The organism is Streptomyces sp. NBC_00273, assembly GCF_036178145.1.
Classification (GTDB): Bacteria; Actinomycetota; Actinomycetes; order Streptomycetales; family Streptomycetaceae; genus Streptomyces.
Genome location: NZ_CP108067.1, coordinates 8219414 through 8276226 on the forward strand (window position 1 = coordinate 8219414; position 56813 = coordinate 8276226).

Below are 56813 nucleotides of genomic sequence, written 5' to 3' on the forward strand. Positions count from 1 at the left end.
GGACCAGAAGCCGGGGACCAGCAGGTGCGGGCGGTAGTGGGGCTCGAGGTTCACCATGTTGTGCGCCGCCACCTCGGCGCCGAAAACGGCGTTGTCCCAGTGTTCCATCGCGAGGAACTCGTACTCGTACAGCACGTGCGGTGCACGCGCCACGTCCCCGGCCACGTAGATGCTGTCGGTGACCACGCCGTTGATGTCGAAGGCACGGCCACCGGCGTCGCACCCGACGCCCCAGAAACCGGCCGCCAGCCCGGAGCCCTCCAGCCATTCCACGTTGCGGATCGACCCCAGCGAGGCCACCACCACGTCGGCGTCGACGACGGTTCCGTCCGAGAGCCGAGCACGTCGCACGTGTCCGGCGGAGTCGCCCTCCAGCGACGACACGCCCAGCGTGCAGCGCAGGTCCACGCCGTGATCGCGCTGCATCTGGGCGGCGATCTCCCCGATCACCCCGCCGAGCGCGCCGACCAGCGGCGCCGAACCCCGCTCGACGACGGTCACGGGGATGTCCAGCTCCCGGCAGACGGAGGCCACTTCCGAGCCGATGAACCCGGCGCCGATGACCAGGACCCGCGACGGCGGCTCGGCCAGCGCCGCCCGTAGCCGTGCGGCATCATCACGCGAGCGAATCGTGTGGACCCCCTGAAGGGCGGCCTCGGTCGGATTCGGCCACTGCCGCGCGCGGGTGCCCGTGGCGATCAACAACCGGTCGTACGGGACCTGCTCGCCGTCGGCCAGGCGCACCTGCTTGGCGGCCCGGTCCAGCCCGGTGGCGGCCACCCCGAGCCGCCAGTCCGCATCCACTTCTCGCATGCGGGGCAGCTTGGTGTGGTCGGCCGGCACCCAGCCTTTGAGTACTTGCTTGGACAGCGGGGGACGGTCGTAGGGCTCGTACGGCTCGTCCCCGATGATGGTCAGGGAACCGGTGAAGCCCTCCTCGCGCAGGGCTTCCGCGGCCCGCAACCCGGCCAGGGAGGCACCCACGATGACGATCCGGCCGTTGGCCCTGAAATCGCGCACCAACTCCGCCACCGTCGCCGGCAAGGTCATGACGCCCCGCCCCGCTCCGCGCCCTCCAGGCGGTCGATCACGATCGCGTGCACCGGGCACGCCACAGCGGCTCGCTCAACCTGCAGGCGCCGCTCGTCATCAGGGTTCGGCTCGTAGGTGAGTGCCTCCTGACCGCTCAACCTGAAGACCTCGTGAGCCAGATACACACACTGTGCGTATCCCTGGCATCGATTCAGGTCCACGACGATCCGCATGGGCAGGCTCCTTCCGCTCCGCCTCCCCCCACGACGACCAGCGACGCGGTCATGCAGCTCCGGGGCGGACCGCGAGCCCCTCGCCGAGCGACCCTCCTCGACGTCCCACCGGTCGCGCCGGTCGAGGCCGTCGACCGAGCAGACCTGCTCCTGTCGTGCGCCCTAGAAAAAATACTCGTCCCACCGTCCGGCGATCGCAAACCCGTCAGCGCGGAGAGCGAGCTCCCGAAGGGCCGATGCAGCAGGCACGGGCCGCCCGGCCGTGGTTCCGAAACGGAGGGGCCGGGGAGCGGCAGGCCTTCCTCAGACCACGGAGAGGAGGTCCACCACGAAGACGAGCGTGGAACCCGCCGGGATCAACGGCGAGGGGGACTGGTTGCCGTAGCCGAGGCGCGGGGGAACGATGATCTGGCGCCGACCGCCGACCTTCATCCCCCTGAGCCCCCGGTCCCAGCCCTTGATGACCCTGCCACCACCCACGGCGAACTTGAACGGCTGGCCCCGGTCCCAGGAGGCGTCGAACTCCCTTCCGGACTCGAAGGTGACCCCGACGTAGTGAACCCGGACGACCCTGCCCGGCTTCGCCTCGGGGCCGTCCCCGACGACGAGGTCCCGGATGGTCAGCTCCTCGGGAGCATCGCCCTCCGGAAGTTCGACCTCGGGCTTCGTCAGTTCACTCATCGCAACCTCGTTACTCTCCGCCAGCATCCCTCGTGCGTAGTAGGTGATCACGCTACCGAGAACGCTGATCGACTGGAGTACATCACACCCCACGGAGCACGGCGCGGCGCGACGAGCCGGTGTACGGCCGGCACGGCCCTCACGGCCCTCGGGACGGATGCACCGGACCGTACGCACGACGAGCAAGAGCAGCTGAGCAGCTGAGCAGGCCGCACGGGGACGGGGACGGCGACGGGACGGGCCTGATCAACGGCGTGGCGGGAGTGCGGGTTTGAGGACAACGGGGCCGCGCACAGACGCCCCGACCTGCCTTGTAGCGGAACTCACACCGGGCGGCCTCACCACATCCTGGCTTCCCTCTTAAGATCGTTCAGGGCGCGGCGCCGGTCGGTACGACGGGCTTCGGCGGGCGGCCACTCGACTGTCGACCTGCGCTTCCACGGCTCCGCCCGACGACCAACGACCGGCACGCACTCTCGACCAAGAGGCGTGACCACACCCCGCGCACGCTTGCCCGATCCTCCGACCTCGGGCCCTCCTGCACGGGACTTCCGCGCAGCGCATCCATCCCGACCCGCGATCCGTCGGATCCGTCCGCGCTGCCCCGACGAAAGGCAATGAGATGACCGACAGCCGTTCCCTGAGCGTGGCGGTACTCGGCCCCGGGGGCGTCGGCGGTCTGCTCGCCGCACTGATGGCGCGAGCCGGGCACCGGGTGACGTGTCTGGCGGGTGAGGAGACCGTGCAGGCCCTGCGCAGCGACGGCATCCAGGTGAGCAGCGGCCAGTTCGGCACCTTCACCTCGAGGGTCGATGCGGACACCGAACTGCGGCAGCCGGTCGACCTGTGCCTGGTGACGGTGAAGCAAACGGCGCTGGCGGCGGCGCTCGACCGAGTGCCGTCGGGCGTTCTGGGCGACGGCCTCGTAGTGCCGCTCCTGAACGGGATCGAGCACCCCGCCACGCTCCGCAGGCGCTACCCGTCGGAGCTCGTGGTGCCGGGAGTGATCCGCGTCGAATCGAGCCGGCAGGCACCGGGCCGGATCGTGCACGGCAGCCCGTTCACGGAGATCGATCTGGCGAGCGCCACGACGGATCGCGGACGCCTCCACGAGCTGGCCGATGTGCTCGCGGACGCCGGAGTCACCACCCGGGTGCGCGACGACGAGTCCGGCGCACTGTGGGGGAAGCTGGCGTTCCTGGCTCCCTTCGCACTGCTCACGACGCGCCACCAGCTTCCGATCGGCCAGATCCGCACCGAGCACCGTGACGAGCTGCTGGCGCTGGTGGAGGAGGTGGCCGCGGTGAGCCGTGCCTGCGGTGCGCCGAGCGACACCGCCGGCACGGTGCGGCTGTACGACGCTTTCCCCGCCGCGGCGAAGTCGTCCATGCAGCGCGACGCCGAGGCCGGCCGACCGCTGGAGACGGACGCGATCGGAGGGGCGGTGCTGAGGGCTGCCGGGCTCCACGCGGTGCCGGTGCCGCGCGTGGCGAGCCTGCTCGACGAGATCGGAGTGCGCGGCCACTGACGGTCGCGTCACAGGGACGCCGTACGGGCGGGAGCCACCGAGGAGTTGCCCGGTGGCGCCCGCCCGCAGGACGGTGGGTCGGTCACCCGTTCCGAGGGACGAACGCCTCCCCGGAACGCGCTTCGGTCCAGATGTCTTCGGCGCCCACTTCCGCGACCCGGTACTTGCCCAGGGAGCTGATCAGCAGGCGCATCTCCAACGCCAGGCACTCGACGAAGTTGGTCAGGCCCGTCTCCGCGTCCTCGTCCGACGCGACCAGGGCAGCCCGTCCGAGACCCACCGCGGTGGCCCCGAGCGCCAGGCACTTGACCGCCCGGGCACCCTCCCAGATACGGCCGCTGACCAGCAGGGAGTTGTCCTGCGCATCGAGGCGTTGCAGGCACTCCGCCAGCGGGAGCCCCACGTGGTCGAGGAAGGCGCGGGGGGCCCAGCCGGTGCCGCCCTCCGCCCCGTCCACGGTGACCGAGTCCGCCCCGGCCGCCCAGGCAACGGCCGCGGCCAGGTGAACGTCGCGCGAGGGCGGCAGCTTCACCCACACCCGACAGCGCGGATAGTTGTTGCGCATCAGCCGGATCTGCTGGCGCAGGATCTCCTCGGTGAAGGTTCCCGGGCTGCTGCAGCGCAGCACCGAGTCCTCGGCGGGTTCGTAGATGTCCAGGACGTCGTACTGCGACGACAGTTCGGTCGCGCGCTTGCGGGGGACCAACGTCATGCCGCCCACACCGGGCTTCGCACCCTGACCCACCTTCAACTCGAAGGCCAGCCGACCGCTCTCCAGCAGGGGGGCGGCCGAGGGGTCGCTGTACACCAGGTTCCACACCTCGGCGTCAGCGTCTTCGGTGCTCTGCTGGACGACCACGCCACCGAACCCGTCCGGCGCCGCCGAGGCGTACTCGGTGATGCGGCGCAGCAGCGAGCTCTCCTTCTCCTCGGCCATCCGACCGTAGCCGGACACGGGGACGATGTTCTCACCGATCACCATGGGGATGCCCAGGCCTCCGGCCTGCCGGGCGACCGCTTCGCCGAGGTCGCCGCTGGCCACCCTGGTGGAGCCGAACGCCGCGACGAAGAACGGGAAGGCGGAGCGGAAGCCGCCGATCGTCGTGGTCAGGTCCACGTCCCCACAGACCGGTTCACGACCGAGGTCGATCATCTTCTCCATGCGGTGCGGTACGAAGACGGGCGGCACGAGACGGGCCCGGTCGATCGCGTCCTCCGGCCGGGCGCTCGCCTCGCCGTGCTCGCCGTAGAGCGTGGTCCCGTAGTCCTCGCTTTCCGGAAAGGCCGCGGCCGCGCCGTGCCGGGCGCGGGCCCGTACCTGCCGCTCCGGGAACCCGGGAGCCGTCAGGCCGCTCACGGACGAAGCTCCCCCGGCAGCTTGGGGTAGGCCGTCGCCTGCCACACCGCGTCGAGTCCACCCAGGAAGCGGGTGAACCGCTCGACGCCCAGGCCGAAGCCCGCGCTGGAGGGGATCCCCTCGCGCGCCAGGGTGAGGTACCACTCGTACTTCGCCGGGTTCTCGCCGGTCTCGCGGATCCGCATCATCAGGTTGCGGTAGTCCGACTCGCGCTCGCTGCCGCTCATCATCTCGCCGAAGCCACCCGGGAAGATGAGGTCGAAGTTGCGCAGGACACCGGGCTCTTCGGCGCTTTCCTTGTCGTAGAAGCCGCGCGAGCCCTTGGGGTAGTCGGTGATGAAGAACGGGTGCTCGGCCGCCTTGGAGATGATCTCCTCGCCTTCCCACTCGATCTCCGTGTTCTCGTCCTGGCCGTATCCGCCCCCGGCGAGTTGGGCCACCGCCTGCGCGTGCTTCATGCGGCCGTACGGGGCGTCGAGGACGCGCTTGAGCCCGTCCACGTCGCGCCCGAGGATCTCCAGCTCCCGCTGAGCGGTGCTCAGCACGTGCTCGACGCAGTGCCGGGTCAGCTCTTCCGCGACCCTCATCGCCTCCTCGCGCGAGCCACCGGCGATCTCCACGTCCAGCTGGTGGAACTCGGTCAGGTGGCGGTGGGTCACCGCCGTTTCCAGCGGCTCGAGCCGGACGTTCGGGGCGACGTGGAAGATCTTGGGGAAGCTGAGCAGGGAAGCCTGCTTGTAGAGGATGCCGCTCGTCATCAGCTTGTAGCGGTGGCCGTAGTAGTCGATGTCGACCTGCTTGGCACCGCGGGCGCCCGGGTCGGTCACCGGGCCGATGGTGGGTGGCAGCAGCTCGGTGAAGCCCTCACCGGTGAGGAAGTCCCGAGCTCCGGCCAGGAACCGGTTCTGCACGAGCAGTGCGGCGCGGGTGCGCTCCGAAGTCAGATGGGCGCGTGGCGTCGGGAGCGCGGCCCCCGTGTTCTCAGCGGACAATCTCTCGTTCCGTTCGAGTGCTGTGGCGAGACGGGTGATAGAAGGGTGTGACGCTCCGGGACTGGGCTCGAAGCCGAGCAATGCGCCACGACAATTCGGAACCTGTAATTCCATATCCACCTCCGAAGGAGTGTGGTCGAGATCACCAAGTGGGAGATTCTTAGGCGGATGCATCGCCGCGGCTCCCGAAGGTTAGAGCAGCCCGGGAAATGATCTTGACTCATATGGAGCATCCATGTCAAGATCTCCGCGACACGGAGCAATGGCCCCGGGATTGTTATGTCCGATACCCCGGCGCCTCGGCTGAACAAGCTGTGAATTTCCTTGGAAAATCCTGCGTCGAATCGACGAGAGCGTTGGCCGAAGGTGGTGGCGTCTCTGCGTGGGCCGGCCTTCCGTGTGCCGAGACAGCACAGGTGCATCACACGACCGGAGGTTGACCCGTGGGTCTGAGCAACGCTTCCCACCAGCATGAACCGGGCTCCGAGGAGCTGCGGTTCCACTGGTGCTCCCCCCTCGACAGCGGTCAGCAGAAGGCCACCGAGAAGTATCAGGTCGGTCATCTCGACTTCGGTGGAATCGTTGATTTCGCCAAGGAGGCTGACCGGCTCGGGGTGGATTCCCTTTTGATGGGAATCAGCTATCACATGCCCGATCCACTGCCGATGATCGGCGCTCTGGTCCGGGAAACCGAACGCGTGAAGTTCATTCTCGCCTATCGCCCGGGACTGGTTTCTCCGACACTTTTTGCGCAGATCGTCAACACGGTCTCCTGGATGTCCGATGGCCGTATATCGCTGAATTTGGTTGCCGGTATTTCTCCGGCGGAGCAGGCGTACTACGGGGACTTCGTAGCGCACGACGGACGCTATGCCCGCATGAACGAATTCCTCGAGATCCTGCACCGCACATGGCGCGGGGAAACGCCGCTTTCCTACAGCGGTGAGCACTACCGCATCGAGGAGGCCCAGCTCGGGCTCGGATATCTCGGCGGCGGGCGTCCGGAGGTCTACATCAGTGGAGCTTCCGGTCCGGCCCAGGAGACCGCGCTCCAGCACGGCGACTGCTGGCTCCGCTACGGAGACACGCCTGAGGGCATCGCCGAGGCCGCCGCGCCGGTGCTGGCCAAGGGCGGCCGGGTCGGGATCCGCATGCACGTCCTGGCCCGCGAGACCCGCGCCGAGGCGCTCGCCGACCTCGCGGAGATGATGCGCGACCCGGACGAGGACCACCGCGAGTGGGTCGCGAAGTTCGTCGCCGCCTCGGACTCCGAGGCCGTGCGGAATTCCTTCCGGCTGGCCGAGCAGGCCGACGGGGACTGGCTCTCTCCGGTTCTCTACTCCGGTGCCGTGGCTTATCGTGGCGGCCCCGCACTGTGCGTGGTCGGAAGTTACCGAGAGGTAGCCGCATACCTGCACTCGTACAAGGCGTCGGGCGTCAGCGAGTTCATCTTCTCCGGCTGGCCGACCCGTGACGAGATGCGGACGTTCTACACGCACGTGCTCCCGCTGATCCGCGAACTCGAAGAGAACGAGCGGACGGCATGACCGAAAATCGGCTTCACCGGAGTCTTTTCGCCTCCGGTGTCCTGCTCGGGCTCATCGCGGAACAGGTCGTGCTGTTCGCCGTCCCGCTGCTCATCTACCAGGACACCCACGAGGTGGCGAGCCTCGGATTGGCATTCGCGCTCGAATGGCTTCCCGGCCTGATCGCCTACCCCTTCGCAGGGATCCTGGCCGACCGCGACGGCGGAGCCCGGCTCTTCTCCCGGGTGACCGCGGCCCGGGCCGTCGTGCTGGTGTGCGTGGTCGTCATCTGCCTGACCCAGTCGTCGTGGACGACCGGGGCCCTGATGGCCGGCGGAGCCTTCCTCTCGGTCTTCATGGCGCCGACGCGGATGGCCGTGGAGAAGATGGTTCCGCAACTGGCCAAGGGCGACAAGGTGGCGAGCACCCAGTCCCTCGTCCAGAACATGGAGCTGTTGGCCATGGCCCTCGGACCCGCGCTCGCCGTCCTGGCCGCGTCCGTGCTGGGCAAGGTGTGGCTGCTGCTGGTAGCCGCCGGAGCCTTCGCCCTCGCTTCGGTGACCTGGCTGCCGCTGCCCCGTGGACTGCGTGCCCCGAGCACGGGCGAAGCCGGTAGTACGGGGCAGGTCTTCTCCGAACTCGGCCTCGGCTGGCGCTTGTTGATCGGGAACAAGCCCGTCCTGCTACTGGGAGTCCTCAACTTCGCCATCAACCTGGTCGTGGCGAGCGTACTGAGCGTCAACGCGGCGCTCGTGACGGACGTCTTCAAGGCTCCCGACTCGTCGTTCGGGTGGCTGAACACGTGCGTCGGTGTCATGGGCCTGCTCAACCTGATGGCGATCCCGCTCCTGCTGCGGCGGTTGAGCGTCGGGGCGCTCGGAGTCATCGGCTTCACCGTGATGTGCACCGCGCTGCTCACGGCGGGGTTCGCCCCGTCCTTCGCCGTCTACGCTCCGGCCTTCGTGGCCATGCTGATCGGATCCGCCTACTACAACGTCTTCAACCGGACCCAGCGGCTGAAGGTGATCCCCGAGGAGCACCTGGGGAAGATCATGGGCCCCTTCTACCTCCTCAACCTGATTTCGTTCCCCATCGCCGGCCTGCTCGTCGCCGGCGTCGGAACCGCGGCCGGCCCGCAGCAGCTCGTCACCGTGCTCTCGGTACTGCTGTGCCTCTTCGGCGCCGTCTTCCTGCCGTTGACGATCCGCAGTTTCCGCAAGGCGCTGGCCAGCCGCAACGACGAGGTCGCTTTAGGAGTCTCGGCATGAGTCCAACCTTCCGGTGCCTGCTGAGCACCGTCGAGTCGGATTCCCACATCTGGAATCTCGTGTACCTCCAGAAGCTCCTGGAGGAGAACGGAGCCCAGGTGCAGAACCTGGGCGCGTGCACGCCCATCGGTGACGTCGTACAGGCCGTCTCCGAGAACCGGCCCGACCTGTTGGTCGTGTCGAGCGTCAACGGCCACGGACTCCACGGGGCGCGCTTGCTGCTCTCCGCCCTGCGCGAGCGGCGGCTCGAGGTCCCGAGCGTGGCGGGCGGCAAGCTGACCACGGCCGAGTCGGACAACGACCGCACCCGCCGTGAACTGCTCGCCCACGGCTACACCGACGTGTTCACCGGTGAGGACGCCATCGACCGCTTCCTCACCTTCCTTCACTTCGGCAAGTCCGAAGGCTTCTCGGCCTGGCAGGCCGACGCCGCGGTCATCCCGCCATGGGACCTTGCCGGACTCAGCACCACGGAGGTGCACTGATGCATATCGTGATCGTCAACCGATGGCCCCGGTTCGAAGAAGACGGCGTACGGTGGGACAACGAGCTCACCCGCTACGAGGAGTTCATCGACCACGACGCCCACCAGGTCAGCTATGTCGTCGACGCGCTCGGTGCCGAAGGGGTGCTCGCCGATCCGGCGAAGATCGCCCACCTGGTGCGGATCGACGACGTCAACGACGTCGACGCGCTGCGCGCGGCCGTCGTCGAGGTGTCCGAAAAGGTCGGCCCCGTAGACCAGTTGATCGCCCTGTCCGAGTTCACCCTCGAGATCGCCGCCAAGGTCCGCGAGGACCTCGGCCTTCCCGGGCCGACCACGGCCGAGGTCGCGGTCTACCGGGACAAGGTGCGGATGAAGGAGATCCTGGCTGCCGCCGGCGTCCGGGTCCCCCGCTTCGCCGCGTGCACCGACGTCGAGAGCGGGCTCGCGTTCGCCCGCTCGTGCGGCTACCCGGTGATCCTCAAGCCGGTGGACGGCGCCGCGAGCATCGGGGTCCACCGGGTCGAGGACGAGGCGACGCTTGCCGAACTCCTGGCCGAGGTCGACCTGAAGCGCTACGAGATCGAGGAGTTCGTCACCGGCACCATCCACCACGTGGACGGCTTCGCCGACGCCCGGTCCGAGGTCGGGTTCCAGGTCACGTCACGGTACGTGAACGACTGCCTGTCCTTCGGCGCCGGTGAGCCGCTGGGATCGTTCGTCCTCCAAGACTCCCCCCTGAGGGGCCGGATCGAGGAGTTCTCCCGTGGGTGCGTCCGCGCCCTCGGCATGCGTGACACACCGTTCCACCTGGAGCTCTTCGTCACGCCGGAGGACGAGCTCGTCTTCCTGGAGATCGGCGGCCGGGTCGGTGGCAGCGAGGTCCCCCACCTCCTCAACAAGCTGTTCGGGGTCAACCTCTTCGAAATCTGGCTGCGGGCCCTCTGCGGGGAGCCGACCACCCCGCCGACCCGGTCGGGCGATCCGTCCGGCGGCTGGCTGGTCGTGCCCAAGCCGGCAGGCCTGCCGGCGGTGGTCCGCAAGGCATCGTCCATGCGGGGATCGGTTCCGGCCGTATGGCGCGAACTGCTGCCCTCCGTGGGCGAGGTCCTGGAGCCCGGCGGCGCGTACGACGCCCTGCACGCCGGCCGGTTCATCCTGCTGCACGACGACCAGGTCCAGGTGGAGGCCGACATCCGCCGCATCATCGAGACCTTCGAATTCGAGGTAACTTCGCTGTGAACGACCAGCCGACCCAGGACCCGCTCCTCAGCGACCGCGAACGCTACGAGCAGTTGGCCGCCTTCCTCAGCGACATCGAGCTGAAGGGCATAGTGGCCGTCGGTGACCGACTGGTCGAGGCCGTCGGAGGCCCCGACCTGCTGCCCGGCCGCAAGGTGATGGTGGCCTACGGAGGCGGCAAGGACAGCACGTACGTGGTCGCCTTCGTCCGGGCGGTCCAGCTGCACCTCCAGCTCACCCACGGCCACACGTTCGTCATGCGGGTCGCCAACATGCGGCACGCGGGTGTGCCGCTCGCCGTCATGGAGAACATCCACAGGGTGTACGAAGCCCTCGGGCTGCTCGACGACGAGCGGGCCGAGCTCCTGACCATCGACCACACCGAGATCCGTCGTTTCCGCGTGGACCTCCCGCTGCCGGAACGCCTGGTCAACCTCAACCGGCTCGACGTCCTGATGAACGGACACCGGTCGGCCGGGGACGGCCGGCCGACCTTCTGCAACAGCTGCAACCTGGCGGTGGCCGACTTCTACGGTCGCGCTGCCTGGTGGCAGGACGGTGTCGACGTGATCATGACCGGAGACTCCCGGCGCGAGCAGGCGCTCTACTCCGCCTGGATCATGCGTCTTGCGAAGGCGAGCGGCATCGACGTGGAGGAATGCCGCCGGATGGGCTTCCAGGGCCTGCTCACGGCCCTGCGCGGCATCGGTGACGCGTACTTCCGCGAGCTCTTCGGCGCCGATCGCGAGGCAGAAGTCACGGAGCGCTCCGTCTCCACCGGAGACCGCTCGATGCAGCCCGAGTTCGTCTCGATCTACGACATGGTCAGCTACCGCGTCCACGACCACTGGGACCTGATCGTCGACTTCCTGGGCTTCCGATTCGACGACCTCGCCTTCAGCTTCACCGAGTCGGACTGCGCGAACCCGACCCTGATGGCCCATCTGCGGGGCCTGCGCGCCCAGTACGTGGAGTCCCGCACCTACGAGGCGGGCATCTCCGAGTACCTGGAGCTCGCCGATGCGATGATGCGCAAGAAGGAGATGCCGGAGAACCTGATCCGGCTCGCGCTGAGCCGCTACGACTCCCCGGCGAAGATCGTCGAGCGGCGGGAGGTGGCCGCTGGCTACGCGCGCGACGTGTTCGGCCTGAGCGAGGCCGCCCTCACCGCCATGGTCTACTCGCCCTTCACGGACGGGGGCGCGCGGCTGGAGGGGTTCGTCGAGTCCTGCCACCCGGAGATGGCCGGCAGGACCGCAGAGCTGCACGCTGCACTGCGCGGTGACGACGCGGGCGCCGACGAGGCGGCCGAGTGGCTGGAGAAGATCTCCGCGCTGTCCATGACGGACCTGCGCACGCTGTACCGCAGCGCACTGGTCGACTTCGGCGCGCAGCAGTCGATGATGTCCCGGGTACGCGCGGGCGACCCCCACAAGAGCCAGGTCAAGACGGTCGACCCGACCACCGGCCGGCCCGTCCTCGAACTGATATCAGGTCGGTGACGTGGCCGGACACTTCGACCGGCTGGTGACCGAAAGCCGCGGCCGGGGCACGGTGCTCGTACAGCCGCGGATGGGCTTCGGTAGCCTCCGGGCGATGCAGGACGGGTTGTCCCAGGTCGCATCGCTCGGGCTGCCGGCCGTCGGAACGCTCACGCTCGACAGCTACACCCGGGTCGGCGACTACACCACGCCCCTGGAGCGGCTGGCCGCGGGCGAGGAGCTGAACGGCTACCCGCTGGTCTCCCACCCGGCCGAGGCCACCAGGGCCCTGCTGGACGGGCTCCACGGTCCCGCGTTCCCGGTTCAGGTACGGCACGGCACCGCGCTTCCGCTGCGGGTGTTCCAGAGGTTGGTCGAAGTCGGCCTCGACGCGACCGAGGGCGGCCCGGTCTCCTACTGCCTCCCCTATAGCCGGCTGCCGCTCGCCCGGGCCGTTGCGGCCTGGGCGGAGAGCTGCCGGTTCCTGGCCGGCGAGACCGAGTACGGCCACATCGAGACCTTCGGCGGGTGCCTGCTCGGCCAACTCTGCCCGCCCTCGCTGTTGGTGGCCACCGCCGTGTTGGAGGGCTGCTTCTTCCGGCAGCACGGGCTGCGCCACATGTCGCTGAGCTTCGCCCAGGGGGTGCTCGCCGAACAGGACCGCGGCGCCCTCCGGGCGCTGCGCACACTGGCCGCCGAGCATCTGTCCGGGGTGGACCGGCACGTCGTGCTCTACACGTACATGGGTCTGTTCCCCAAGACGCCGGACGGCGCCACCGCCCTGATCCGCGACAGCGCCCGGCTCGCCCGCGACGCCGGGTGCGAGCGGATGATCGTGAAGACGGTCTCCGAGGCGTGGCAGATCCCGACGGTCGCCGAGAACCTCGCCGCCCTGCGGATCGCCGCCGACGCGTCGAGCGGCACCCCGGCAGCGCCGACCGGCCTGGAGGACGCCTTCTACGAGGAGGTTCTGGAGGAGGCGAGGCTCCTCGTGGACACGGTGCTGGGCCTCGATCCCGATGTCGGTACCGCGCTGACGAAGGCCTTCGAACGAGGAATCCTCGACATCCCGTTCGGCCTGCACCCGGACAACGCCGGCGCGACGACCTGCGTGATCGACGACCGCGGGGCGCTGGCGTGGGGTGCCCGCGGCAACCTGCCGCTGCCCGGAAGGTCCAAGGGCGCCGGTGTCGAGGACTTCAGCTCCGACCGGCTCCACGCCATGCTCAACCACGTCGCCGACCGCTACGACCAGGCTGCGGCCCTGGCCGAGACGTGACTCAACCATGCACAGTTTCCCTATCAGTTGGCGAGACGACCCAGTGACCCCAGAACTTTCCGATCAGCCTGCCGTCGTATTGGTGGACGCGTTCTCCAGCGGCGCCCTGCTGGCGCACCAGGCCGCCGGCCGCTGCCGCCTCATCCACGTCCGCTCGCGCCGCGAACTCCCGGAGACCTTTGCCGCCAGCCTGCCGGCCGGACTGTTCGAGGTGGACCTCACCTACCCGGGCAACGCCCAGGACGTGCAGCGACGTCTTGCCGAGCTCGGTCCGGTCGCCGTCATCCCGGCGAGCGAGTTCGGCGTGGAGACCGCCGACGAGATCGCTGCGGCGCTGGGTCTGCGCGGGAACGACCCTTCGCTCTCGCCCGCCCGGCGGGACAAGGCCCGGATGATGGAGGCCCTGGCAGCGGCGGGCGTACGCACACCCCGCCAGCTGCAAGGGACGGACCCGGACCAGCTGCTGGCCTGGCAGCGTGAGCAGGGCATCGACAGGGTCGTCGTCAAGCCGCTGGACAGCGCCGGTTCCGAGGACGTCTTCACCTGTGACACCGACCAGGAGGTGAAGACCGCGGTCGAGACCATCATGGGCAAGACCAACCTCATGCTGCGTGCGAACAGGGCCGTTCTGGGACAGGAATACCTCGTCGGTGACGAGTACGTCATCAACTCGGTCAGCAGGGACGGCACGCACCGGTTCACCGATGCGTGGATCAGCCGCAAGGTGATGGTGGATGAGCGACGGAAGATCTACGACTACGAGGACCTGCTGGCACCGGGCGACCCGCGCCTCGATCAGATCCTGCCCTACGTCTGCGACGTCCTCGACGCACTCGGCATCGCCAACGGCCCGGCCCATACCGAACTGATCCTCACGGCGGGTGGTCCCGTGCTGCTGGAAACCGGTGCCCGGATCTCCGGACTCGCCAACCCTCCCGCCCTCCAGCGGTGCACCGGCGCCGACCAGGTGAGCCTGACACTGGACTGCTACACCGCCGACGCGCCGGAGCTGAGCGGCCGGCCCGTGCGCTACGCGCAGCAGGAGTCGGCGCGCTGCGCGAACCTCATCGCCCACCGTGCGGTGCCGCTGCCGGAGCGCGCCATCCGGGCGGCGCTGGAGAGCCTTCCGGCCTTCGAGAGCGTCCGGTTCCGCAAGGGCGACGGTGCGCTCACCAGCCGGACGCTCGACCTCAACTCCTCCCCGGGCGCGGTCTTCTTCGTCCACCGCGACGACGCCGAGATCGAACGCTCGTACCAGGCGCTGCGGGCGATGGAGCACGAGCTCCTCTGACATCGCACGCACGCTGCGGTACCCCACCTACGAAACGCGGTGAGTCATATGCCCGTCACTTCCCAGCAGTTCCGCGAGATCTTCGGTTCCTTCCCGACCGCCGTCGCCGTCATCACGGCGATGGACGAGGACGGCGAGCCGCGGGGATTCACGTGCAACGCCGTCTGCGCCGTGTCCGCTTCGCCGCCTTTGCTGCTGATCGGGGTCGACAAGAAGTCCCAGACCCTCCCGGCGATCCTCTCCTCCCGGGCCTTCGCGGTGAACTTCCTCGCCGCGTCGGGCGCCGAGGCGTCGCGGATCTTCGCCGGCAAGGGTCAGGACAAGTTCTCGGGCATCGAGTGGCAGCCGTCCCCGGTGGCGGACGGCGCTCCCGTGCTGACCGACGTCGCACTGGCCGTCGCCGAGTGCCGCACGGAGCAGACGGTCGAGGCCGGTGACCACTGGCTGATCGTCGCGCGGGTCGACGGCGGAACCGTCTTCCCCCGCGAACCCCTGCTGTACTGCCAGGGCGCCTACAGCACCTGGCCGCTGCCGGCCGCCGTGTAGGTCGTCGCCGTCGTGCCGGGCCCGGCGTCCACGGGCCCGGCACTCCGCCGGTCGGACCACACCCCGAAACCGCACCCCTGGACCTTGCCGCGCCCGGAGGGCGGGCGCACTTCCGGAGCCGTCGGCTCCACGTGCCCTGATCGGGCCTGGTCGGCGTACGGTTCGCCGTCAGCCAGGGCCGCTCCTGGGGCTGGACCTCGGGCGGAATGATCGGGCTCCTGGTCGGTGCGGTGGTGTTCGGCGCCGCCTCCTTCGTGCTCGGCTTCGCGCTCCATGCCGGCTTCACCCTGCTCTCCGCCTCGTCCCGACGCCGTCGAAGGTCCTGGTCCTGGACGGGGCCGTACCTGCTCTTGGTCAATGCGGAGCGGCCGGCCGGGCGAGTTGCGCCGGCGGGTCGGGAAGGGGTTTGGCGGTTCGGGTCCGCGGGAGTTCGGCGGTGGCCCACTGGACCTCGCCGCCCAGGCGGGCCTGGAAGCGCAGTAGTCCGCCGTCGGCGTCGATCCAGTAGCGGGTGTTGCCGAGCCGGCCGCTGCCCACGGGGGCGCCCGGCGCTCCCGGGCCGGCCGTGACGATGACGGGGACGTCGTCGATCCGGTCGTCGCGCAGCCAGCGGGCGTCGCTGCGGGCCAGGAGCTGGGCGTTGTCGGGCCGGTTGGATCCGAGGTGCAGGAGGAGGAGCAGCATCGAGTCCAGCGCGGCCGAGTGCGGCTGGAGCGGGTGGTGGTTCCACCCGGATGTGGGTGGCCGGTCGGGGAGGCCTCCGGTCCAGCGGGGTTGGTTGGCGACGCCGTTGGGGGTCCAGTGCACGAGCTCCCGGGTGGGAGGTGCGGCGTCGTCGCGGAGCTCTGCGTAGCCGTGGTGCCCGCGCCAGTCGATGCGTCCGGTGAGGGTGATGGTCCTGCCGCGGGACGGGATCGTGGCGGTGACGTCGCCGGTCCCGCGCCGGTAGGTGGTGAACCGGGCCAGTGCCATGCGGTCGGATTCCTCGGAGGTGAGGGGCCGGGGCGCGGCGGCCTTGCCGTCGTGGGTGGGGGCGGTGCAGGCGGTGAGCGCCAGAAGGGAGGCCAGCACGAGGGACAAGGCGGTGCGGTGGTTCATCGGCGGTCCCGGCTACGGTCCGCGAGCAGCGTCGGTGGGGGCGGGGTGACGTCCGCAGGATCGACGGGCGCCGGTGGTGCGACGGGTGTGGCGGGCGCGGTCTCGGCATCGGGGAGCTGCGGCTGTGCGGGAGGCAGGGGTACGTCGAGGAACGGGATTCCGGGAGGTGCCGGCGGGGTGGTCGGCAAGGTGTGGCCCCCCGGGGCAGGGGTGGTGCGACCCGGGCAGTCCATCGCTGCCGCCAGGTCTGCGGGCACCGTGCGCCCGAGCGGCCCGGTGAAGCAGTTGCCGCTGCCTGCGGCGTGAGCCGAGGCGAGGTAGGCGGCGTCGAAGGCGTTGGCGGCGAAGACGTTGCCGGTCATCCGGTTGCCGATGGGCGGGAGGTCCTCCGTGGAGGTGAGGACCAGGCCCGCACGGGGATGGCCGGTGATGCGGTTGCGCGTGACGGTGTTGTCGCGACCGCCGGCGATGCCGAGGCCGATCCCGTAGCCGCCGTCGGCCTGTTCGGGGGTGTCGGCGGCGGTGTTGTCGGTGACGAGGTTGCCGGCGATGGTCGCGCCGCTCTGGGGGGTGAGGGCTTCCAGGTAGTCCGAACCGATGGTCATCCCGACCCGGTTGCCGGTGAAGCGGTTCCCGACGATCCACAGGGGGCCGCTGGCGTTGGTGTTCTCGTAGCCCACCGCGTTGCGTTCCGCGGTGTTGCTGCGCACGAGGATCCCGCACGGCTTGCACTGCCCTACGTAGATGCCCGAATCGGCGCTGCCGGACGCATAGTTGTGCTCGATGGTCCCGTTGCGGGCGTTGAAGGCGTAGAGGCCGTAAAGACCGTTGTTCGCGGCGGTCACGTAGCGGACGCGGAAGCCGTCGAGCGGAGGGTCGGCCACCGGGTCGAGGCGGTGGTAGCCGTCGCTGCCGCGGCCGATGCCCTCGTCGCCGTTCTTCAGTCCGGTCACCAGGACGCCGTTCTGCAGGTGGCTCCGGACGGTGAGGTTCTCGACGGTGACGCCGGGCGCGGTGACCACGACGCCGTTGCCGCGCCGCCCCTCGCCGTCGATGACCACCCGATTGCGGTCGGTGCCGCGCAGGGTGACCTGGCGCGTGCGGACCCGTACGGTCTCGCGGTAGTTGCCCGGTGAGACCAGTACCAGGTCGTGGGGGCGGGCCCGTTCGAGGGCGGCGGTGATGGTCGGGGCCTCGGCGGGCACCCGGATGGTGCGGGGACCACGCGGGGCGTCGTCGCCGCGACCGGCGGTGTCGGCGGCACAGGAGATCGCCGTCGTACAGGCCAACAGCGTCGTGGCGATTCGGAGTCGGAGTCGGAGTCGGCGGGGGGAGCAGTAAACGGGCACGGTGGGACGTCCTCGTCCGGGAGCCCGCGGGGCGGGCCGCGACGGTCGGCGGTCGATCGTTGCTGCGTAGAGTACCCACATGACCACGCAGCGTGACAACCCTTCGATGGTTCGCCGGTCCCTGCTCTGTGTGCTGCCCGCGGCGGCGGCCCTGGGGACGTGTCGCTCCGACGCCCCGTCGACCGCCCTCCCGAAACCGCGCGCGGTAGCGGTAGGGGGAGGGCCCGCCGTGCGCGGCGCGGTCGGGGCGGACGGTGCGCGTCAAGCGGGTGTCGATCGCCCGGCGCAGCCGCAGACCCATGCGGTGGTGTCGGTGTACGACCTTGCCCGGGAAGCCGACGCGGCACGGGTGGCTGCTCGGGTGGGGGAGGCCGTCCTGGGGCTGACCGGGAAACCCGCCGAGGTGCTGGGCGTGGAGGGCGGGGACCTGACCGTGACCGTGGGGCTGGGGCCGCGCCTTGTCGGTCCTTCCGGGCGGGGTGTGCCCGGCGGGCTGGAACTGCCGGCCTTCGCCCGTGAGGAACGGACGGCCCGTACGTGGGGCGGTGACCTGCTGGTGCAGGTGTGCGCGAGCGACCCGGTCGTCGTCGCCCTCGCCGACGCGCGTCTTGCGGAGGTCCTCGCCGTCGAGGGGGTGTCGGTCAGGTGGTCGCAGGCGGGCTTCCGGCCGCCGGGCGGCGGTCCCGTCCGCAACCTGCTGGGTTTCCCGGACGGGATCGAGAACCCCCGCACGCACCCCGAGTTGGACCGTGAGGTGTGGCTGGACGGCCCCGGCCCGTTCGCCGACGGGACGATCGCCGTCGTACGGCGGCTGCGCATCGACGTCAGCGGCTTCCTCGCCCAGTCCACCGTCCGCCAGGAGGAGGCGATCGGCCGCCGCAAATCGGACGGCGCACCGCTCAGCGGCGGGGACGCACCGGGCCGGCTCGACCTGTCGGCGAAGACCTCGCGCGGCCGGTACCTGGTGCCGGCCATGGCGCACGCCCGGCGGGCCAATCCGAACGCCACGGGCAGTGGACGGATGCTCCGCCGGGGGTACAGCTACCGCAACGAACCCGGGGACCAGGGGCTGCTCTTCGTGAGCTTCCAGCGCGGGCTGCGGACCTTCACCGCTACGCAGCGGCGCCTGGACGACGGTGACGACCTGATGCGGTTCGTGACGGCCACGGCCTCCGGAGCGTTCTTCGTACCGCCGGCCTTCACCCCCGAACGGCCCCTTGGGGGAAGCCTCTTGGGGGAGTGGGGGTGAATCCGTTCTTCAGCGCCCACTCCGCGATGGGACGGGTCACTCAATAGTGCGAATCGGGCGTCACGCCCTTTCAGGGAAGATCGACAACGAGAAACGATGGGTCACTCAACGTGTTCACTGCTACTGTGCGTGACATTGAGGAGTGTCTTGAAAGCCCTGAGGAAAACCTTGGTGGCAGTCGCCGCCGGCCTCGCGCTGACCACGGGCGTGCTCCAGCAGCCCGCCCTCGGCGTCGATCCCAGCGACGGCACCGTCCGCATCAAAGTCATCCGTGACTCCAACACCAACGGCCGCTACGACAGCGCGACCGAACCCCCGGCAGCCGGCATCACCGTCGAGCTGACCGACGTCGACGGCAACCAGGTCACCGGCGTGACCGGCCCCGACGGAGTCGCGGTCTTCCCGCCGAACACCGTCCTCACCGGCGGCAAGTACTACGTGCGGATGAAGATGCCGGGCGGCTCCTTCCTCCAGCCCACCTTCGGCGCCTCCGGCGGCCTCGCGTCGAACGCGACCGTCGTCGACGTCATCGACGGGGACGCCGAGCTCACCATGGGCGTGCGCAACCCGGCCGACTGGTGCGAGGACAACCCCCGGCTGAGCACCGTCTGCCAGGTCGCCGCCGTCAAGACGGGCGGCGTGCGCACCACGGTGACCTTCAACTTCGACGAACGCGGCGACAGCAACAGCGGCAACACCACCACCCTCGCCACGCGCAACGACACCGGCAACACCTACGGCGTCGCCTACCACCGGCAGCAGCGCCGCATCTTCACCGGCGCCCATGCCAAGCGGCACACCGTCTACGGCCCGGGCGGCCAGGGCGCCATCTACGTCACCCCCCGCAACGGCGGCGCCACGACGCTGTTCACCACCGTCCCCGGCGCCGGCACCACCGCGCACCAGGACTCCGTCCGCCTCGACGGCCCCTTCGTCGGCGTGGTCGGCAAGGAGTCCCTCGGCGACATCGACATCTCCGAGAACGACCGGCAGCTCTACGCCGTCAACCTCAACGACCGACGCCTGTACACGTACAACGCCGGGCAGCCGACCGCCGCGGCGCCGGTGACCTCCGTGGCCATCCCCAATCCGGGCTGCCGGGCCGCGAGCGACTGGAGGCCCTTCGGGCTCGGCGTGCGCGACGGTGTCGTGTACGTCGGTGGTACCTGTTCGGCCGAGTCCACCCAGAACGCGGCCGATCTCCAAGCGGCCGTGTGGACCTACAACCCGGTCACCGCGACCTTCGGTGCGACGCCGCTCCTCACCAAGACCCTCAACTTCCCGCGCGGAGAAGCCGCCGTGGGGACTCCCACGTCCAACCGCTGGTACCCGTGGACGACCAGCGCCGCCACCTTCCCGGCGCCGAGCCAGATCGTCGCCCACCCCGAGCCGATCCTCAGCGACATCGCCATCGAGAGCAACGGCGACATGGTCCTCGGCTTCCGCGATCGCTTCGCCGATATGACCGGCTTCCAGATGGAGCACCCCAACCCCGCCTACGGCGGACTGCACTCCACCATCTCGGGCGGCGACCTCAACCGGGCCTGCCGCAAGCCGGACGGTTCCTTCGAGTGGGAGGGCACCGGAAACTGCCCGAACAACGCCCCGACCCGGCCCAACGGCGGCCAGGCCGCCAACGTCGTCGAGTTCTACCCGGGTGAGAACTGGCCCAACGTCCACCAGGAGGTCGCCCAGGGCGCCATCGGCCTCTCGCTGCGCGAGGGCCGCCTCGCCGGCACCGCCCTGGACCCGACCAACCAGGCCTGGACCGGCGGCATCGGCTTCTTCGACCGCACCACGGGAAGTCGCGGCACGAACACCTTCGAGCACGGCTTCAGCATCCAGAAGCTCAACGACCCGCTCGACGGCGGCTTCGGCAAGGCCAACGGCCTCGGCGACCTCGAAGTCCTCTGCGACGAGCCGGCCGTCCAGATCGGTAGCCGCGTTTGGTACGACCGCAACAAGGGCGGCGCCCAGAGCGTCGACGACGACGAACCGGGCATCCCGGGCGTCACCGTCCAGCTCCTGGCCGAGGACGGCACCCTGATGGCCACCGTCCGCACCGGCGCCGACGGCGCCTACTACTTCGGCCCCGAGCACGGCGTCCGCCCCAACACCAAGTACAAGATCCGCTTCGACAAGTCCACTGCCGACACCAGCGTGATCAACTCGCGCCGCCCGCCCGCCGCCAGCGGCCTCGTCTGGTCGCCCGTGCAGAGCGCCGGCCCCGGCTCCACCGACATCGACTCCGACGCCCTCCCCGAGACCACGAACACCGGCCAGTACGCCGCCGCCGAAGTGACCACAGGCGCACCCGGCACCGTCGACCACACCATCGACGCCGGCCTCTACATCAACCGACTCTGACCCCGCCCGAGGCGTGTCCGTCCCGTCGTAGCGCGCGAGATACCCGCGCTACGACGGCGGCGCACGCAGCATCGGGCACAAGTCGCAGACGAACCCGACCGTCAGTTCATCCGGCCCGAGGAGAAGCCCAGCTTCTCTTGAAGTCGTCGCAGACGTCCGCCTGACCTCGAACGATGCTGCGGAGAACGTCGAGCACGGCGCTGCCGCGGGACGGTGAGCAGAGGTCGTACCCGGAGCGGGCCCTCCCTCGTCCGCGCGACATGCGGCGAGCTGCGCTGCGCCCACCCGGCCGCGGCTGCTCCACCCGGGGTGTCGACGTGTTCACGTCAGATTCACCTGCCCCCGGGATCCTGGGCTCCATGGCCCTCAGTAGACGAGCACTACTGGCACAGGCAGCCGCTTCGGTCACCGCCGTCGCCGCCCCCTCACCCACTGTCGGAGCGGGCGGGGGAGCCGCACCGACCACGACCACGATCCTGCGCGGCACGATCCCGCCCGGCGCACCGGACTTCGTGTACGTGCCGCTGGACGTCCCCTCTGGCGTGCGCGAGTTGCGGGTCTCCTACCGCTACGACAAGCCGCCCACCCCGCCGGGCACGCCGGGAAACGCCCTCGACATCGGCCTGTTCGACGAGCGGGGCACCGCGCTCGGCGGCCGCGGCTTCCGCGGCTGGTCCGGCGGAGCCCGAAGCGAGTTCTTCCTCCGTGCGGACGAAGCCACCCCCGGCTATCTGCCGGGACCGCTGGAACGCGGCCGCTGGCAGATAGCCCTCGGCCCCTACACCGTGGCACCGCAGGGCCTGCCCTACGAGATCACCGTCACGTTCGTCCACGGTGCACCGGCACCTGTCGTCCCCGTGGCCTACCCGCCCCAGCGCATTCCGGGCCGGGGCCGTGCGTGGTATCGCGGGGACTGCCACATCCACTCCGTACACTCCGACGGCCGCCGCACCCCGACCGAGATCATCGCCCTCGCGCGCGCCGCCGGCCTGGACTTCGTCAACACGTCCGAGCACAACACCCACAGTTCCCACGCCGCCTGGGCGGACGCCGCCGACAGTGGGCTCCTCGTACTCACCGGTGAGGAGGTCACCACACGGACCGGCCACGTCCTGGCCGTGGGCACGGACCCGGGCACCTTCATCGACTGGCGCTACCGGGCCCGTGACGGCCGCTTCGCACGATTCGCCCGCGTCGTCCGGCAGGCGGGCGGCCTGGTCGTGCCCGCCCATCCGCACGCCACCTGCATCGGCTGCGCCTGGAAGTTCGGCCTCGGGGAGGCCGACGCCGTGGAAGTGTGGAACGGCCCCTGGACGGCCGATGACGAGGTGTCCCTGGCCTCCTGGGACGCCACCTTGTGCGGGGCGAACGGTGCCCGCTGGCTGCCCGCTCTGGCACACAGCGACTACCACCGCGACCCGGACCGCATCGGGGGACCCCAGACCGTCGTCCTGGCCGACGACCTGTCCCGCGAGTCGATACTGGCGGGGCTGCGCGCCGGACGGGCCTACGCCGCCGAATCCTCGGCCGTCTCCGTGGACTTCACCGCGGTCACCCCGCGGGGGGCCCACGCGGGCATCGGGGAGGGGCTGGCCGTGGCCGGTCCGGACGCGGAGGTCCTCGTACGGCTGTCGGTGACTGGTGCGGAGGGCTGCGAGCTGCGGCTGGTGACGGACCAGGGCCTGGCCCTCACGGTGCCCGCGGCGACGGTCCTCGAATGGCGCACGACACCCGCCCGCACCGCCTACGTCCGCGCCGAAGTCCGACATCCACCCCAGGCGCCGCCCCTCCCCGGGCCGCCGGCCGCCCTCACGAACCCGATCTGGTTGCGCCCCTGACGATCGCGGAAGCCCACCTCCGACCCGGTGGTGGCCCGGTCGGTCGTGCGGTACACCTGGGACCTCTCCCTCGACCAGCTCGCACGCGGCGGCAACGCTTTCGCCCGTCTCGCCACTCGTATGGCGCTGAGGTTCCGAACGAACGGCGCGGAGGTTCAAGTACGTGCCGTGTCGACATTCCTAAGATTCGACGGCAGAGGGGAAACCCGGCTGTTCCTGGGCGGGTACACACCAAGGACGAGAAACTCGTGAATCAAGAGAAGTCCAGCCGGACGGCCGTCATCGCAGGTACCGGCGCCGGCATGGACATCCCCAACAGGGTGATCGGCAATGGCCGGACCGGGCGCGCCCAGGCCCGTCGGATCAAGGCGATCGTTCGCCACCGGGCCACCTCGGTGTCCGTCAGCACCAGCAGCGCGCGCGGTCTGCCTCCGGACGGCCCTGCTCCACTGGAGCCCGCTCGCTGCTGATCAGCCGGTTCCACGCCTTCTGCGCGCCGAGCCCGGAGGCGGCCGAGCGAGGCACGGGGCCGACCTGAAGAGAACCGTCCCAACTCTTCGGCCCCTTCAGTACATGCAAGCAATCAGCTCTTTGATCGTCGAGGAGCTCTTTTCCTGAAACCCGGTGGCCGGACAGTGCTGCCGTGGGAAGCGGAGACATGATGGGCCAGAGTCCTTATGACTATGTCGTTGTGGGAGCGGGAACGGCGGGGTGCGTGATTGCCTCCCGGCTCTCGGAACGCCCCGGCGTGCGGGTGCTGTTGCTGGAGGCGGGAGCCCGGGGCGCGACCGAGGCGATGGCATCTCCTTGGGGGTTCCTGGGGTTCGACCCGTCATCCCTCTGGCTGGGCGCCTCGACCGTGCAGGCCGGTACAGGCAGGGCCGCTGACGTGCTGCGCGGTAAGGCGCTCGGCGGATCGTCGAGCATCAACGGCCTCTACCACCTGCGGGGGCACCGCTCCGGTTACGACGAGTGGCCCGGACTCGGTGCTCCGGGCTGGGGTTTCGACGATCTGCTGCCCTATTTCCGCCGCAGCGAGAGCACCCGCAGCCGTGATGCGTCGGTGCGGGGCACGGACGGGCCGGTCGTGGTCGCCCCGGTTGCGGAACCCCATCCCCTGGCCACGGCGGGCGTCGACGCCGCGGTGCAGGCTGGGTTCACCCGCGCCCGTGACATCGGCGGCGGGCTGGAGACCGGGTTCGGGTGGAGTGACGTGAATCTGCCCGGCGGCGCCCGCCAGAGCGCGGCCGACGCCTACGTCCGTCCGTTCCTCGACCGGCCGAACCTGGACGTCGTCACGGACGCGACCGTGCAGCGGCTGCGCATCACCGCGGGCCGCTGCACCGGCGTCGAGTACACCGTGGGTGGCGAGCCCCTGTCCGTCGACAGCGCCGAGGTCGTATTGACCGCGGGGGCCATCGGTTCCCCGCACCTCCTGATGCTGTCAGGGATCGGCCCGGCACGACACCTCGGCGAACACGGCATCGGCGTCGTCGCCGACCTGCCGGGAGTGGGATCCCATCTGCAGGACCATCCGCTGGCGGGAGTGGTGTACGAGGCCAGCCGGCCCGTACCGTTCGTTCCTGCCAACCCGCCGGCCGAAATGATGGGCCTGCTGTACAGCGACCCCGCCGCGACCCGGCCGGACCTTCAGATCTACATCGTCGCCGCACCGCTCCCGTCGGCATGGGGCCAGCCGCCGGCGGGCGGCTACTCCATCGCCTTCTCCGCGATGGCTCCGCACAGCAGCGGTACCGTGCGCCTGGCGGACGCCGATCCCGCCAGCGCTCCCGTCGTCGACCCCGGCTACCTGAGCGACGACCGTGACCTGGAGGTCATGCGCAAGGGCCTGGCAGTGGCACGCCGCATCGGGGAGGCCGACGCGTTCGCCGACTGGCGCAAGCAGGAAGCGGTGCCGGGCTCCGGGACGAGCGGCGAATCCGTGGAAGAGTTCCTCCGCAAGGCCACCGGCCCCTACTTCCACTTCACCGGCACCTGCCGCATGGGAACCGACGCCGATGCCGTCGTCGACCCTGCGAACCTTCGCGTACACGGGATCGCCGGACTACGGGTCGCCGATGCCTCGGTAATGCCGTCCATCCCCTCGGCCAACACCAACGCGACCGTCTACGCCATCGCCGAACGGGCTGCCGAACTGCTCGACTGAGCGGGCCAATCCAATTGCGTGTGAGTAAACCTTGCCGTTCTTCACATGCATTTGAAGTTAATGGTGAGCCTCTATACCTTCGAGACGAAAGCGCGGGAAGCAACGCGCAGTTCGGCCCCGACCGGCCTCACCACCCCTCCTCAGACAGGAGCACCACCATGCCCGAAACGCTTCAGACCACTGACGTCGTCACCTCCGACGCCGAGCTGCTCGACCGCACCGCGACCGCCGTGCGCGCCGCCGGGGCGGCGCTGCGCGAGCGCTTCGGCGATGTGGTCCGCTACGAGACCCGCGAAGAGCTGATGCACGCGCTCGCCGGCAACGACGACGCGGCCCTCGACATCCTGCGCCCCCGTCTCACGAGCCTGCGCCCGGAGGCCAGTTGGGTGGAGGACGAGCTGGACGGCGGGGCGCTGCCGCCCGGCGAGTGGTGGGTCGTGGACCCGGCCGAAGGCAACGTCAACCACCTGCACGCCCTCCCGGAGTGGGCGGTGACCGCCACCCTCGTACGGGAGAACCAGCCGGTGCTCACCGTGGTCCACCTGCCGTTGACCGGCGAGACCTACACCGCGCTCACCGGCGCCGGCGCCCACCTCGACGGCCGGCCGCTACACGTCTCCGGCACCGCGGACCTCGGCCTGGGCATCGTGGCCACCAGCCAGGCCCGGCCGGACGAGGACGAGAACGTCGTACGGCGCGTCGGCTCTTCGATCACCGCGATGCTCTTCGACGCGCTCGTCGTCCGCACCGCCGTACCCGCGACCCTGCACCTGACGAACGTGGCCGCCGGCCGCATCGACGCCTTCTGGCAGTTCGCCGGCGCCCGGGCGGACCTGCTGCCCGGCGCGCTGCTCGTCACCGAGGCCGGCGGACGGATCTCCGACGCCGAGGGCCGCCCCTGGACCCCGCAGAGCGACAGCTTCCTGGCCGCCGCGCCCGGCGTCCATGCCGAGGCCGTCGCCACGCTCTCCCGCTGACCCCCCCCACATTTCGATCCGCACCCACGCAAGGACCACATCACCATGACCACGATCGCAGTTCTCGGAAACGGCCGCGTCGGCGGCAACCTGGCCACCGCCCTCACCCGGGCCGGGCACGAGGTGACCGTCGCGGACCGCGCGCCGGGGGCCGCCGCCGACGCTGCCCGGACGGCCCGGATCGTCATCAACGCCACCCCGGGCGCCGGCTCCCTGGAACGTCTCGCCGCCCTGCGCGAAGAGCTGCACGGCAAGATCCTCATCGACGTCTCCAACGCCACCGTCGACGGACCGGACGGACTGCCCGCCGACCTCGTCTACCCCGGCTCGAGCCTCGCCGAACAGCTCCAGGAAGCACTCCCCGAAACGCACGTCGTCAAGACGCTCAACACCATGCTCTTCCCGGTGATGACCGCGCCTGCCACGCTCACCCAGCCGCCGACCGCCTTCCTCTCCGGCGAGGACCCGCAGGCCAAGCAGACCGTCCGTGAACTGCTCGTCGACCTCGGCTGGCACAAGGAATGGATCACCGATCTCGGCGGGATCCAGACCGCCCGCGCCACGGAGGCCGCGATCCTGTTCGTACCGCACATCATGAGGTCCACGGGATTCACCCCCTTCGCGATCTCGATCGCCCGCTGACTGTCGAGCCGCGCAAGCTGCGGGTGACCGGAGCCGGCACCGGCACGGATGGGTTCCCGGTGGGACACGATCGCGGCAGGCACGGTCCGACTTGGTGGCGGAGTTGACGTTGACATGAGGTCGTCACACATGAACTCTCCTGAAAATCAGAGTGCCGGCGTCCAGGTCGACGTCCCGGTGCGACAGGCTGATCTCGGCCGAGACGGCCTGGCAAGCACGATCGGCATGGCCCGCTGGCTGGAAGACGCCCGGATTCGGCTGCGGCTGCACCGCTTCGAACGCCTCATCGGTGAGGGTGGGTTCGGCCCGTTCCAGATGCTGCTCGTCGGTCAACGGGTCAGCCGGCTCGCTCCGGCTGGACCAGTCGGTACCCGCGTGCAGGTGCACACCGGCGTTCGCCGGGTGGGGCGCTCCTCCGTCACCTTCGGGCAGGAGGTCGTGGTCGGCGACAAGCGCGTGGGCAGTGGCGACGCGACGGTCGTACTGGGCCCCGCTGCGTTCCCGGATCGGTGACGTCGACTCCAACCAGCACGTCAACTTCATCGCACTGGCCACCTGGTACGACGAGGCGGTCGCCGCATTCACCTTGGACACGATCGGGACGCCCGTCGGGGGCTCGGTGCCGGATCTGCCGCCCTGGTCGTACCAGATCCAGTATCTCGGTGAGGTGACCTACCCGGGCAACTACGAGGTCGCGCTCACGGTCCGTTCCGTCGACACCGGGTCCGTGCACTACGAACTCGGTGTCTTCCGGAGCGGCACCTGCCTGGGCGTGGCCGACGCCATCGGCCCGCCCGGCAAACTGCGCGCGAGTCACTGACCGTTACCTCCGGCGGAAGCCGTGACCGAGGCGGCGAAGAAGTCGGCAGCATCAGCTCTGCCTCTCGATCGCTGCAATGCGAGCCGTCTATAGGAAGATTGGCACGGTGCGCACATGAGTCATGGCGTCGTCCCGCGGAACACGGACACCACAGGACGGCGTTGAAGCAATGGATACGAGAGGGTCGGAGAGGGATGCACGGTACTGGAGCGGAGGTCGACGGCGCGCGCGGGGTGTTCGCAGTGGACTCGACCGCCCCGGGCTCCGCACCGCGGGGACTCGACGTCTTCCGGCGCGGGTGGGAGACGCAGGTCGGCGACGACGTCTTCCAACTGCCGGCCTTCAGCCCGGACACGATCGGTGATTTCCGGGTCAAGGGCAACGTGGCCAAGGTGCACGGCGCGGCGATCGCCGATCTTCACGCCGCGTCGGCAACCCGGACCGCGGACGTCCCGGGCGGCGATCAGGATCTGGTTGCCATGTACGTCGTGCGGCGCGGCGCATGGACTCTGGGCGGCCCGCCCGGTTACGGCGACCAGACCGTGTCGGCCGGGCAGTTCCTCGTCCGGCACCTCGGGGGCCTGACGGCCTTCGAGACGACGGCGCACCTCACGGCGAAGTTCCTCGTCCTGCCCCCCGGCGAGCTCAAACCCCTGCTCGGGACCCGGGCCATCACCGGGCCTGCGGACTCGGCCGAGATGCGCTTGCTGACGGCCCTCACGGACATGATTCACATCACCGTGGCCGACCTCGGCCCGGCCGGTGTGGAAGCTGCCCAAGGCACCCTGATCGAGTTGACCAAGGCGGTGGCGAAGGGCCGGTTCGACGACGTAGAACCCCGGTTGGCTCCCGCGCTCGCCCGGGCAGCCAAGGACCTCGCGGACCGTCGGCTCGCCGATCCCGAACTTTCTCCGGCGATGCTTGCGCGTGAACTCAACGTCTCCGTCCGTACGCTGCACCGGGCATTCGCCGCGGTGGGTGAGCAGGTGACCACCTACGTCCGCCACCGGCGACTGCACGAGGCCCGGCTCGCCCTTGCCTCGCCGTCAGGGCGCCTGAGCATTTCGGAACTCGCCGCACACTGGCAGTTCGCGGACGGCAGTCACTTCACGCGAGCCTTCAAGAAGCACTACGGCCAGACTCCCACCGAGTACGCGCGCTCGGCCGGAGCGGCCTCGCTCTCGCCGAACCGGCAACCGCCGGGCCGCGGGCCGGCCGAAAGCGCGTGACCAGAGGTACGACCACAGTTCACCAGCGAGGGCTGGGATGACAGCCACCTCGCTCACCGCTGCGCCGAGCGGCCCGTTGCCGAGGCGTGACGGGTGATGAGAACCGATACCGGGGATCAGGCAGCGACGAGCTCCTGCTCGCGGTCCGGCGCATCGACCTTGGGCTTCTTGTTCGGCAGCGAGAGCCGGAAGACCTTGTGCCACGCGGAGAACACCTGCTTGGGCAGCGGCCCGGTGACGTACTCCAGCTCGTACTTCTCGAACAGTGCGCGCACCCTCACCGCGACCTCGGCGTACCGGTTGCTCGGCAGGTCCGGGAACAGGTGGTGCTCGATCTGGTGCGACAGGTTGCCGGTCATGAAGTGCATGGCCCTGCTGCCGCTGATGTTCGCCGAGCCCATCATCTGGCGCAGGTACCACTGGCCGCGCGTTTCGCCCTTGATCGACCGGCGCTCGAAGACCTGCACGCCTTCGGGGAAGTGCCCGCACATGATCACGGAGTGGGACCAGATGTTGCGGACCAGGTTCGCGGTGAACGTGGCGGCGAGCGTGGTGAGGAACGACGGGCCCGACAGCAGCGGGTGGATCACGTAGTCCTTGAGCACCTGCTTGCGGATCTTGCGGCCCACGGCCTTGGCCCGTGCGCGGAACTCCGGGTTCTTGCGGCGCTGCTTGTGCAGGTTCTTGCCGAGCTCCAGGTCGTACGCCGCGATGCCGTACTCGAAGAAGCAGGCGTTGATGAAGTTCCACAGCGGCTGGCCGAGGTGGAACGGGTGCCACTTCTGGTCCTCGTCGACGCGCATGATGCCGTAGCCGAGGTCGTTGTCCTTGCCGATCACGTTGGTGTACGTGTGGTGCAGCTCGTTGTGCGAATGCCTCCACTGATCGGACGGCGAGACGTGGTCCCACTCCCAGGTGGTGGAATGGATCTTCGGGTCCCGCATCCAGTCCCACTGGCCGTGCAGGACGTTGTGGCCGATCTCCATGTTGTCCATGATCTTCGCCACGGACAGCCCGGCGGTGCCGATCAGCCAAGCGGGCGGGAAGAACGAGAACAGCAGCACGCCCCTGCTGACCAGCTCGAGCGTGCGCTGCGCCGAGATGACCTTGCGGATGTAGGCGGCGTCCTTCTCGCCTCGGCTGGCGATCACCTCATCGCGGATCGCGTCCAGCTCGCGGCCGAGCTCCTCGATCTGCTCCGCGGTCAGGTGGGCGGTGGGGTCGATGGCGGTCAAGGTGCTCCTACCGTTCGATGTCGCAGGTGCCCGCCGCGGCGGACACACAGGTCTGGATGAGGACGCCCGGCTCTGCCTCGGTGATCTCGCCGGTGCGCAGGTCGCGGACGGCGCCCGCCCTGAGCGGCGTGACGCAGCCGAAGCAGATGCCCATACGACACCCGGACGGCATGAGCACTCCGGCCTCCTCGCCGACGTCCAACAACGGCGTGGCGCCGTCCGCGTCGACGGTCTTGCCGGTGGCGCTGAACGTGACCTCGCCGCCATCACCGGCGACGACGATGCTGGGGCGGAAGCGTTCGGTGTGCAGGCGCTCTTCGACGCCGTGTTCGCTCCAGAATTCCTCGGCGGCGTCGAGCAGGCCCGCTGGCCCGCAAGCCCAGGTCTCGCGATCGGCCCAGTCGGGTACCAGTTCGTCGAGACGGGCGATGTCGAGCACGCCGTCCGTGTCGGTGTGCACCTCGGTGAGCCGCAGCTTCTCGTCCGCGACCAGGTCGTGCAGTTCGTTGCGGAAGATCACGTCTTGCGGCTGTGGCGCGCAATGGACCATGACGACGTCGTCGAACTCGACGTCACGCAGCATGCCCATCACGGGCGTGATGCCGCTGCCGGCCGTCAAGTAGAGCACCTTGGCGGGCTGGGCCTTCGGCAGTACGAAGTCACCGGTCGGCTGGTCGAGCTGGACCAGCGTGCCCGGTTTCGCCCTGTGGACCAGGTGGTTGCTGACCTTGCCGTCCGGGATCGCCTTCACGGTGATCGTGACGCGGCCGTCCTGGCGGTTCGTCGGCGAGGTGATGGAGTAGGCACGCCACAGGCGCCTCCCGTCGACGTCGACCCCGATCCGCACGTACTGACCGGCCGTGTGACCGCGCCAGCCCCTTCCCGGCCTGATCACGATGGTCGCGGCGTCACCCGTCTCGGGGTGCACGGCCTCGATGCGCCCACGCAGGTCAGCGCCCGCACGCAGCGGGCTGACCAGGTCGAGGTAGTCCGACGGCAGCAGCGGCGTCGTGATCATCTCCAGCAGTTTCCACGCCCCACTGCGGAGGGCTGCACTCGTCATGACCCCAGCTTGATGCGCCTCAGGGCGTAAAGTCCTGACCGCAAGACGTAAATTTCGTAGGCTGAATTGTTCGCAGGGAATAAAACATGAGCCATCCAATCCGGAGGGTCACCGAACTGGCCCTGGATCGGACAACGGTCACCGCGCTTCGGGCCGCGCTGAAGACCACCGCCGACGAGGTCGTCCAGGCGATCATCGACGAGGTCCCTCCCTACGCCAACGCCCTTTCGGGCCGCATGGGCGTCACCATCCGCCGGGCGGTCCGCACCGCCCTGGGGCACTATCTGGACCTCGCGAGCGGGAACGCCACTGGCGGCGACGCCGGTGACGCGGCCTACGAGCTGGGCCGCGGCGAGGTGCGCGACGGGCGTTCGATGGACGCCCTGCTCAGCGCCTACCGCGTCGGCGCCCGCGTGGCCTGGCGATGCCTGGCAGCGGGTGCCGTACCCGCAGGTCTGCCTGCCGCCGAGGTCGCCAAGTTCGCCGAGCTGACCTTCGCCTACATCGACGAGCTCTCCGCCGCGAGCGCCGCGGGCCACGCCGACGAACTGGCCGCCCGGGGCCGGGACCACGAGCGCCACCTGGAACACCTGGCCCGCGACCTCCTCGCCGGCGCGAGCCCGGACGTGCTGATGGCCTCCGTTCAACGGGCCGGGTGGCAGCCTCCGGTTTCGCTGACCGCCGTCTTGCTGCCCGCCGCCCAGGCCCGGCCTGCCTACCGCGCGCTCGACCCGAGCACCCTCGTCCTCGACGATCTGCCGGACGCCTTCGGTGTGCTGCTCGTCCCCGATGCCGACCGGTCGCACCTCTTGCGGCAGCTGACCGACCGCACCGCCGTGGTCGGCCCGGCCCGGCCATGGACTCGTGCGTCCGCCTCGTACGAACGAGCCGCACGCGCGCGCTCCCTCTCCTGCGATATCCGCGACACCGAGGACCACCTGCCCGAGCTGGTGCTGAGCGCCGACGTGGACGCGTACGCAGACCTGCGGGCCCGAGCCCTCGCACCGTTGCGGACCTTGCCCGTCGCGACCGCACGGCGGCTGGAGGAGACGTTGCGGGCGTGGCTGCTGCACCAGGGCAGGCGGGACGAGGTGGCGGCGGCCTTGTTCGTCCATCCCCAGACCGTTCGGTACCGGATGTCGCAGCTCCGGGAGCTGTTTCCGGATCTCGCATCGCCACACCGGGTCCTCGAGCTGACACTGGCGGTCGGTCTTCGGGTCAGCTGACGCGTACTTCGACCGTCCGCGACCGAGTTCGCGGGACCGCGTCAGCCAGGGCGTGCCACCCGCCCGGTGAGCTGGGCCTGGTCCGCGACCGACAACCGTGTCGAGCGGGTCGCGCCGACGGCGCCTGACGGGCGAAAGTCCAGGTCAGGCGCCATCGGAGTACCTCACCGCTGAAGGTCAGCACCGCCTGCGTGCGCCGGTCCCGTTCGGCGGTCACCGGCTGACGTCCGCCCTCCAGGTCGATGACGGAGGGACGACGGTGACCAATGGCGGCGTGCTGATCACTCCACACGCCTTCGGCGTCGGGACCGCGGCACGCCCTCGTCTGGGTCATGGCGTCGACGATGGCGCGCTCCATGCGCCGGGGCGGACGGCCGCCCCGATCGCGGTGTGGCTAGGAGGCCTCGGGCCACGCGTACCTTCCGGCCCAGTGGGCCCAGGCCACGAGGACCATCAGGACGGCTGCCAGTCCGCCCAGGACCATGACTGCGGAGGGCGAGGAGCGGTCGAGGACAGCCCCTCCGACCAAGGCTCCGATGGAGATCGTGGCCTGGAAGGAGGCGGTGAAGAGGACCGAGGACGCCTCGGGGGAGTCCGGGGCGGCCTTGGAGAACCAGGTCTGGGAGCAGACCGGGACAGCGCCGTAGGCGACGCCCCAGACGACCAGCAGTGCCACTGCGCCGGCATCCGAGTGCCCCAGGACGGGCAGGAGGAGGGTCGCGCCGGCGATCAGCGCGGCGGCCGTGGCGAAGGTGGACCGCGGGTAGCGTCCCGCCGTGGCTCCGCCCAGGAAGTTGCCGGCGATGCCGGCCGCTCCGTAGACGAGCAGGTAGACCGTGATGAGACCCGAACTGACACGGGTCACCTGCTCCAGGAACGGGGTGACGTAGGTGTACGTGCCGAAGTGGGCGAGCACGACGAGGAAGGTCATGACCAGGGCGAAGCGGGTGTTGACGCTTCGGAGCATTCCACCGAGGACGTCGAGGCGCGTCGCCTGGCCGGAAGGCAGGGGCGGGACGACCACGAGCAGCAGCACGAGGACGGCCAGCGTGAAGCCGCCCATGACGAGGAACGCCGTCCGCCAGCCCGCGATGTCACCGATGAACGTGCCCAGCGGCACGCCGAGTACGGAGCCGAGCGGTACGGCGGAGAAGATCACCGAGGTCGCGCGGCCCACGGACTTCGCGGGAACCAGCTGGCTGGCGAGCCCGGCGCCGATGGACCAGAATCCGCCGATGGTGATGCCCACCATGACGCGGGAGATCAGGACCAGCCAGTAGCTCGAGGCGACGGCGGCCAGGAAGTTGGCCAGCGCCAGCAGCAGGATGAACACACCCAGCATGACCCGCCGGTCGATCCGCCCTGTGGCCACGGTGACCACGGGGGCCGAGACCGCGGCGAGGAATCCTGGCATAGTCATCATGAGACCAGCCATTCCGTCCGAAATGGTGAAACTCGATCCGATCGACGTGAGAAGGCCGATCGGAAGAATCTCGGTCGTGACGATGGAGAAGATCCCTAGCATTACCGAAATGACGGCCAGCCAGGAGGCGAACGGCGAGCGGTCCGCCGGTGCGGGGGATTGGACAGAAGTGGTGGTTGCTGTGGACATGAATCCCGTCCTGAGTTGGGCATCACATGCAGAGTTGCGTGATCTCTAGCCCAGCAGGAACGGGCACCATCTTCTGGCAGGTTACCGACACCAACAACCGGCCCCTTGAGGCGTCGAGAGTGATCCGGCTGCACCCGAAGAATCACCAGTTCCGGTGTTTCAGTAGGTCAATGGGTTTCTTCACGTGTCGGATCGGGTCGTTCGTCATGATGCGGCGCGCGGGAGGCGCTGCGTGGCTCGCGACGACCTGGCCAAGTCGAGAAACCGTCCGCGCAGGAAAATCGTCGCGTGAAGGTTCACGTCGCGAACTTGCCAGACTGCGACTCGATTCGATGTTGTTCTGGTTCTCCCGCGTCGCATCTCGTGCCGCTGCGCCGCCACAGTGGGCGTGTCGGTCCGACGAGGTCGTCTGCTGAATTGAGGAGAAGAGTGTTCGAGCCTGAAGAGGTAATCCGAAAGAACGTGCAGGAGAAGGCGGCGGGACTCGACCGCGACGGTGTCTCCGCACAGAAGCGAGAGGCGCAACGCAGGTACGATGCCAGCATGCCGGGGTATTGCGTCGAGCTGGTCATGCGACGGGAACAGCTGGACGAGTACGTCAAGGAATGGCAGCGCGTACTTGACGAGATGACCGAGCGCGGCATCGAACGCTTCCTCCCCGTCGACGAGAAGGCCTGACGGGACGACACCGTCCGCATCCGATCCGTCGTGCACTGCGCACCGGACGCCGGACAGGAGCATGCGCGAGGCCGGGGCGCACCTGCGCGGATGCCCCGGTCGGATGGTTCAGGACGGCAGCCCCCAGGGCTGAGTTCAGGCACTTTCTCTCGTACCGCTAGAAGAATCCCAGCAAGATCAGCAACAGCTGGTGGGGCCCCGGCGTCTCGCAGTCCGCCGACGGGGAGTGGATAGAGGCGCGCTTCAACGAACCCACCCGCCTGCTGGACATCCTGATCACGTCCGGCATCTCCACCAAGGCTTCGGACCTCTCCGAGGCCGCGCTGCCGCACCGCATGGACGCGATCATCATCACGGCCGACGGGAAGCAGACCACGCGCCAGATCACACTCGACCAGGTGAGCGGGCCGCAACAGCGCAAGTTCCGGGCGCAGAACGTCGTCAGCGTCAGGTTCGTCATCCGCTCGGCGTTCAACGTGGGCGCCGAGAGGCAGGTCTCGATAGCCGAGATCGAGTTCTTCACCCGCGCCACGACCAGCGGTACCTAATGTTCTGAGTCGCGAGTTCCGTTCAGATGCGAGGGCTTGGCCCAACTCGGCGCCCCACCGCAGGCGGCGGGGCGCCGAGTTGGCCCGGTCTTCTGCGTGGACGAGATGCCCGTGACGGGTCCGGAAGTGCTGGTCAGATGCGGCATAGGCGTGGGAGAAGAGCGCTTCGAGCGGGTCAAGGCAAGGCGCCTGACGGCAGAAAGGCCAGGTCAGGCGCCCTTCCTCGTGCCTCTAGAAGAAGCCGAGGCGCTTCGGCGAGTAGGAGACCAGCATGTTTTTGGTCTGCTGGTAGTGCTCCAGCATCATCTTGTGGGTCTCGCGGCCGATGCCCGACTGCTTGTATCCGCCGAAGGCGGCGTGTGCCGGGTAGGCGTGGTAGCAGTTCGTCCAGACGCGGCCCGCCTGGATCGCGCGGCCCGCGCGGTAGGCGGTGTTGATGTCCCGCGTCCAGACGCCCGCGCCCAGGCCGTAGGCCGTGTCGTTCGCGATCCGTAGGGCGTCGTCGAAGTCCTGGAACGAGGTCACCGACACCACCGGCCCGAAGATCTCCTCCTGGAAGATCCGCATCCGGTTGTCGCCCTCGAAGATGGTCGGTTGGACGTAGAAGCCACCCGCAAGGTCACCTTCCAGGTGCCGGCGCTCGCCGCCCGTGAGGATCTTCGCGCCCTCCCGCTGGCCGATCTCCACGTACGACAGGACCTTCTTCAGCTGCTCCTCCGAGGCCTGCGCCCCGATCATCGTGTCCGTGTCCAGGGGGTGCCCCGGCACGATCAGTTCGGTACGGGCCACCGCCGCGTCGAGGAAGTCCCCGTACCGGCCCTGCTCGATCAGCGCGCGCGACGGGCTCGTGCACACCTCGCCCTGGTTGAGGGCGAACATGGTGAAGCCCTCCAGGGCCTTGTCCCGCAGGTCGTCGTCCGTCGACCAGATGTCGTCGAAGAAGAGGTTCGGGCTCTTGCCGCCGAGTTCCAGGGTGACCGGCTTCAGGTGCTCGGCCGCGTACTGCATGATCAGCCGGCCGGTGGCGGTCTCCCCCGTGAAGGCGATCTTCGCCACCCGAGGGCTGGACGCGAGCGGCTTGCCCGCCTCCTCCCCGAAGCCGTTGACGATGTTGACCACGCCCGGCGGCAGCAGGTCCGCCACCAGGCCCAGCCAGTAGTGCACCGACACCGGGGTCTGCTCGGCCGGCTTCAGCACCACCGTGTTCCCGGCCGCCAGCGCCGGGGCCAGCTTCCACACCGCCATCAGGATCGGGAAGTTCCACGGGATGATCTGTCCGACCACGCCCAGCGGTTCGTGGAAGTGGTAGGCGACGGTGTCGTCGTCGATCTGGCTCAGCGCGCCCTCCTGCGCGCGCAGGGCTCCCGCGAAGTACCGGAACTGGTCGACGGCCAGGGGCAGGTCGGCCGCCAGGGTCTCCCGCACCGGCTTGCCGTTCTCCCAGGTCTCCGCGACCGCGAGGGCCTCCAGGTGCTGCTCCGTCCGGTCCGCGATGCGCAGCAGGATCGACGCCCGCTCGGTGACCGACGTACGCCCCCACGCGGGCGCCGCCGCGTGGGCCGCGTCCAGCGCCCGCTCCACGTCCTCGGCCGTGCCCCGGGCGACCTCCGTGAAGACCTGGCCGTTGACGGGGGAGGGGTTCTCGAAGTACCGGCCGCGGGCGGGCGGAACGTACTCGCCGCCGATGAAGTGGTCGTAGCGGGACGCGTACGACATGAGCGCCCCCTCGGTACCGGGCGCAGCGTAGCGGGCCATGGTGTCCTCCCCTTGCCGGGCGCCGGCCGCCGTCGGACAGCGCTCGGGCCGAGGCTAGGAGCGGGCAGGTTGCGGATACGTTGCACGCCGCCGTCCGCCGGGGTCAGGGCGCGCGCCGAGCTCCCGGTCCAGGGCGTGCACGCGGGCCAGCGCGGCCGGTCGGCGCTCCGGGGGCAGCGCGGCCGCCAGCGCCCGCCACGCCTGCGGGTCGTCCGCGCCCCACGGGCTGCACACCCAGTCGGTCAGCAGCCCGGTATCCGCCCGCGCGATCACGGCCGCCCGCGCCTGGTCCTCGATCCGGCGCCGCAGCCGGACGATGCCCGGCGCGGTGGAGCCCGGCAGCAGGGGGCCGGGGTAGTGGTGGAGGGCCGCGGACACCGCCCCGGCGGCCAACTGCCGTGTCAGGAGGGTGAAATCCGCCCCCAACGGACCGGCCGTGCGATACGGGCGCGAAAGCGGCGCCGACGGCCCCAGCAGGGCGCGCAGCCGGGAGATCTCTGCGCGCAACGTCACCGGTGACACCGACTCGTCCTCGTACAGGGCGATCGCCAGCTCCTCGCCGGACAAGCCCTCGGGATGGTGCGCGAGCAGCGCCATGATCTCACTGTGCCGCCGCCCGAGCCGGAACTTGCGACCGGCGGTGACCAGCAGTGCCTCGTCCCGGCCGAGGGCGGCGAGGGTGTCCCCGGCGGCCGGCGCATCCGGTTCGAGCAGGGTCAACTGGGCTTCCGCCGCCCGGGCCACCGCCCGTACGAAGCCGAGGGAGTGCGGGTGGGCCAGGCCGTCGCCCCCGGTGATGTCCACCGCGCCCAGCAGCCTGCCCGTCCGCGGATCGCGCACCGGGGCCGCCGCGCAGGTCCACGGGTGCACCCGGCGGCTGAAGTGCTCGGCCCCGAAGACCTGCACGGGCTCGCCCGTCGCGACCGCCGTCCCCGGCGCGTTGGTCCCCATCGCCGACTCCGCCCAGCGCGCACCCGGGACGAAGCCGAGGCCCTCGGCCCTGCGCAGGGTTCCCGGCTCGCCCTCCACCCACAGCAGGCTGCCCCGTGCGTCGCACACCGCCAGCAGATGCGCCCCGTGCGCGGCGAACGCCCCCACGAGATCCCGGAACAGCGGCATCACCCGGGCCAGCGGGTGCTCCTCGCGGTACGAGCGCAGCTCTGCCTCCGCGAGCTCCACCCGGGGTGCGCACTCCGGGCTGAGCCGGGCCCGCGCGCACCGCCGCCAGGATCGTGCGATGACCGCCCGGACCGGGCCCTCGACCCGCCCGTCCCGGGTGAACGCGGCATGGGCCCGCCGCAGTTCGCGCGTGCGCGCGGCCGGATCGGCCCCGCCGGCCAGCGCCACCGACGGATCGCCCATGTCACCCTCCCGAGGTGCCGCGGTACGGAGCAACGCAGCTGCCGAGTTGCCGAACTGCGGAGTTGCCGAGCTACGGCGCTACGGAGCTGCGGAGCGTCCCCATCGTCGTCCCGGTACCGGGTCCCGGCAAGCCGTACGTCGGCCAGGGCGCCGGCGGTACGCGGCCAGCGCGGGCCGAAACCTCATGGGGCGGGATCGGCCTCCAGCGCCGAGGCCGGGTCCGGGGCGGAGGGCCCCGACGGGATCCACCGACCCGCCGCGCGACGGTACGGCCACCAGCGCCCCTCCCGGCCCAGCCGGAGCTGGCGGTCGGTGCCCGCCTCCGTCCAGCGGGCGCGGACCCGGCGGAGCACCGGAGCCTCCTCGTCCGCCCAGGCTGAGGCCAGGGCCGATCCGGCACGGGCCAGTTCGCTCCGGCCCGGCGTCCAGTCGTCCTCCAGCGCCGCCAGACCCGGGGCCGCGCCGAAGCCCCAGGCGCGTACGGCCAGTTCCATCTCGGCCCGGCTGCGCCCGGTAGCCGCCGCCAGGCGGGAGCGGACCCGGAAGTCACCGGTCTCCGCGGCGAGTCGTACGGCGTCTTCGGCGCGCGTGAGCGGGGCCGCCGGGGCACGGTCGGCGTGTCCCGGAGCCAGCGCCTCCGCGAGCCGCCGATGGGCCTCGGTCGCGGCCGCCCGTGCCAGGAACTCCACCGCGTCCACGTCGAGTCCCGTTTCCGCTTCGGTCTCCGTGTCCAGGGTCGGGGGATGGCCCGGCGCCCGTGGCAGCCCCGGCAGTGGGGGCAGGGCAGGACGGGCAGCGCCCGCCGCGAAGACCTCCGCCGCCGGGACCCCCTCGTCGGCGGGCGCCTGCGGAGCGTCTGCGTCAGCTTTCGCCTCCGCCGTGCTCCGCTCCGCCAGTTCGTCCACCAGCTCGCGCTCGCCCCGGCCCCGCAGGAGCAGCAGCACGAACGGGTCCTGGTCCAGCAGCCGGGCCACCTGGTAGCAGAGTGCGGCCGTGTGCGGGCAGTGGTCCCACTCGCCGCAGTCGCAGCGCGGGTCGAGGTCCCCTATGCCAGGCAGCAGCTCCACCCCGGCCGCGGCCGCGTCCTCGGCGAGTTCCGGCGGCACTTCCCGGTCGAGCAGCGCCGCGATGTGCCCGGCCTCCGCGGCGGCCAGATCCAGCAGGCGATCCCATTCCGCTTCCGTGAACTCCTGCACCAGCACGTCCGTCCGGTGCGCCGACCCGTCCGGATCGCGCACCACCGCGGTGAGCCCGCCGGGGCGCACCGACACCGCGCCGACGGCGCCCGCGCGCGCGTACCGGCGACCCTGCTTGACGTGCTTCCCGTCCAGCGCGCTGTCCTCCAGGGCGCGCAGCCAGGCATGGCCCCACCAGGTGTCGGCGAACGCGCGGCCGTGGGTGGGCGGCACGACCGGGAAGGTCTTCTCGTAGGGGTCTCGGGTGTTCATCGCTCACTCCCCGCGCGCGGTCGGGCGCAGCGCCACGAGCTCGGCCAGTTCGGCATCGGTCAGTTCGGTCAGCGCGCCCCCGCCGCCCGCGAGGACGGCGTCGGCCAGGGCGCGTTTGCGCGCCAGCATCTCGGCGATCCGGTCCTCTACGGTGCCTTCGGCGATGATCCGGTGGACCTGTACGGGCTGGGTCTGGCCGATGCGGTAGGCGCGGTCGGTGGCCTGTTCCTCGACGGCCGGGTTCCACCAACGGTCGAAGTGGATGACGTGCCCGGCCCGGGTGAGGTTCAGCCCGGTGCCCGCCGCCTTCAAGGACAGCAGGAAGACGGGGACCTCGCCCGCCTGGAAACGGTCGACGAGCTCCTCGCGGCGCGGCACCGGCGTCCCGCCGTGCAGGAACTGCGAGGCGATCCCGCGGGCGGCCAGGTGCTTCTCCAGGATCCTGGCCATCGCCACGTACTGGGTGAAGACCAGCACCGAGCCGCCCTCGGCCAGGATCGTGTCGAGGAGTTCGTCGAGCAGCTCCAGCTTTCCGGAGCGGGCGCCGCCGTCACCGGCCTCCTTGGCGCCGCGTTCCGCCGGGCCGTGCTCCCGCAGGTAATGGGCCGGATGGTTGCAGATCTGCTTGAGGGAGGTCAGCAGCTTGACCACCAGACCGCGCCGTTCCATCCCGTCCGCCTCCGAGATCGCGGCGAGGGTTTCGCGTACGACCGCCTCGTAGAGCGAGGTCTGTTCGCGGCTGAGGGTGACGGTGTGGTCGGTCTCGGTCTTGGGCGGCAGCTCGGGCGCGATGCCGGGGTCGGACTTCTTGCGGCGCAGCAGGAACGGTCGGACGAGCGCGGAGAGCCGGGCGGCGGCCTGCGGGTCGCGGCCGCTCTCGACGGGGTCGGCGTAGCGGGACCGGAAGGTGCCGAGGCGGCCGAGGAGCCCGGGTGTGGTCCAGTCGAGGACGGCCCACAGCTCGGCGAGGTCGTTCTCGACGGGGGTGCCGGTCAGGGCCACGCGGGCCGGGGCCGGGATGGTGCGCAGGGCCTTGGCGGTGGCCGAACGCGGGTTCTTGACGTGCTGGGCCTCGTCGGCCACGACCATGCCCCAGCGGGTGGCGGCGAGTTCGGGCGCGTGCAGGCGCATGGTGCCGTAGGTGGTGAGGACGAACCCGCCGGTCAGTCCGGTGAGCCCGGCGAGGCTGCGGTCCGGGCCGTGGAAGCGGCGTACGGGGGTGCCGGGGGCGAACTTGTCGATCTCCCGCTGCCAGTTGCCCAGCAGCGAGGCCGGGCACACCACCAGGGTCGGTCCGGCGGTGGCGGTGACGGTGGCGGGGTTGGTGCCGGGAGCCGGGGGTCGGTTGCGGTGCAGGTGGAGCGCGATGAGGGTGACGGTCTTGCCGAGGCCCATGTCGTCGGCGAGGCAGGCGCCGAGGCCGAGCGAGGTCATCCGGTCCAGCCAGCGCAGACCGCGCAGCTGGTAGTCGCGCAGGGTGGCCCGCAGCTCCGGCGGCGCGCCGAGGGCGTCGGGAGCCCCGGGTGCCGTCGGGGCCTCCTGCGCGCCGGTGGTGAGGCGCGCGCGCAGCCCCTCCAGCGGACCGGCGGCCTCTACGTCCACCCGCTTGCCGTCGATCTCCGCCGACCCGGTGAGTACGGCGGCCAGCGCGTCCGCGGCCGCGATCTCACGGTCCTGGCGGGCGACGGCCCGGCGGGCCTCGGCGGGGTCGACCAGGACCCATTGGTCGCGCAGCCGGACCAGGGGGCGCTTCGCTTCGGCGAGACGGTCGAGTTCGGCGCGGGTGAGATCGTCCTGGTCGCCGAGGGCGTGGCGCCAGCTGAAGGAGAGCAGGGCGCCGGGGGAGAGCAGACCGGAGGGGCGGGTGCTCGCGGTGGTGTCGTCGGGGGAGCCGAGGACGGCTCGGGCGTTCAGGTCGCGCAGGAGCCCGCGCGGCCAGTGCACCTGGACCCCGTCGGCGGCCAGGGCGGTGGCGGCTTCGCCGAGCAGCTCCGTGACCTCCTCGTCGGCGAGTTCGACCGCGTCCGGGACGGCCGCGCCTAGCAGGGGGGTGAGCGGGGGCCACAGTCGGGAGGCGCGCCGCAGGGCGCGGAGGGCGTCCAACCGGGCGCTCGGGGGGAAGGCGGTCGCGGCGGCACCGGATCCGGCCCAGACGTCGGCGGCATCGGCGACGAGGGCGGCGTCGGACAGGCTGTGCATCTGCAGGACGGCCCGGAAGCCGGGGCCGGCTTCGGGGCGCTGCACCGCGGCGGGGTCGGGGACCCCGTCGAGGCCCCTGTCGAGGCCCCCGTCGAGTTCGATCCGCAGGGAGATCCGGACTCCGGCGTCATGGCCGGCGGCCACCTCGGCGGCCCATTCGCGCAGCTCGGGGTGGAGCTGCGGCGGGCGGTCGGCGTAGGCGGGGCCACCGGCGGCCGCGGGGGCGGCGGGGGAGCGCGGGAGGGCGTCGGCGACGGCGTCGAGGAAGGCCCGCAGCAGCGGTTCCGGCGAGGGCAGCCGGGGCGGCCCGTCGGCGTTCAGCGGCACGCAACGGGCGGCGGGCGGCATGGCGGCGGCCAGTTGCCGGACCTCGTCGAGGTCGGCGGCCCCCAGCGGCCCGATCCGCCACGCGTCGTGGCCGGCGGGGCTCAGCCCGGGCAGGAGCTGCCCGCGCGCGGCGAAGCGCAGGGCGAGCAGCGCGGCGGCGCCCCAGAACGCCGTGGCGGAGTCGCTGGTTCCGTCGGGCGGGTCGCCGGGCCCCGCCTCGGCTGCCGCGGACCGGGCGCGCGTGAGCAGGGGCAGGGCTTCGTCCACGGACAGGACGCGCGCGACCACGGTGGCCCGGCGGAGGTCGGGGGTGATGACCGCGAGCTCCTCCGAGCCGCCGTCGCGGGATGGGGCATCGGCATCGGCATCGGCGTCGACCCCGGCAGGGGCGGCAGGCGACGCGCCGTCGGTCCGCCAGAGGGCGATCCGGCCGCCGCGCGGCGGGTCGGCGGGAAGGAAGGCGGCGGAGTGGTGGTGGATGAGGTCGGAGATCTCGAAGAGCACGCATTCCTCAAGTTTGACTACCGGGTACGGGGTGGCCGAGGTTACCCCATCGGGGGTGTCCGACGACGGGGGTGCGACCTTGACCCGGGTCACTTCTGAGACCGTTCGGGTGTCGGGGAACGCGCGGTCGCGACGGCACGTTGAGCGGGGTAGTAGTGGTCGACGGCAGGAGGAGGTGTCCGCAGATGTCCACGAGCGGAAAGATCGCGGTTGCCGGAGTCGTGGCAGCCATCGTGCTGTTCTGGACCGTGGGGTTCTGGGCGGGGCTGCTGGTCCTGATCGGCGTGCCGGTCGCCGCGTACCTCCTGCTGGACTCCTCCCAGCGGCGTCGTCTGCGGGGCATATCCAGGAAGCAGATCGGCCGCTGAGCGCGGCCGCCGCGCGCTGATCCGGCAGGGCGGCCGGGCTCCGGCTTCGGTGCGGAGCCCGGCGGACACGGCCGCGGGGCGGGAATCGGATGCGTACCCGCCCGGTGGCGGTGACGCCCGAAGGGTGCGGCCCGCCCGGGCGGCGGCCGGGTCAGGCGGCGCCGCTCACGACGGCCGGGGCGAGGTCCGCTTCGAGCAGCATCTGGGACGCGTGGTCCACGAGGTGTCGGAGCACCGGCAAGTAGGTCTCGTCGCCGCCCAGTTCGTCCAGGATCCGGTACCCCTCGGCGCGGAACGCGTCGATCTCCGCCCGGTACCGGTCGAGAGCAGTGGGCGTCCGCAGCAGTGCCTCCAGTTCCGCTCTGGCCTGATGCGAGCGTCCGGCGGCGGCGCACAGGCCCAGGACGTGCTCCCGGGAATCGGGCGAGGCGTCCTCGATGACGGAGGCGAGGAGATAGGTGACCGTACCGTTGAGCAGGTCCTCGTTGCGGCCGGACAGGATGTCTTCCTGGTCGTTGAATATTTGCCAAAGGATGCCGAAGACGTAGCCGAATTCACGCCACAGCTCCACCCTCTCGGCCGTTGTTCCGGAGAATATCGCGGCCATTGCCGTGATCATTCCGAAGGGCGCACCCGATTTGCCGCGGTACGTCTCGACCACCGATTTCCGCGAGGCGGTGCAGATGTCCCCGCGCATGTCGTCGATCTGGCCGTCGACGCCGATGATCCAGCCGTTCAGGATCTCGGTTATCAGCGCGCTGCGCGACGACTCCGGGAGGTCCTGCGAGAGGAGGATCTGGATGGGGAGCGAGTTCCCCGTGATGACGGATGCGAGCAGCGCTTCGTTCTCGGTGAGCTCGCCGGAGATGGAGGCGCCGTTGGCGTCCGCCAGGTCGTCGAGATAGCAGGCCGAGGTCCACCACAGCAGGTGGACGGCGGACAGTGGAATGGCCGGCCTCGGATTGCCGGTCTCTATGGCGTGCGTGAGGAGCGGCAGCACCGAGAGGGGATGTCTCAGTTTGCGGTGCTCCAAGAGCTTGGCCACTGAGTTCCTGGTCGTGCTCGCCAGTGGGCCGAGCCGCTCCAGCGCGGTGTCGATCTCCGCGTCGATGTCCTGCGAGACTTCCCGGTGCAGGTCCAGGTAGGACATGGAATTCAAGAATGGCCTCCGTCGTGGAATGGGCCGCAGGCGCGAGGTACGCGCCTTTGAGCCGCTTGACTGGCCGATTCGATCATTCCGGAGGAGGGGGATCCAGAGCGATTTCCGGCCCCTGTGGCCGGTTCTTTTCGGTCGCGACGGGCGGTGACGGTCCTCGCCCGGAGGTCGGCCGCCGACGGACCGCCCGGTATGGGCCGTACACCGGGCTGCCGCTCCCGCTCCCGCTGCCGTCACCGCCGTTGCCCGCTCCGGCTCGTGTTCACGACGGGCGGACCGCGATGCGGTCGAGCGCCGTCAGCAGGTCCGGCAGGTCCAACTGGTTCGCGTCCCCTTCGTGGGGGACCGTGAGCACCTCGCTCGGCTCCTCGTCCAGCAGGACGAAGGCCGCCTCGCCGGTACGTGCCACGAGCGACCAGCCGGGCCCGTCCACCCGCAGCGTCCGAGCCCCCTCGCCGGCGAACGAGGACCGCACCCGGCCGGGCGGTGGTGGGGTCTTCGTGTACGCCACCGCCTCCTCCAGTGCCCGTGCGAGCCCGGGATGTGCGGCGGCAGCCGCCCCGCCGTCCGTGGCCACGCGCTCCCGCCAGTCCGTCCACTCCCGCGCGATCTGGTCCGCGCCCATCCGTCGCTGCACCGGACCCCATGCGTCCGCCGAGGGCGGGGCGAGCGGGACCCGTCCCGTACCGTCCGCTCCTTGCTCGGGATCGTGCGGCTCCGGGATTCCCGACGCGGCCACCGACAGCTCCAGCGGCCAGCCCGCCAGCGAGACCACGATCGTCCGCTCGTCGGGGGACAGGTCGTACTCCATCCCGCAGTCCCAGGAGGCGATGGCCGTTGCGACGAGCGAGACGTCGTCCACGACGACCGTCCAGCGCGCGCCCTCCTCGTCCTGGCCGAGCACCAGCCCGTACCCCTCCCCGTTCGGCGCCACGCCCAGCAGGGAGCAGGCCTCGGGGAAGTCGTCGCCCAGGATGCTGGGGAACTGTGCCGGGGTCAGCAGCACAGCGGTCAGCACGTACAGCGAGCCGCCACCCTCGTCGTCGGACACCTGGCCTCCTGGTAGCTCTCTCGTCGGCGCACCTTAACCAGCGGGTAACCCGCCCGTCGAGAGCTTGCGGGACACGATTTCCAAGGCTGCTACCTGCACGTAGAGTTGGGAACCCGCAACAGAAAGGGACACCCGGTGCAGCGTTACGATCGGCTGAGGGAGATCCTCCGTCTCGATCCCGACAAGGATTTCCTCGCCATCTACCGGCTCACCGCCACCTATGAGTTCCCCTGGGACTTCACCCGCGCCCTGGAACTCGCCCTGTTCCGGACATATGCCGTCCCGAGCATCGGTGGCCTGCTGGCCGAGACGGCCGAGTTCACCGACCGGACCCAGAAGCGCTACGACGACACCGCACTGCTCCTGGACGCGGTCGTCGAGCACGGCTTCGAGAGCGACACCGCGCGCACCGCCATCCGCCGTGTCAACCAGATGCACCGCAGCTACGACATCTCCAACGAGGACATGCGGTACGTCCTGTGCACCTTCGTGGTGATTCCGGCGCGCTGGCTGGACGCCTACGGCTGGCGTCCGCTGACCCACCACGAGCGCCGGGCCTGCGCGAACTATTACGCCACCCTCGGCCGCCATCTGGGCATCACGGACATCCCGGGCTCCTACGAGGAGTTCGAAACCACCCTCGACGCCTACGAAGAGGCCCATTTCGGTTGGGACGAAGGTGCCCGCAAGGTCGCCGACTCCACCCTCGACCTCATGGCCTCCTGGTACCCGGCGCCGGTCGCCCCCGCCGTGCGGCGCGCGAGCTTCGCCCTCCTGGACGACTCGCTGTTGGACGCCTTCCGGTACGAGACCCCGCGCGCCCCGGTCCGGCGCCTCGTCCAGGGCGCCCTGTGGCTGCGCGGCCGCGCAGTACGGCTCCTGCCCCCGCGTCGAGCCCCCCACTACGCCCGCCAGAACCCGGAGATCAAGAGCTATCCGGACGGCTACGACGTGGGTGAGCTCGGCACGTTCCCCGTGCCCGGCTCGGGCGGCTGCCCCGTTCCGCATCCCCGCCGGCCCGCCGGAGCCGAGGCCCAGCCTCCGGCCTGATCCCGGGCACCTCCGCGGACCCCGGGCGCGCGGTCGACGTACGAACGTCTTCAGGGGCGCCGTACGGCCAGCACCAGGAAACGGTCGTCGTCATCGGCGTACGAGACCATGTTCCAGCCCGAACCGGTCAGCAGCGGGCCGAGGTTGTGCTCGGCCCGCATGTCCTCCGGGGTCAGCTCGCGGCCGTGACGCGCGGCGAGGGCCGCTCGCCCGATCGGGTGGAAGAGTGCGAGCCCGCCACCGGGACGGACCACCCGGGCGAGCTCGCGCAGGTTCGCCCTCGGGTCGGGCAGGTGGGCGATGAGTCCGGCGGCGAACACCGCGTCGAGCACCTCGTCGCGCAGCGGCAGCCGGGCCACGTCGGCGAGCAGCAGGGCGCCCTCGGCGTCCCGCCCCGCCCGCCGCGCGGCGGCCAACATCTGCGGGGTGAGGTCCACGCCGAGCACGGTCCCGGACGGTCCGACGGCGGACCGCAGAGCGGTCATGGCCCGTCCGGTGCCGCAGCCCGCGTCGAGCACGCGGTCCCCGGGCCGCAGTCCGAACTCGGTCACGGCGGTGGTGAACGCGGGCCCGTCCCCGGGAAACTTGCGGTCCCAGTCGGCCGCACGTGCCCCGAAGAACTCCTGCACGTGTGTGTGGTCTTCGCTCATGCGCCCATGATCCCCCACGGGCGCCGGCCCGCGTGCCCGCGCGCCTGCGGACCGTGCGCAAGCTGGCACGTGGTGTGATCGAAGACGAACGTAGCTCTGTCATATTCCAGCAGTTCCAGCTGCTTTCGAAATGCGCCCCCTGTTCGCGCCCTCACCCGGACTAGCGTCCCGTGGCCATGGGACACCTGGGACATCTGGACCACGCCGCCTACGGGTGGCTGACACCCGCGCTGTCATACGTGATGGCATCGATCGGCGCCGCCCTCGGGCTGCGCTGCACCGTCCGGGCTCTCGCCACGACCGGAGCCTCCCGCCGCAACTGGCTCCTCACCGCGGCCTCCGCCATCGGCACCGGCATCTGGACCATGCACTTCGTCGCGATGCTCGGCTTCGAGGTCACGGGAACCGAGATCCACTACGACGTGCCCCTCACGATCCTCAGCCTGCTCGTCGCCGTGCTGGTCGTCGGCGCCGGAGTCTTCGCCGTGGGGTACGGCAAGGAGCGCGGCCGGTCCCTCGTACTGGGCGGCCTGACGACCGGACTCGGCGTCGCCAGCATGCACTACCTGGGCATGGCGGCCCTGCGTCTGCACGGCGACGTCTCCTACGATCCGCTCGCCGTCGCACTCTCCGTCGCCATCGCCGTGATCGCGGCGACCGCCGCCCTGTGGGCCGCGCTCAACATCAAGGCACCCGTGGCGGTCGCCGTCGCCTCGCTCGTCATGGGCGCCGCCGTCAGCAGCATGCACTACACGGGGATGATGGCCGTCGCCGTCAGCGTCAGCCCCTCGGACGCGGCCCTGCCCGGCGCCACGGCCATGCAGTTCATCTTCCCGCTCGCCGTCGGGCTGGGCTCCTACCTGTTCATCACCGCAGCCTTCGTCGCGCTCTCCCCGACGGTCGACGAACGCGCCGCCTCCGCGTCGGCGCGGCACCTGGGGGAGAACACCGCAACCGCCCACTGACCGCGCACCGGAGGCCCGTGGAGCGGGCCGCCCCCGCGGCACCGCACCGCCGCGTACCGGTCATCACCCCACTGCTGCATCACCCCTCCTCAGCATCACCCGACCCGTCCCACCATCCCCGTCCCACCATCCCCGTCCCGCCGCCCCTGTCCCGCCACCCCGTCCCTCCGCTCCACCCGTCCCTTCGCCCCACACCCGCCACACCGCACCCGTAGGCACCGCCCGGAACGAGGAGCCCATGCGAACACCCCGCAGAAGACCGGAAGCAGCGGCGCCGCGGATGCCCGCGCCCCCGGCACGCGGCCGCCGGGCCCACGCCGGGCCACCGGCCGAGGAACCGGCGGAGCTCCGGGGCCAGCGGCCCGACCCGCCCGCCGCGCGCGCGAGCGGATCCCGGCCGCGGTTGCGGCTGCGCCCCGCCACCGTCCGCGCGAAGATCGTCTCGCTGCTGATGGTCCCGGTCGTCTCGCTCCTCGCCCTCTGGGCCTTCGCCACCGTCAACACCGCCCAGGACGTGGCCCGGCTCAGCCGCGTCCACCAGGTCGACACCGAGATACGCACGCCCGTCGCCGCGGCCGTCACCGAACTCCAGGCCGAACGGCGCGCCGCCGTCCGTCTGCTCGCCGACCCCGCCTCAGACCCGGGCGCCCTGGACCAGCAGGCCCGCCGGACCGACGCCGCCATGCAGCGGTTGCGGCTCGGGGACCAGCACACGGTCGCCGACTCCGGCGACTACCGATCCGACATCGTGGTCCGGCTGGAGACGTTCGTAGCCGCGGCCGAAGGCTTGGGCGCGTCGCGCAAGGACATCACCGACCGCCGGGCCACCCCCGAGGCGGCCTACACCATCTACACCCGCGTGGTCGACTCCGCCTTCGCCGTCGGCGGCGCCCTGACCGGCGGGGAGAAGGCCGAACTCGGCCCCGACGCCCGGGTCCTGCTCGAGTTCTCCCGCGCCGCGGAACTGCTGTCCCGGGAGGACGCGCTGCTCGCCGCTCCCGGCCCGCGCACGGCCGAAACGCTTCGGCAGCTGACCGGCGCCGTCGAGTCCCGCCGCGCGCTCACCGACGCTGCCGCCCGCGACCTCCCCGCCGACCAGCAGGCCGTCTGGGAGTCCGCCTCCAAGAGCGCCGCCTACGCCGACCTCACCGGCGCCGAGGACCGGGCGCTGGCCGCGGGCACCTCCAAGGAGAGCCGCGGGGTGCCCGCCGGATGGGAGGCCGCCCACAACGCCATCGCCTCCTCGATGAGGGAGGTCGAGGCGGCCGCACAGGCCGCGGCCGCCGACCGGGCCGACCCGTTCACCGAAGGGGCGCTGACCCCGGCCGGGGCCGCCGTGCTGCTGGGCCTGGCGGCCGTCGCCGCCTCCCTCGTCATCTCGGTCCGGATCGGCCGGGCGCTGGTCGTCGAACTCGTCTCGCTGCGCAACACCGCCCTGGAGATCGCCCACCGCAAACTCCCGCAAGCGATGGAACGGTTGCGCGCCGGCCAGGAGATCGACGTCGCCGCCGAGACCCCGCCCGGGCCGCCGGCCGAGGACGAGATCACCCAGGTCGGCGAGGCGCTCGGCACCGTCCACCGGGCCGCGCTCAGCGCCGCCGTCGAACGGGCGGAACTCGCCGACGGGATCTCCGGCGTCTTCGTCAACCTCGCCCGCCGCAGCCAGGTCCTCGTACACAGGCAGCTCACCCTGCTCGACTCGATGGAGCGGCGCGCCGACGACCCGAACGAACTCGGTGACCTTTTCCGCCTCGATCACCTGACCACCCGGATGCGCCGGCACGCGGAAAGCCTGATCATCCTCTCGGGTGCCGCCCCGGGCCGGGCCTGGCGGATGCCGGTCCCCCTCACGAACGTCGTGCGGGCCGCCGTCTCCGAGATCGAGGACTATCCGCGGATCGAGGTCCGGCAGCTCGCGGAAGCCGCCGTCGTCGGGGGCGCCGTCGCCGACCTCACCCACCTGCTCGCCGAACTCATCGAGAACGCGGCCCAGTTCTCCCCGCCGCACACCAAGGTCCGGGTCAGCGGCGAGCCCGTCGGTACGGGCTACGTCCTGGAGGTCGAGGACCGCGGACTCGGCATGGGCCCCGAATCCCTCGGCGACGCAAACCGCCGCATCGAGCAGTCCGAGTCCCTCGATCTCTTCGACAGCGACCGGCTCGGGCTCTTCGTGGTCAGTCGCCTCTCGGCCCGCCACGGAGTGAAGGTGCACCTGCGCACGTCGCCCTACGGCGGCACCACGGCGGTGGTGCTCCTGCCGAACTCCATGCTCCAGGGCGCGATCACGGCAGGAGCCCCCGCCGGCGCCGCTACCGCTGCAGCCCCCGCGTCCGCCCACGGCTCGGCCCCGGAATCCGGCCCGGCGCCCCGCCCGGAGCCACCGTCCCCCTCCCCCTCCCCGGTACCGAAGGCGGTCGCGGGGGCCGAACAGCCACCCGCCATGACCGTGGTACGGGAGGACGCGCAGTCCCCGGCTGCGGCCCCGGCACCGGACCCCGTACGCGAGGAGCCGCGCCCGGCCCCGGTGGCTTCGCTCCGGCCGCGCGCCCCCGGCGGCGCGGACGCCCGTACCCAGGCGGCCGCGGCCCCTGCGGCCTCGGTGACGGAGCTGCCGCGCCGGGTGCGCCAGGCCAGTCTCGTCCCGCAGCTTCGGGAGGCCCCCGCCCCGAAGGCCCCGGCCGCATCACGCCTGCCCGAGGAGCCGACGGGCCGCAGCCCGGAGCAGGCCCGGGACCGGATGGCGGCCTACCGGGCCGGCTGGGTCCGCGGCGCCCAGGAGAACTCCCCTCACGCAGGCAGCGAAGGAGAAGTGTGATGATCGAACACCAAAGGATCGACCTCGACGGCGGCCGCAGATCCGGCGAACTGGACTGGCTGCTCGACGACCTGGTGCTCCGGGTGCGCGAGGTCAGGCACGCCGTGGTCCTCTCCAACGACGGCCTGGCGGTCGGCGCCTCCAGCGCGCTCAGCCGGGAGGACGCCGAGCACCTGGCCGCAGTGGCCTCCGGCTTCCACAGCCTGGCCAAGGGCGCGGGCCGGCACTTCCACGCCGGGGGCGTGCGCCAGACGATGGTCGAGATGGACGAGGGCTTCCTCTTCGTCGCGGCCGCCGGCGACGGTTCCTGCCTGGCCGTCCTCAGCGCCGCCAATGCCGATATCGGCCTGATCGCCTACGAGATGGCCCGGCTGGTGAAGCGGGTCGGTGAGCACCTCTACACCCCGCCCCGGTTCGCGGCGCGCCCGCCGGCCGCCGGCTGAGGGCGGCGGTCCGGCACATGAACGGCCAGTGGTACGACGCCGATGCGGGCCCGCTCGTCCGTCCGTACGCCATGACCGGCGGGCGCACGAAGCCGGGACCCCACGGGGTCCGGTTCGACCTGATCGCGCTGGTCGCGGTCGACCCGACGGGCACGGACGAGGGCGCCGAGTCCCTGCTGGGCCCCGAACACCGGGCACTGCTCGGACTCTGCCGGTCCGAGACGCAGTCGGTGGCCGAACTCGCTGCCGACGCAGACCTGCCCGTGGGAGTGGTGCGGGTGCTCCTCGGGGACCTGCTGGAGGGCGGGCACGTCAAGGTCAGCCGGCCCGTACCACCCGCACAACTGCCGGACGAGCGGATTCTGCGTGAAGTCATCGAGGGATTGAGAGCGCTTTGATGGGACAGTACGACGATCGAGCTGCCGGACCGGCCCCGGTCCAGGACACGGGCGCGGATCCCGGTCCGGGGGAGGACCCCGAACTGGCCGCACTCGCCCTGAAGATCCTGGTGGCGGGAGGGTTCGGAGTGGGCAAGACCACGCTGGTGGGCGCGGTCAGTGAGATCCGGCCGCTGCGGACGGAGGAGGCGCTGAGCGAGGCGGGTGAACTGGTCGACGACACGGGCGGCGTGGACCAGAAGACGACCACGACGGTGGCCATGGACTTCGGGCGGATCACCATCCGGTCCGGGCTGTCCCTGTACCTGTTCGGCACGCCGGGGCAGGACCGGTTCTGGTTCCTGTGGGACGAACTGTCGCTGGGCGCGCTGGGCGCGGTGGTCCTGGCCGACACGCGGCGGCTGGAGGACTGCTTTCCGGCGGTGGACTACTTCGAGCACCGGCGCATCCCGTTCGTGGTGGCCGTCAACTGCTTCACGGACGCCCGGCGGTACGGGGCGCACGACGTCGCGCGGGCCCTGGACCTGGAGCAGGGGACGCCGGTGGTGCTGTGCGACGCGAGGGACCGGGACTCGGGGAAGGAAGTGCTGATCAGACTGGTCGAGTACGCCGGGCGGGTGCACACCGCCCGGCTGCTGGACTCGGTGGGGTCGCAGGCCGATTCCCTGTGAACCGGCCGGGGCGCGCTGGTGGGTGTGGGCGGGGGCGTCAGTCGGCGACACCGGCGAGGGCGATCACCTTGTCGATCGGAACCCTGACGAGGAGTTCGGTCGGGACGGCATTGCGGCGCCCGAAGGATTCGGCCCGTTCCTCGCCCATGTAGCGGGCGCCGATCCGGGTGGCCCAGGCGAGCAGTTCGTCGGCGCCGTCGGTGTACCCGCTGATCTCGGCGCGGCCCTGGAGGACGACGAAGGAGAAGGGCGGCCGGTCGTCGTCCACGCAGAGCGCGACCCGGCCGTCGCGGGCGAGGTTGCGTCCCTTGACGGTGTCCTTCCCGGTGTTGAAGACGAAGGAATCGCCGTCGAGCACGAACCAGATGGGAGCGATGTGCGGACTTCCGTCCTCGCGCACGGTGGAGAGCTTTCCGGTGCGGGTGGAGTGCGAGACGAACGCCCGCCACTCCTCTTGAGTCATCTTCTTCGCCATGGGGACATCCTCCTTGCCCGAAAGGCGCTGGTGGGGAAGGCTTGCGGCACAAGTACGCGGGGTGGGGCGCGGCCATGTGGCCGACGTCAACGGGGAGGGGCTGGGAATGGCACTGGACAAGCAACTGGACTGGCTGTTGGACGACCTGACGCGCAGGGTCCAGCAGGTGCGGCACGCGGTGGTGCTGTCCAATGACGGCCTGGTCACGGGGGCGAGCGCGGGGCTGGCGCGGGAGGACGCGGAACACCTGGCGGCCGTTGCGGCCGGACTGCAGAGCCTTGCCAAGGGGTCCGGCCGCCACTTCCGGGCCGGTGAAGTGCGGCAGACGATGGTCGAGTACGACGAGGGAGCGCTCTTCGTCATGGCGGCGGGCGCGGGCAGCAGCCTGTGCGTGTTGAGCGCCGCCGAGTCCGACATCGGGCAGGTCGCGTACGAGATGACGCTGCTGGTCAACAGGGTGGGGGAGCACCTGGGTGTTGCGGAGCGGCGAATCACCGGCGGCTGAGCCGGGCCGATTTCGGCGCCCCCCGGGACGTTATCCACAGGCCTCGCGGGGTGTCGTTGCGCCGAGTTACGGTCTTCACACAGAGTAATCATTGCTCGTGGGGGAGGACCGTGATGAAGCAGATGGGGACCGCACTTCGGGACGCTGTGGCGGACGGCGCCATGGTCGACGACGCTAGGGCCGACAACGCAACGGCCGGCGGCGCCGTGGACGTGCTGGTGGGCGGCGCGCAGGCCGCAGGTGAACTGGGGCTGAGCCGGAGCGAGTTCGCCAGGGCCGTCCAGTTGGGGATCGTGCGGGCCGGGCCGCGCACGCTCGCCGGGGCCGTGCGCTACGCACGGGCCGAGCTGGACCGGGTCAGGTCGGTGACGGGCCCGCCGGGCGCGCTGCGCGAACGGGTCGAGACGGTGGCCGGGGCGGAGGCCGCGGCCGAGGTGGTGGGGGTCGGCCCGAGCCGCTTCACGCGGCTCGCGCGCTGCGGGCACGTGACCCCGGTCGGCTACCGGATCAACCGCTACCGGGCCGTGGTGTGGCTCTACCTGACCGCGGAGCTACGGAGCTTCGCCGCGCGGGATCCGGGAATGTTGCGCGGGATCGCGCCCCCGGCGGACCGGGAACTGATGGCGGCCAAGGCGGATCTGCGCCCGCGCAAGTGGCGCGGGCGGCATGTCGGGCTGTTGCTGAGACGAACCGCCGACCCGTGGGAGCGCGCCGCCGTACTGGCTTCCGTGCTGCCCGAGGACGAGTTGCTGGAGGTCGTGCCCGACCCGGCGGAGCGGATCGTCCTGGCCGCCCTCGGCCCGCCCCCGCCGTACGGGCACCCGCAGGCTCCGGCGGCGGCCGCGGTGGCGACGGGGCTGCTGAAGGCCGGCCCGCCGGACGAGATCCACTGGTACCGAACCAGCCTGGACTTCGCCCTGGCGGGGGCGCGGGGTCAGTCGAAGTCGACGGGGGAGAGGGGGCCGACGTAGACCCAGGCCCCGGCCTCGCGGGAGAAGCTGCTCTGCTCGTGCAGCGAGCCGGTGTGCCGGCCCTCGCGGTAGTGGGCGCGGAACTCCACCGAGCCCTCCGTCTCGAACATCCCGCCGCGCTCGGTGGCCAGGATCTCCAGCCGCTCCCAGCGCTGTTCGGGATCCAGCTCGAGGCGGTCCGGACGGGTGGCGGGGTGCCAGGAGCGCAGCAGGTAGGCGGTGTCGCCGACGGCGAAGGCGCTGAACCGGGAGCGCATCAGCCGCTCGGCGGTGGGCGCCGATCGAGCACCGGAGTGGAAGGGGCCGCAGCACTCCGGGTAGGCGGCGGGCAGCCCGCAGGGGCAGGGGACGGCAGGGGTGGACATGGGTGTGCTCAGTTCTCCGGGGCGGGCTCGGACGGCTTGGCGGGGTACGGGCGGAAGAGGCCCTCCTGGACGACGGACACCAGCAGTCTGCCCTCCACGTCGTAGATGCGGCCCCGGGCCAGGCCCCGGCCGCCGTGCGCGATGGGCGACTCCTGGTCGTACAGGAACCACTCGTCCGCCCGGAAGGGCCGGTGGAACCACATGGCGTGGTCCAGCGAGGCCATGTCGAAACCGCGCATGCCCCACAGGGGTTCCACCGGGATGCGCACGGCGTCGAGGAGGGTCATGTCACTTGCGTAGGTGAGGGCGCAGGTGTGGATGAGGGGGTCGTCGCCCAGCGGGCCGACCGCACGCATCCACACCGCGCTGCGCGGATCGGATCCCTTGAGCTCTTCGGGAGTCCAACGGAGCCGGTTGACGTACCGGATGTCGAAGGGCTGGCGGCGGGCCATCCGCTCCAGTGCCTCCGGCAGCGCCCCGAGGTGCTCGCGGATCTCGTCAGCGACCTTGGGGAGCGTGTCCGGATGGGGGACGTGGTGAGGAGGCAGCTGGTGCTCGATGCTGCCCTCCTCCGGATGATGGAAGGAGGCGGTGAGATTGAAGATCGTCTTGCCCTGTTGGACCGCGGTGACCCGGCGCGTGGTGAAGGACCGCCCGTCGCGCACCCGCTCCACCTGGTACACGATCGGCACCCCGGGGATGCCGGGGCGCAGGAAGTACGCGTGCAGCGAGTGGACCGGGCGGTCGCTCTCCACGGTGCGCCCAGCGGCCACCAGCGCCTGGCCGGCGACCTGCCCGCCGAAGACCCGCTGGAGGGACTCCTGCGGACTGGCGCCGCGGAAGATGTTGACCTCGATCTGCTCCAGATCGAGCAGATCGACCAGTCTCTCGGCGGGGTTCGTCATCAGAGGATCTCCACTGTCGGGTCCGGCGGGTCCGGTGCGTCGGGCGGGTACGGCGGGACGTGGCGGTCGGTCAGAGCGCTCCGAGCTCGCCGACCGAGGTGACCCGGATGACGGCCCGGCCCTCCTCGTCGGAGGCGGCCAGGTCGACCTCGGCGCTGATGCCCCAGCCATGGTCCCCGTTGGGGTCCGCGAAGGTCTGGCGGACGCGCCACAGGCCGTGCGCCGGGTCCTCCTCGATCTGCAGGAGCTTCGGGCCGCGCGCGTCGGGTCCGGTGCCCAGGTCGTCGTATTCGTCCCAGTACCCGTCCAGGGCCTCGCCCCAGGCGTCCGCGTCCCAGCCGGACTCGGCGTCCAGCTCGCCCAGCACGTTGACGTGGTCGAGGGCGGCCAGCTCCACCCGGCGGAACATGGCGTTGCGGACCAGGACGCGGAAGGCGCGCGCGTTCGCGGTGACCGGCTTGACCTGGTCGGCCTTCTCCTGGGCCTGCTCCGCCGTCTCCACCTCCGGGTTCGCCAGCTGCTCCCACTCGTCCAGCAGGCTGGAGTCGACCTGGCGGACCAGCTCGCCGAGCCATTCGATCAGGTCCTGGAGGTCCTCCGACTTGAGGTCGTCGGGGATGGTGTGGTCCAGCGCCTTGAACGCGCTCGCCAGGTAGCGCAGCACGATGCCCTCGGTGCGGGCCAGCTCGTAGAAGGAGGTGAACTCGGTGAAGGTCATCGCGCGCTCGTACATGTCGCGGATGATCGACTTCGGGGAGACCGGGTGGTCGCGCACCCACGGGTGGCTCTTGGCGTACACGTCGTAGGCATGGGAGAGCAGCTCTTCGAGCGGCTTGGGATAGGTGACGTCCTGGAGCCGCTCCATCCGCTCCTCGTACTCGATCCCGTCGGCCTTCATCTGGCCGACCTGGATGCCGCGTTCCTTGTTCTGCTGGGCGGCCAGGATCTGCCGCGGGTCGTCCAGCGTGGACTCCACGACGGAGACCATGTCCAGCGCGTAGGAGGGGGACTCCGGGTCCAGCAGGTCGAAGGAGGCCAGGGCGAAGGTGGACAGCGGCTGGTTGAGCGCGAAGTCCTGCTGGAGGTCGACGGTGAGCCGGATCGTGCGGCCCTCCGCGTCCGGGGTGTCGAGCTTCTCGACGACACCGCCGTCCAGCAGCGAGCGGTAGATCGCGATGGCCCGGCGGATGTGCCGCAGCTGGGCCTTGCGCGGCTCGTGGTTGTCCTCCAGCAGGTGGCGCATCGCCTGGAAGGCGTCGCCCGGCCGGGCGATGACCGACAGCAGCATGATGTTGGTGACCTTGAAGCGCGAGGTGAGCGCCTCCGGGTCGGCGGCGATGAGCTTCTCGAACGTGGTGTCCGACCAGGCGACGAAGCCCTCGGGAGCCTTCT

Annotated in this window: 55 protein-coding genes (2 of these 55 running past the window's edge); 31 read left to right on the forward strand and 24 right to left on the reverse strand. The window is 70.8% G+C overall.

Annotated features, from left to right (window positions below):
- The 3 genes from OG386_RS36710 to OG386_RS36720 form a co-directional block, all read right to left on the reverse strand.
- A protein-coding gene (locus tag OG386_RS36710; RefSeq protein WP_328791679.1) for an NAD(P)/FAD-dependent oxidoreductase crosses the window boundary here: on the reverse strand, nt 1-1050 show its 5' portion. The gene continues 354 nt to the left of window position 1, outside the view; the window shows 1050 of its 1404 coding nt (coding positions 1-1050); the start codon lies at nt 1048-1050; the stop codon falls past the left edge of the window.
- Entirely contained in the window at nt 1047-1265 is a 219-nt protein-coding gene (locus tag OG386_RS36715; protein WP_328791680.1) for a ferredoxin, read from the reverse strand. The genes OG386_RS36710 and OG386_RS36715 overlap by 4 nt, the downstream gene beginning before the upstream one ends.
- A 303-nt stretch (nt 1266-1568) precedes the next feature.
- A complete protein-coding gene (locus tag OG386_RS36720; RefSeq protein ID WP_327386755.1) occupies nt 1569-1946 on the reverse strand; it encodes an FKBP-type peptidyl-prolyl cis-trans isomerase in 378 nt (125 codons plus the stop codon).
- A 622-nt stretch (nt 1947-2568) separates the two neighbouring features.
- Between OG386_RS36720 and OG386_RS36725 the strand changes: the two genes are divergently transcribed.
- Complete coding sequence (locus tag OG386_RS36725; protein ID WP_328791681.1) at nt 2569-3474, forward strand: ketopantoate reductase family protein; 906 nt, start codon at nt 2569-2571, stop codon at nt 3472-3474.
- A gap of 82 nt (nt 3475-3556) precedes the next feature.
- On the opposite strand, the gene OG386_RS36730 is transcribed toward OG386_RS36725, so the two are convergent.
- Together OG386_RS36730 and OG386_RS36735 are read right to left on the reverse strand one after the other, a co-directional pair.
- Entirely contained in the window at nt 3557-4831 is a 1275-nt protein-coding gene (locus OG386_RS36730) for a glutamate synthase-related protein (RefSeq protein ID WP_328791682.1), read from the reverse strand.
- On the reverse strand, nt 4828-5823 hold the full coding sequence (locus tag OG386_RS36735) for an asparagine synthetase A (protein ID WP_328791683.1): 996 nt from the start codon (nt 5821-5823) through the stop codon (nt 4828-4830). Before OG386_RS36735 ends, OG386_RS36730 begins: the two co-directional genes overlap by 4 nt.
- A 443-nt stretch (nt 5824-6266) precedes the next feature.
- Here OG386_RS36735 and OG386_RS36740 point away from each other — a divergent pair, with 443 nt between their 5' ends.
- From OG386_RS36740 to OG386_RS36775, 8 genes are all read left to right on the forward strand, one after another.
- A complete protein-coding gene (locus OG386_RS36740) occupies nt 6267-7370 on the forward strand; it encodes an LLM class flavin-dependent oxidoreductase (protein ID WP_328791684.1) in 1104 nt (367 codons plus the stop codon).
- Nucleotides 7367-8617 carry an MFS transporter gene (locus tag OG386_RS36745; RefSeq protein WP_328791685.1) on the forward strand — a complete coding sequence of 417 codons (1251 nt, stop codon included), beginning with the start codon at nt 7367-7369 and terminating at the stop codon, nt 8615-8617. The genes OG386_RS36740 and OG386_RS36745 overlap by 4 nt, the downstream gene beginning before the upstream one ends.
- On the forward strand, nt 8614-9102 hold the full coding sequence (locus OG386_RS36750) for a cobalamin B12-binding domain-containing protein (RefSeq protein WP_327386761.1): 489 nt from the start codon (nt 8614-8616) through the stop codon (nt 9100-9102). The genes OG386_RS36745 and OG386_RS36750 overlap by 4 nt, the downstream gene beginning before the upstream one ends.
- Nucleotides 9102-10343 carry an ATP-grasp domain-containing protein gene (locus tag OG386_RS36755; RefSeq protein ID WP_328791686.1) on the forward strand — a complete coding sequence of 414 codons (1242 nt, stop codon included), beginning with the start codon at nt 9102-9104 and terminating at the stop codon, nt 10341-10343. The genes OG386_RS36750 and OG386_RS36755 overlap by 1 nt, the downstream gene beginning before the upstream one ends.
- Nucleotides 10340-11845, forward strand: a complete 1506-nt coding sequence (locus tag OG386_RS36760) for a PqqD family protein (protein WP_328791687.1) — start codon at nt 10340-10342, stop codon at nt 11843-11845. Before OG386_RS36755 ends, OG386_RS36760 begins: the two co-directional genes overlap by 4 nt.
- Before the next feature lies 1 nt (nt 11846).
- Nucleotides 11847-13103, forward strand: coding sequence for a methylaspartate mutase (locus OG386_RS36765; RefSeq protein ID WP_328791688.1), 1257 nt, complete (start codon nt 11847-11849; stop codon nt 13101-13103).
- 82 nt (nt 13104-13185) lie between these two features.
- On the forward strand, nt 13186-14394 hold the full coding sequence (locus tag OG386_RS36770; protein ID WP_328791689.1) for an ATP-grasp domain-containing protein: 1209 nt from the start codon (nt 13186-13188) through the stop codon (nt 14392-14394).
- A gap of 48 nt (nt 14395-14442) precedes the next feature.
- Nucleotides 14443-14940, forward strand: coding sequence for a flavin reductase family protein (locus OG386_RS36775; protein WP_328791690.1), 498 nt, complete (start codon nt 14443-14445; stop codon nt 14938-14940).
- On the opposite strand, the gene OG386_RS36780 is transcribed toward OG386_RS36775, so the two are convergent.
- The 3 genes from OG386_RS36780 to OG386_RS36790 all read right to left on the reverse strand — a co-directional run bounded on the left by OG386_RS36780 (nt 14907) and on the right by OG386_RS36790 (nt 17243).
- On the reverse strand, nt 14907-15215 hold the full coding sequence (locus tag OG386_RS36780; protein ID WP_328791691.1) for a hypothetical protein: 309 nt from the start codon (nt 15213-15215) through the stop codon (nt 14907-14909). The genes OG386_RS36775 and OG386_RS36780 overlap by 34 nt on opposite strands.
- 79 nt (nt 15216-15294) lie before the next feature.
- A complete protein-coding gene (locus OG386_RS36785) occupies nt 15295-16038 on the reverse strand; it encodes a hypothetical protein (RefSeq protein WP_328791692.1) in 744 nt (247 codons plus the stop codon).
- Nucleotides 16035-17243, reverse strand: a complete 1209-nt coding sequence (locus OG386_RS36790; protein WP_443053329.1) for a right-handed parallel beta-helix repeat-containing protein — start codon at nt 17241-17243, stop codon at nt 16035-16037. The genes OG386_RS36785 and OG386_RS36790 overlap by 4 nt, the downstream gene beginning before the upstream one ends.
- Nucleotides 17244-17466: 223 nt before the next feature.
- On the opposite strand from OG386_RS36790, the gene OG386_RS36795 reads away from it, so the two are divergent.
- The 7 genes from OG386_RS36795 (at nt 17467) to OG386_RS36825 (ending at nt 26627) form a co-directional block, all read left to right on the forward strand.
- On the forward strand, nt 17467-18636 hold the full coding sequence (locus OG386_RS36795) for a Dyp-type peroxidase (protein WP_328791694.1): 1170 nt from the start codon (nt 17467-17469) through the stop codon (nt 18634-18636).
- A 171-nt stretch (nt 18637-18807) separates the two neighbouring features.
- A complete protein-coding gene (locus OG386_RS36800; protein WP_328791695.1) occupies nt 18808-21003 on the forward strand; it encodes an SdrD B-like domain-containing protein in 2196 nt (731 codons plus the stop codon).
- A gap of 359 nt (nt 21004-21362) precedes the next feature.
- On the forward strand, nt 21363-22841 hold the full coding sequence (locus OG386_RS36805) for a CehA/McbA family metallohydrolase (RefSeq protein ID WP_328791696.1): 1479 nt from the start codon (nt 21363-21365) through the stop codon (nt 22839-22841).
- A 248-nt stretch (nt 22842-23089) separates the two neighbouring features.
- A complete protein-coding gene (locus tag OG386_RS36810) occupies nt 23090-23311 on the forward strand; it encodes a hypothetical protein (protein WP_328791697.1) in 222 nt (73 codons plus the stop codon).
- 191 nt (nt 23312-23502) lie between these two features.
- Nucleotides 23503-25008, forward strand: coding sequence for a GMC family oxidoreductase (locus tag OG386_RS36815; RefSeq protein WP_328793489.1), 1506 nt, complete (start codon nt 23503-23505; stop codon nt 25006-25008).
- Between the two features lie 158 nt (nt 25009-25166).
- Entirely contained in the window at nt 25167-25985 is an 819-nt protein-coding gene (locus tag OG386_RS36820; RefSeq protein WP_328791698.1) for an inositol monophosphatase family protein, read from the forward strand.
- 45 nt (nt 25986-26030) lie between these two features.
- Nucleotides 26031-26627, forward strand: coding sequence for an NADPH-dependent F420 reductase (locus OG386_RS36825; protein ID WP_328791699.1), 597 nt, complete (start codon nt 26031-26033; stop codon nt 26625-26627).
- A 123-nt stretch (nt 26628-26750) separates the two neighbouring features.
- On the opposite strand, the gene OG386_RS36830 is transcribed toward OG386_RS36825, so the two are convergent.
- On the reverse strand, nt 26751-26960 hold the full coding sequence (locus OG386_RS36830) for a hypothetical protein (protein ID WP_328791700.1): 210 nt from the start codon (nt 26958-26960) through the stop codon (nt 26751-26753).
- A gap of 130 nt (nt 26961-27090) precedes the next feature.
- On the opposite strand from OG386_RS36830, the gene OG386_RS36835 reads away from it, so the two are divergent.
- Complete coding sequence (locus tag OG386_RS36835; protein WP_328791701.1) at nt 27091-27447, forward strand: hypothetical protein; 357 nt, start codon at nt 27091-27093, stop codon at nt 27445-27447.
- Nucleotides 27448-27641: 194 nt separating this feature from the next.
- The gene (locus OG386_RS36840; RefSeq protein WP_328791702.1) at nt 27642-28676 is read left to right on the forward strand and encodes a helix-turn-helix domain-containing protein; all 1035 of its coding nucleotides are present in this window, start codon (nt 27642-27644) and stop codon (nt 28674-28676) included.
- A 116-nt stretch (nt 28677-28792) separates the two neighbouring features.
- Here OG386_RS36840 and OG386_RS36845 read toward each other — a convergent pair whose 3' ends face one another.
- Nucleotides 28793-29911 carry a fatty acid desaturase family protein gene (locus OG386_RS36845; protein WP_328791703.1) on the reverse strand — a complete coding sequence of 373 codons (1119 nt, stop codon included), beginning with the start codon at nt 29909-29911 and terminating at the stop codon, nt 28793-28795.
- A gap of 7 nt (nt 29912-29918) precedes the next feature.
- Nucleotides 29919-30974 (reverse strand): ferredoxin reductase, encoded by a 1056-nt coding sequence (locus tag OG386_RS36850; protein ID WP_328791704.1) that lies wholly within the window; start codon nt 30972-30974, stop codon nt 29919-29921.
- Between the two features lie 86 nt (nt 30975-31060).
- Here OG386_RS36850 and OG386_RS36855 point away from each other — a divergent pair, with 86 nt between their 5' ends.
- Nucleotides 31061-32200: a PucR family transcriptional regulator gene (locus tag OG386_RS36855; protein WP_328791705.1), complete on the forward strand. Its 1140-nt coding sequence runs from the start codon at nt 31061-31063 to the stop codon at nt 32198-32200.
- Here OG386_RS36855 and OG386_RS36860 read toward each other — a convergent pair.
- Nucleotides 32193-32558 carry a hypothetical protein gene (locus OG386_RS36860; protein WP_328791706.1) on the reverse strand — a complete coding sequence of 122 codons (366 nt, stop codon included), beginning with the start codon at nt 32556-32558 and terminating at the stop codon, nt 32193-32195. The two genes, OG386_RS36855 and OG386_RS36860, sit on opposite strands and share 8 nt — an antisense overlap.
- Nucleotides 32559-32594: 36 nt before the next feature.
- Nucleotides 32595-33725: an MFS transporter gene (locus OG386_RS36865; RefSeq protein ID WP_328793490.1), complete on the reverse strand. Its 1131-nt coding sequence runs from the start codon at nt 33723-33725 to the stop codon at nt 32595-32597.
- On the opposite strand from OG386_RS36865, the gene OG386_RS36870 reads away from it, so the two are divergent.
- The 3 genes from OG386_RS36870 to OG386_RS47055 all read left to right on the forward strand — a co-directional run bounded on the left by OG386_RS36870 (nt 33622) and on the right by OG386_RS47055 (nt 35038).
- Nucleotides 33622-33861: a hypothetical protein gene (locus tag OG386_RS36870; RefSeq protein WP_328793588.1), complete on the forward strand. Its 240-nt coding sequence runs from the start codon at nt 33622-33624 to the stop codon at nt 33859-33861. The genes OG386_RS36865 and OG386_RS36870 overlap by 104 nt on opposite strands.
- Before the next feature lie 380 nt (nt 33862-34241).
- Nucleotides 34242-34490: a hypothetical protein gene (locus tag OG386_RS36875; protein WP_328791707.1), complete on the forward strand. Its 249-nt coding sequence runs from the start codon at nt 34242-34244 to the stop codon at nt 34488-34490.
- Between the two features lie 176 nt (nt 34491-34666).
- Nucleotides 34667-35038, forward strand: a complete 372-nt coding sequence (locus OG386_RS47055) for an NADase-type glycan-binding domain-containing protein (protein ID WP_443053330.1) — start codon at nt 34667-34669, stop codon at nt 35036-35038.
- Between the two features lie 231 nt (nt 35039-35269).
- On the opposite strand, the gene exaC is transcribed toward OG386_RS47055, so the two are convergent.
- From exaC to OG386_RS36900, 4 genes are all read right to left on the reverse strand, one after another.
- The gene (gene exaC / locus OG386_RS36885; protein WP_328791709.1) at nt 35270-36793 is read right to left on the reverse strand and encodes an acetaldehyde dehydrogenase ExaC; all 1524 of its coding nucleotides are present in this window, start codon (nt 36791-36793) and stop codon (nt 35270-35272) included.
- Between the two features lie 54 nt (nt 36794-36847).
- Nucleotides 36848-38155 (reverse strand): GAF domain-containing protein, encoded by a 1308-nt coding sequence (locus OG386_RS36890; protein WP_328791710.1) that lies wholly within the window; start codon nt 38153-38155, stop codon nt 36848-36850.
- A 182-nt stretch (nt 38156-38337) separates the two neighbouring features.
- Complete coding sequence (locus OG386_RS36895) at nt 38338-39603, reverse strand: SWIM zinc finger family protein (RefSeq protein WP_328791711.1); 1266 nt, start codon at nt 39601-39603, stop codon at nt 38338-38340.
- A 3-nt stretch (nt 39604-39606) separates the two neighbouring features.
- Nucleotides 39607-42633 (reverse strand): DEAD/DEAH box helicase, encoded by a 3027-nt coding sequence (locus OG386_RS36900; protein WP_328791712.1) that lies wholly within the window; start codon nt 42631-42633, stop codon nt 39607-39609.
- Nucleotides 42634-42818: 185 nt separating this feature from the next.
- Between OG386_RS36900 and OG386_RS36905 the strand changes: the two genes are divergently transcribed.
- The gene (locus tag OG386_RS36905) at nt 42819-43001 is read left to right on the forward strand and encodes a hypothetical protein (protein WP_202202783.1); all 183 of its coding nucleotides are present in this window, start codon (nt 42819-42821) and stop codon (nt 42999-43001) included.
- Between the two features lie 151 nt (nt 43002-43152).
- Here OG386_RS36905 and OG386_RS36910 read toward each other — a convergent pair whose 3' ends face one another.
- Together OG386_RS36910 and OG386_RS36915 are read right to left on the reverse strand one after the other, a co-directional pair.
- On the reverse strand, nt 43153-44151 hold the full coding sequence (locus OG386_RS36910; protein WP_328793491.1) for a polyprenyl synthetase family protein: 999 nt from the start codon (nt 44149-44151) through the stop codon (nt 43153-43155).
- A 268-nt stretch (nt 44152-44419) separates the two neighbouring features.
- Entirely contained in the window at nt 44420-45208 is a 789-nt protein-coding gene (locus tag OG386_RS36915; RefSeq protein WP_328791713.1) for a hypothetical protein, read from the reverse strand.
- Between the two features lie 135 nt (nt 45209-45343).
- Between OG386_RS36915 and OG386_RS36920 the strand changes: the two genes are divergently transcribed.
- Entirely contained in the window at nt 45344-46258 is a 915-nt protein-coding gene (locus tag OG386_RS36920) for an oxygenase MpaB family protein (protein ID WP_328791714.1), read from the forward strand.
- A gap of 50 nt (nt 46259-46308) precedes the next feature.
- On the opposite strand, the gene OG386_RS36925 is transcribed toward OG386_RS36920, so the two are convergent.
- Complete coding sequence (locus tag OG386_RS36925) at nt 46309-46908, reverse strand: class I SAM-dependent methyltransferase (protein ID WP_328791715.1); 600 nt, start codon at nt 46906-46908, stop codon at nt 46309-46311.
- 185 nt (nt 46909-47093) lie between these two features.
- Between OG386_RS36925 and OG386_RS36930 the strand changes: the two genes are divergently transcribed.
- The 5 genes from OG386_RS36930 (at nt 47094) to OG386_RS36950 (ending at nt 52200) form a co-directional block, all read left to right on the forward strand.
- Nucleotides 47094-47873, forward strand: a complete 780-nt coding sequence (locus OG386_RS36930) for an MHYT domain-containing protein (RefSeq protein ID WP_328793492.1) — start codon at nt 47094-47096, stop codon at nt 47871-47873.
- Nucleotides 47874-48111: 238 nt separating this feature from the next.
- A complete protein-coding gene (locus OG386_RS36935) occupies nt 48112-50688 on the forward strand; it encodes a sensor histidine kinase (protein ID WP_328791716.1) in 2577 nt (858 codons plus the stop codon).
- Complete coding sequence (locus OG386_RS36940) at nt 50688-51131, forward strand: roadblock/LC7 domain-containing protein (RefSeq protein WP_327386909.1); 444 nt, start codon at nt 50688-50690, stop codon at nt 51129-51131. The genes OG386_RS36935 and OG386_RS36940 overlap by 1 nt, the downstream gene beginning before the upstream one ends.
- 17 nt (nt 51132-51148) lie before the next feature.
- Nucleotides 51149-51529 (forward strand): DUF742 domain-containing protein, encoded by a 381-nt coding sequence (locus tag OG386_RS36945; protein WP_328791717.1) that lies wholly within the window; start codon nt 51149-51151, stop codon nt 51527-51529.
- Nucleotides 51529-52200 carry a GTP-binding protein gene (locus OG386_RS36950; RefSeq protein WP_328791718.1) on the forward strand — a complete coding sequence of 224 codons (672 nt, stop codon included), beginning with the start codon at nt 51529-51531 and terminating at the stop codon, nt 52198-52200. The genes OG386_RS36945 and OG386_RS36950 overlap by 1 nt, the downstream gene beginning before the upstream one ends.
- Before the next feature lie 37 nt (nt 52201-52237).
- Here OG386_RS36950 and OG386_RS36955 read toward each other — a convergent pair whose 3' ends face one another.
- Entirely contained in the window at nt 52238-52675 is a 438-nt protein-coding gene (locus OG386_RS36955; protein WP_328791719.1) for a PPOX class F420-dependent oxidoreductase, read from the reverse strand.
- A gap of 106 nt (nt 52676-52781) precedes the next feature.
- Between OG386_RS36955 and OG386_RS36960 the strand changes: the two genes are divergently transcribed.
- Both OG386_RS36960 and OG386_RS36965 read left to right on the forward strand, forming a co-directional pair.
- Complete coding sequence (locus OG386_RS36960; protein WP_189734290.1) at nt 52782-53180, forward strand: roadblock/LC7 domain-containing protein; 399 nt, start codon at nt 52782-52784, stop codon at nt 53178-53180.
- Nucleotides 53181-53293: 113 nt separating this feature from the next.
- Entirely contained in the window at nt 53294-54151 is an 858-nt protein-coding gene (locus tag OG386_RS36965; RefSeq protein ID WP_328791720.1) for a DUF6397 family protein, read from the forward strand.
- On the opposite strand, the gene OG386_RS36970 is transcribed toward OG386_RS36965, so the two are convergent.
- The 3 genes from OG386_RS36970 to OG386_RS36980 all read right to left on the reverse strand — a co-directional run.
- On the reverse strand, nt 54115-54516 hold the full coding sequence (locus OG386_RS36970) for a YchJ family protein (RefSeq protein ID WP_328791721.1): 402 nt from the start codon (nt 54514-54516) through the stop codon (nt 54115-54117). The genes OG386_RS36965 and OG386_RS36970 overlap by 37 nt on opposite strands.
- An 8-nt stretch (nt 54517-54524) precedes the next feature.
- Nucleotides 54525-55421 carry an acyl-CoA thioesterase gene (locus tag OG386_RS36975; RefSeq protein ID WP_030009151.1) on the reverse strand — a complete coding sequence of 299 codons (897 nt, stop codon included), beginning with the start codon at nt 55419-55421 and terminating at the stop codon, nt 54525-54527.
- 70 nt (nt 55422-55491) lie between these two features.
- A protein-coding gene (locus tag OG386_RS36980) for a DEAD/DEAH box helicase (RefSeq protein WP_328791722.1) crosses the window boundary here: on the reverse strand, nt 55492-56813 show its 3' portion. Its footprint extends 1201 nt past the window's final position; the window shows 1322 of its 2523 coding nt (coding positions 1202-2523); its start codon lies off the right edge, out of view; the stop codon is at nt 55492-55494.

Coding starts and splice junctions, on each gene's coding strand:
- OG386_RS36925 (WP_328791715.1), bottom strand. CDS start 46,908: ATGAGCGAAGACCACACACACGTGCAGGAGTTCTTCGGGGCACGTGCG.
- OG386_RS36945 (WP_328791717.1), top strand. CDS start 51,149: ATGAACGGCCAGTGGTACGACGCCGATGCGGGCCCGCTCGTCCGTCCG.
- OG386_RS36755 (WP_328791686.1), top strand. CDS start 9,102: ATGCATATCGTGATCGTCAACCGATGGCCCCGGTTCGAAGAAGACGGC.
- OG386_RS36720 (WP_327386755.1), bottom strand. CDS start 1,946: ATGAGTGAACTGACGAAGCCCGAGGTCGAACTTCCGGAGGGCGATGCT.
- OG386_RS36955 (WP_328791719.1), bottom strand. CDS start 52,675: ATGGCGAAGAAGATGACTCAAGAGGAGTGGCGGGCGTTCGTCTCGCAC.
- OG386_RS36715 (WP_328791680.1), bottom strand. CDS start 1,265: ATGCGGATCGTCGTGGACCTGAATCGATGCCAGGGATACGCACAGTGT.
- OG386_RS36775 (WP_328791690.1), top strand. CDS start 14,443: ATGCCCGTCACTTCCCAGCAGTTCCGCGAGATCTTCGGTTCCTTCCCG.
- OG386_RS36825 (WP_328791699.1), top strand. CDS start 26,031: ATGACCACGATCGCAGTTCTCGGAAACGGCCGCGTCGGCGGCAACCTG.
- OG386_RS36950 (WP_328791718.1), top strand. CDS start 51,529: ATGGGACAGTACGACGATCGAGCTGCCGGACCGGCCCCGGTCCAGGAC.
- OG386_RS36785 (WP_328791692.1), bottom strand. CDS start 16,038: ATGAACCACCGCACCGCCTTGTCCCTCGTGCTGGCCTCCCTTCTGGCG.
- OG386_RS36820 (WP_328791698.1), top strand. CDS start 25,167: ATGCCCGAAACGCTTCAGACCACTGACGTCGTCACCTCCGACGCCGAG.
- OG386_RS36905 (WP_202202783.1), top strand. CDS start 42,819: ATGTCCACGAGCGGAAAGATCGCGGTTGCCGGAGTCGTGGCAGCCATC.
- OG386_RS36910 (WP_328793491.1), bottom strand. CDS start 44,151: ATGTCCTACCTGGACCTGCACCGGGAAGTCTCGCAGGACATCGACGCG.
- OG386_RS36870 (WP_328793588.1), top strand. CDS start 33,622: ATGAGACCAGCCATTCCGTCCGAAATGGTGAAACTCGATCCGATCGAC.
- OG386_RS36970 (WP_328791721.1), bottom strand. CDS start 54,516: ATGTCCACCCCTGCCGTCCCCTGCCCCTGCGGGCTGCCCGCCGCCTAC.
- OG386_RS36890 (WP_328791710.1), bottom strand. CDS start 38,155: ATGGGCGATCCGTCGGTGGCGCTGGCCGGCGGGGCCGATCCGGCCGCG.
- OG386_RS36960 (WP_189734290.1), top strand. CDS start 52,782: ATGGCACTGGACAAGCAACTGGACTGGCTGTTGGACGACCTGACGCGC.
- OG386_RS36935 (WP_328791716.1), top strand. CDS start 48,112: ATGCGAACACCCCGCAGAAGACCGGAAGCAGCGGCGCCGCGGATGCCC.
- exaC (WP_328791709.1), bottom strand. CDS start 36,793: ATGGCCCGCTACGCTGCGCCCGGTACCGAGGGGGCGCTCATGTCGTAC.
- OG386_RS36815 (WP_328793489.1), top strand. CDS start 23,503: ATGGGCCAGAGTCCTTATGACTATGTCGTTGTGGGAGCGGGAACGGCG.
- OG386_RS36865 (WP_328793490.1), bottom strand. CDS start 33,725: ATGCTAGGGATCTTCTCCATCGTCACGACCGAGATTCTTCCGATCGGC.
- OG386_RS36795 (WP_328791694.1), top strand. CDS start 17,467: ATGACCACGCAGCGTGACAACCCTTCGATGGTTCGCCGGTCCCTGCTC.
- OG386_RS36860 (WP_328791706.1), bottom strand. CDS start 32,558: ATGGAGCGCGCCATCGTCGACGCCATGACCCAGACGAGGGCGTGCCGC.
- OG386_RS36975 (WP_030009151.1), bottom strand. CDS start 55,421: ATGACGAACCCCGCCGAGAGACTGGTCGATCTGCTCGATCTGGAGCAG.
- OG386_RS36805 (WP_328791696.1), top strand. CDS start 21,363: ATGGCCCTCAGTAGACGAGCACTACTGGCACAGGCAGCCGCTTCGGTC.
- OG386_RS36855 (WP_328791705.1), top strand. CDS start 31,061: ATGAGCCATCCAATCCGGAGGGTCACCGAACTGGCCCTGGATCGGACA.
- OG386_RS36965 (WP_328791720.1), top strand. CDS start 53,294: ATGAAGCAGATGGGGACCGCACTTCGGGACGCTGTGGCGGACGGCGCC.
- OG386_RS36850 (WP_328791704.1), bottom strand. CDS start 30,974: ATGACGAGTGCAGCCCTCCGCAGTGGGGCGTGGAAACTGCTGGAGATG.
- OG386_RS36940 (WP_327386909.1), top strand. CDS start 50,688: ATGATCGAACACCAAAGGATCGACCTCGACGGCGGCCGCAGATCCGGC.
- OG386_RS36745 (WP_328791685.1), top strand. CDS start 7,367: ATGACCGAAAATCGGCTTCACCGGAGTCTTTTCGCCTCCGGTGTCCTG.
- OG386_RS36895 (WP_328791711.1), bottom strand. CDS start 39,603: ATGAACACCCGAGACCCCTACGAGAAGACCTTCCCGGTCGTGCCGCCC.
- OG386_RS36725 (WP_328791681.1), top strand. CDS start 2,569: ATGACCGACAGCCGTTCCCTGAGCGTGGCGGTACTCGGCCCCGGGGGC.
- OG386_RS36750 (WP_327386761.1), top strand. CDS start 8,614: ATGAGTCCAACCTTCCGGTGCCTGCTGAGCACCGTCGAGTCGGATTCC.
- OG386_RS36840 (WP_328791702.1), top strand. CDS start 27,642: ATGCACGGTACTGGAGCGGAGGTCGACGGCGCGCGCGGGGTGTTCGCA.
- OG386_RS36780 (WP_328791691.1), bottom strand. CDS start 15,215: ATGGAGCGCGAAGCCGAGCACGAAGGAGGCGGCGCCGAACACCACCGC.